The organism is Pseudomonas sp. UMAB-40 (genome assembly GCF_900095275.1).
GTDB classification, from domain to species: Bacteria; Pseudomonadota; Gammaproteobacteria; order Pseudomonadales; family Pseudomonadaceae; genus Aquipseudomonas; species Aquipseudomonas mandelii_B.
On record NZ_LT607575.1, the window covers coordinates 1 to 41,873 of the forward strand.

Genomic DNA, 41,873 nt, shown 5'->3' on the forward strand with positions numbered 1-41,873 from the left:
GCCAGCAAAGGTCAGAAAGTCGAAGTGTTCGATGGCGCCGTTTCCAAAGGACAGGCGACCGCGGATCTGGCCACGGGGATCTGGACCTTGCTGGTATCCGGGTTGAGTGTGGCGGCTCACAGTTTTACCGCCAAGGCGTTGTACGGTTCGGGTCAGAGCTCCGCGCCACGCACCTTGACCGTGACGGCGGTGATCGTACCGACCATCAGTGCGGCGAAAGGCTCCCCGAGTGGGGTCGAAATCCCCCACGGCGGCGTGACTCCTGAAACCGCCGTGACGTTCACCGGCACGGCCAGCAAAGGTCAGAAAGTCGAAGTGTTCGATGGCGCCGTTTCCAAAGGTCAAGCGACCGCGGATCTGGTCACGGGGATCTGGACGTTGCTGGTGTCCGGGTTGAGCGTGGCGGCTCACAGTTTTACCGCCAAGGCGTTGTACGGTTCGGGGCAAAGCTCCTGGGCACGCACCTTGACCGTGACGGCACTGATTGCACCGACTCTTTCCTCGGTCAAAGGCTCGACAAGCAGGGTCGAAATCCACAATGGCGGTACAACGTTCGAGACCAGTGTGACGCTGACCGGCACGGCCAGCAAAGGCCAGAAGGTCCAGGTACTCGACGGTATTACACCGAAGGGTCAATCCACCGCCGATACGACGACGGGAATCTGGACCTTGACCGACACCGGCCTGGCCTTGGGGCCGCACAGTTTTACCGCGAAGGCGTTGTACGGAAGTGAGCCAACGTCAGCTGCACGAACATTTGAAATTAAACCATTTATTGACTTTGAGGACTTTCAAAGCCTGGCCTCTGACTTCATCCCTATAAATGGAACTCCTTTAGAAACGCCTGCAATTTTTCTCAGCGTTGTGCAAGCTGACAGCTATGCATTGATTGAACGATTTCCCAACGATTCACTCCCAGGGAAGTTGGAAGGGCAATGTATACAAGGTCTAAATGCAAGAGTCAGACTGGAACTCAAAGCTCCAGTTTCTCAAGTCAGCTTTTGGCACTGGGTGGCGCAATGTACTGCCGTTATCTATGGGGTAGGAGGTGAGGTTTTGGGCGAGGAAGCTTTAGAGTCCTCTCAATCGGTTAAAAAGAGCACTTTTACGTTTTCCGGGATTAAGCGAATTGAGCTGATTTTCCGTAAAGAATATTGTTTTGTGGATACGTTTTCTTTTACGTTGTAGCGCACAAGGTTGACATATTAAACACACGGCAGCACCAGTGAATTATAGAAAGGAAAAGGGGACGTATTTATTTGTCAGTTAAACAGCGACGTTTAACAGACATCTCCAGACACTCTCTCAGGCTACACAACCTTGCGCCGTTGCCTACGGCTGCGCCAGAATCCGCCGGCTTGTGCGCCTTGGGCCTGGGTTTTATCGTTTCCCGGTCGCTGAACAACAGCGATCGGGTTTGGTAGCCCGGTTTTTCACAAGGGTGCAACGCACCATCAATTGAGGCGGCTTTTCGTCTCAGTTTTATGGTGGTCATGCACAGGGCGTTTTCGGACGCGCCGGTTTCCTTGTGCCCGGTCTACCAACCTGCGTATGGCCACCACCTTCGTTTGGTAGCGAGGGTGATGGCTCCTTTTTTGGTAGCACGAGGAGTTTCATCTATGTTCAAACCAACACCAAACCCACCAGAAACGGACGACGTTTCCCCCTATGAATCCACCGATTCAAAAAAGCTCGACGAAGCCGCCGAGCGCGCGCTCGACTTTCACTTCCCATCCAATGCCGACATCAAAGCCACCCCCCGAACGCGCAGCACTTTGTTTTCCGTAGATTCCGAGGCCACGACCGAAACCCTGGCGGTGTATCTGGTCGAGACGCTGGCCTCGGTCGATGTGATGGTTCATCAGTTGGTGGATCATCTGGAGGGGGAGTCGCGTTATGCGCTTTTGGGTATTTCGAACAGCATCATGATGGCGGAGATCACGGCGAACCGGGTGTTGGATAACGTCGTCCCGCAGGGTTAGCGCGGATTCTGAAGAGGGCACTTACCTCAGCAGGTGCACTTACTTGTGGCGATGCGGCGTTCCGACAAGCCCCCTCGCCACAAAAGCCGGACTGACCACAATAGTAGTGTGTCTGCACAGGAGACATAAGAAACGGCCCGAAAGGGCCGTTTTTTGTTGGAGAACTCGTTCGTTCGGTGATGCCTTACACCCGTAACGTCCGCGTCATGCGCAGGGCCAACATGCTCCCGCACACAATCACGCCCGCCAGCAGATACAGCGCCGCATCGGTCGAGCCGGTGCTGTCCTTGACCCAACCCACCAGGTACGGGCTCAGGAAACCCGCCATCTGTCCCATGGAGTTGATCAACGCCAAACCACCCGCCGCCGCGCCCGCGCTCAACATCGCTGTCGGCACCGGCCAGAACATCGGCAGGCCGGTCAGTGCGCCCATGGTGGCGATGGTCAGGCCGAGGATTGCAATGGCCGGGGTCGTCGCGAAGTTCACGGCAATCAGCAAGCCCACCGCGCCCATCAGCATTGGCACCACCAAGTGCCAGCGACGTTCTTTGCGCAAGTCCGCCGAGCGGCCGACCATCAGCATGAACAGCGCCGCCAGCAGGTACGGAATCGCGCTCAACCAACCAATCACCAGGTTATCGCTGAAGCCCAGGTTCTTGATGATCGACGGCAGCCAGAAGTTGATCGCGTAGACGCCGCTCTGGATGCAGAAGTAGATCAGGCCGAACGCCCAGATCGCCGGGTTCTTGAACACGGCCAGCAGCGAGTCGGTGGAGGTTCTCGGTTTGTTGGCCAAGTCCTCGGCGTGGTCGGCTTCCAGCACCGAGCGCTCGAACGGCGTGAGCCACTTGGCATTGGCGTAACTGTCACTCAGCAGGAAATAGGCGAGGGCGCCGAGGATCACGGTCGGGATGCCTTGCAGCAGGAACATCCACTGCCAGCCCGCCAAACCGCCCTGGCCCGCGGCGAAGTGGTTGAGGATCCAGCCGGAGAACGGGCTGCCGAGCAGGCCGGACACCGGGATTGCCGACATGAACAGCGCCATGATGCGGCCGCGGCGGAAGGTCGGGAACCACTGCGAGAGATACAGCACCACGCCCGGGAAGAACCCGGCTTCGGCCGCGCCGGTGAACAGGCGCAAGGTGTAGAACTCGGTCGGGGTGGTGACGAACAGCAGGCAGGTCGAGAGCGTGCCCCAGACGATCATCATCAGCGCGATCCAGCGCCGTGGGCCGAATTTGGTCAGCGCCAGGTTGCTCGGCACGCCGCACAGCACGTAGCCGATAAAGAAGATCCCGGCCCCGAGGCCGTACACGGTTTCGCTGAATTTCAGCGCGTCGAGCATCTGCAGTTTGGCGAATCCAACGTTGACCCGGTCGAGGTAGTTGAACAGGTAGCAGATGAAGATGAAGGGGATCAAACGCAGGGTAATGCGTTTGTAGACGGCGTTCTTGTCGTCAACGATGGCCTGGGTTGCGGCGGCGCTCTGTGACATGGCGGGCTCTCTCTTTATTATGATTTTTTGCGATGCGCAGGGTAACGTTGATCGCCCAGAGAGTCTCGGCCACCCTCGGGGTGGCTGTCTTTGTGCTTGAGCACAGGGTTTGCAACCCAGCCCTGTGCGGGTGAACAACCCCGTCCCATCACGCTTTCAAGGATCCCGATATGTTCGAACTCGATCACGACCTGGCCCAGGACATCGTCGACCGGGCGATGGCCATCCTGCCGTACAACGTCAACGTCATGGACAGCCAGGGATTGATTCTCGGCAGCGGCGAACCGGAGCGTATCAACACACGCCATGAAGGCGCGCAATTGGTGTTGGCCAACGGTCGGGTGGTGGAGATCGATGCGCAAACGGCGATTCATCTCAAAGGCGTGCAGCCGGGGATCAACTTGCCGTTACTGCTCGATCAGCGCTTGATCGGTGTGCTGGGGATTACCGGTGAACCCGAGCAACTGCGCACCTATGCCGAGCTGGTGCGGATGACCGCCGAGATGTTGGTGGGCCAGCGTAATCAGCAGGCTGAGCAGCAATGGCGGCGTCAGCGTTGCGATGATCTGCTGGCATTGCTGCTGAGTGAGGCGGGGGATTCGCCGCGCTTGCTGGATGAAGCGCAGCAATTGGGTCTGAAACCGCAAATGACGCGGGTGCCTTATCTGTTCGAGTTGGGCATGGAACACGGCCCCGGGCAGACAGTGGATGCGCTCAGTGCCTGGCTGACCTCGCGCTACCCGGACAGTTGGTGCGTAAGCTCGGCGAAGTCTTCGTTGCTGTGGTGCCGGCCGGCGAGTCAGGTGATCGAGAATGAACGGCTGCTGGAAAAACTCGACGGCCTGGGCTGGAACATTTTGCGCATTGCCGTGGGTGGGCAGGCGGATGGGTTGTCCGGGCTGCGACGTTGTTATCGACGGGTCGGCGACTTGCTGGCGTATGGGCGCGATGTGTTGCCGCGTTCGCGTTTGCTGACGCTCCACCGTTATCGGCTGCCGGTGATGCTGTGGCGACATCGCAACGATGACGCGCTGGATGAGCTGCTCAAGCCACTGCGCAAAGTCATCGCCAAGGACGGCAACGGCCAACTGCTGGCGACTTTACGCAGCTGGTGCGAGCACGACGGGCAGAGTCAGGCATGTGCGGATGCGCTGGGGATTCATCGCAACAGTTTGCGCTATCGAATGGAACGGATTGCCGAGTTGAGCGGGGTTGATCCGCTGAAACTGGACGGCATGCTCGCGCTGTATCTTGGCGTCCAACTCCTCCCGCAAACCGACTGAAGCCCCTATCCCGTAGCAGCTGACGTTGTGGCGAGGGGGCAAGCCCCCTCGCCACAACGTCAGCTGCTACAACAAGTGTGCAGGTCGGGAGGTTTTGTAGAAATGAACAATAAACGCCACCCCCGCTTGTGCAGCGGACCGGCGTTATTGTGCAGGGCTGCTGGCAGCATGGAACGCATTGGAACTGGAGAATTCGCATGAAAATCGTCATCGCCCCCGATTCATTCAAGGACAGCCTGAGTGCCCAAGGTGTGGCCGACGCCATCGCCCTCGGTCTGGCGCAGGTCTGGCCTGATGCGCAACTGGTCAAATGCCCGATGGCCGACGGCGGCGAAGGCACGGTCGAATCGATTCTGGCGGCGTGCGAGGGTCAATTGCGCAGGACGCCTGTTCGCGGACCGCTCGGCATCACCGTCGATGCGGCCTGGGGCTGGTTGCCGCACACCCACACCGCGATCATCGAAATGGCCGAAGCCAGTGGCCTGCAACTGGTGCCGCCGGGGCAACGCGATGCGTGCGTCAGCAGCACGTTTGGCACCGGTGAACTGATCCGTGCCGCGCTGGATGCCGGGGCGCAACGGGTGATCCTCGCCATCGGCGGCAGCGCCACCAACGATGGCGGTGCCGGGGCGATGCAGGCGCTGGGTGTGAAGTTGCTGGACGCACAAGGGCAAGCGCTGGCCCCGGGTGGTCTCGCGTTGGCGCAACTGGCTTACATCGATCTGAGTGCAATCGATCCGCGCCTGGCCGACGTGCGCTTCGACATCGCGGCCGACGTCAACAACCCCCTGTGCGGTCCGCACGGCGCTTCCGCGATTTTTGGACCGCAGAAAGGGGCATCGCCCGAGCAAGTCCGGCAATTGGACGCTGCTCTCGGGCACTTCGCCGAGCTGTGCGCCAAGGCCTTGGGCAAAGACGTCAAGGATGAACCGGGCAGCGGCGCTGCGGGCGGTTTGGGGTTCGCGGCGAAGGCTTTTCTGGAGGCGCAATTCAAGGCCGGCGTGGACGTCGTCGCCGAGTTGGTCGGGCTGGCTGAAGCCGTGAAAGGCGCCGACCTGGTCATCACTGGCGAAGGGCGTTTCGATGCACAGACCTTGCGCGGCAAGACGCCGTTCGGCGTGGCGCGCATTGCCCGGGAGCAGGGCGTTCCGGTGATTGTGATCGCGGGGACCTTGGGCGAGGGTTATCAGGATCTGTATGAACATGGCATCGATGCCGCGTTTGCCTTGGCCAGCGGACCGATGACGCTTGAGCAGGCCTGTACCGAGGCACCGCGGTTGTTGCGTGATCGGGCCAGTGATATTGCGCGGGTCTGGCGAATGGCCGCTCGCAAATACTGAAGATCAATCCATTCCTGTAGCAGCTGTCGAGCCTGCGAGGCTGCGTTCGAGTTGGGCCGCATCCGGACGCAGCCTCGCAGGCTCGACAGCTGCTACGGGGATTGGTGTTTCAATGTTGAAACACCTGCTACTTCAATAAAAATATTTTTCTCGAATCCCCGCGAAAATCCTCATCCCCAGCCGATACACCCAATAGGCGCACACAAACCTATTACAACAGTGGCGCCACGCTGACCCGTGCGCCTCACGCCCGCCACTCAGCCATCACCGCAAGGACGCTCGCCGACTCAATCACCCGAGTATCGTCCTATGTCCCTGCGTAATCTGAATATCGCACCTCGAGCCTTCCTGGGGTTTGCCTTCATTGCCTTGCTCGTCATCGTGCTGGGTGTGTTTGCGGTGAATCGCATGTCGATCATCCGCCAGTCCTCGATCGACATGGCCAGTACCCAACTGCCCAGCGTCGGCTTTTTGGGCAATGTCACTGAAAACATTCTGCGCATGCGCATCTTGTCGTTCCGCATTCTGGTCAACCGCGAGCCGGCCAGTCTGCAGGAAGCTGAAACTCGCATTGCAGTGCTCACCGACAAGGCGCGCAAAGCCCAGGCCAGCTATGCCGAGTTGCCGGCGGGCCCGGATGAAGCAGCGCTGTATAAAGTCTTCAGCGCGACGCTGGACAATTACATGCAAGCTCAGCGCGACATGATGGACCTGTCGCGCCAGAACAAGGTGGATGAGATGCGCACCTTGATCAATACGCGGATCAAGGACGGCACCGACCTGATGGGCGAGCAGCTGAATAAGCTGGTGGCGTACAACCAGGATGGCGCCAAAGCGGCCGGCGTGCTGGCTGAAGAAAACTACAACACCGCCGTGAACGGCATCATTCTGGTGTCGGTGGTGGCATCGCTCCTGACCGTGCTGCTGGCCTGGCTGCTGACCCGCAGCATCGTCACGCCGCTCAATCGCGCGGTGCAGGCGGCGGAAACCATTGCCGGTGGCAACCTGACCAAAGCCATCGAGATCGACGGCAAGGACGAACCGGCGCGCTTGCTCGGTGCCTTGTCCGTCATGCAAGACAACCTGCGCAAAACCATCGAACAGATCGCCGGTTCCGCCACGCAACTGGGCGCTGCCGCAGAAGAACTCAGCACCGTGACCCAGGAAGCGTCGCGCGGCCTGCAACAACAGAACAACGAAATCGAACAAGCCGCCACGGCGGTCAACGAAATGACCGCTGCGGTGGAAGAAGTCGCGCGCAACGCCGTGTCCACCTCCGAAGCCTCGAGTCAGTCGACCCAGGCCGCCCGCGAAGGCCGCGACCGTGTGGTGGAAACCGTTGATGCGATCCAGACCATGACCCACGACGTGCAAAACACTTCGTTGATGATCGAAGGACTGGCCGCACAGGGTCGCGACATCGGCAAAGTGCTGGACGTGATCCGCGCCATCGCCGAACAAACCAACCTGCTGGCGCTCAACGCTGCCATTGAAGCGGCCCGGGCCGGTGAAGCCGGACGCGGTTTTGCTGTGGTCGCCGACGAAGTCCGGGCCCTGGCCCATCGCACTGCGCAATCGACCCAGGAAATCGAAAAAATGGTCGCTGGCATCCAGAACGGCACGGGCGAAGCCGTCTCGTCGATGCAGCAAAGCAATCAGCGCACCCAGAGCACGCTGGAGATGGCCCGCGCCGCTGGCGTGGCGCTGGAACAAATTACCCAGTCGATCCACTTGATTAACGAACGCAACCTGGTGATTGCCAGCGCGTCGGAAGAGCAAGCCCAGGTGTCCCGTGAAGTCGACCGCAACCTGGTGAACATCCGCGACCTCGCCACCCAGTCCGCCGCGGGTGCCAATCAGACCAGCGCCGCCACCCATGAACTGTCACGCCTGGCGGTCGATTTGAATGCGATGGTGGCGCGTTTCGTGATTTGAGATAGGGTTGAGACTGGGAGTCCGCGCGCGACAGGAGAAACACATGCGCTATTCAGCCTTGACGCAACGAATCGCCGGCGATGGAGCGGCAGCCTGGCAGATTCATGACCGAGCGCTGGAACTGCGCGAACAGGGTGTCGATGTGCTGCTGCTGTCGATCGGCGATCCTGATTTCGATACGCCGCTGCCCATCGTGCAGGCGGCCATCGACAGTTTGCGGGCCGGCGACACGCATTACCCGGAGGTGCGCGGCAGTCGCGGATTGCGCAGCAGCATTGCGCGGCGCCATCGACAGCGCAGTGGTCAGGCGGTGGACGCCGATCATGTGATCGTGTTTCCGGGTGCGCAGTGTGCGGTGTATTCGGTCGCGCAATGCCTGCTCGATCCCGGCGATGAGGTGATCGTCGCCGAACCGATGTACGTGACCTATGAAGGCGTGTTCGGCGCTTGCGCGGCCAAGGTGGTGCCGGTGGCAGTGCGGCCGGAGAACGGCTTTCGCGTTGACCCGGCGGATGTCGCGGCGCTGATTACGCCGAAGACCCGCGTGCTGTTGCTCAACAGTCCAAATAATCCGTCGGGTGCAAGCCTGTCCTTGAAGACCTGGCAAGCGCTGGCGGCATTGTGCGTGCGCCATGATCTGTGGCTGATCAGTGACGAGGTCTACAGCGATCTGTTGTTCGAGGGCGAACACATCAGTCCGGCGAGCCTGCCGGGCATGGCTGAACGCACCGCGACGGTCAACAGCCTGTCCAAGTCCCACGCCATGAGCGGCTGGCGCGTGGGGTGGTCAATCGGCCCGAAAATGTTGGCCGAACACCTGGTGCATTTGTCGTTGTGCATGCTGTTCGGCATTCCGGATTTTGTGCAGAAAGCCGCGCAAGTAGCGCTGGATGAAGACCTGCCGGACGTGGCGCTGATGCGCGAGGAATATCGCCAACGTCGTGATCTGGTGTGCGCGCGGTTGAGTGGTTGCCCGGGCATTCGCCCGATCCGGCCGGACGGCGGGATGTTTGTGATGGTGGATGTACGGCCGACCGGGTTGTGCGCCCAGGGATTCGCCGAGCGTTTGCTGGAAGGGTATGGCGTCTCGGTACTGGCCGGGGAGGCGTTCGGGCCGAGTGCGGCGGGGCATATCCGCATCGGGTTGGTGGTGGATCAAGTGAAACTGGCGGATGCGTGTCGGCGGATTGCCTTGTGTGCGGCGGATCTTCTGGAAGCGCGCCGCGCCTGACAGTTTTGTGTGTGAGTGCCGGCATCTTAGCGGGCAAGCCCGCTCCCACAGGGAGCTGTGCCGTTCACAAAAGCTGTGCGAGCCTGCTCGCGAAGGCTGACTGACAGACACCCAATCCCTAAAACCAGCATCAGATCTGCGGTGTTCACAGAACCCTGTGGGAGCGGGCTTGCCCGCGAAGACTGACTAACAGACGCCGAAATCCTTACGCCCTGGACCACACCCCGACATTCACCAGATTCTTCGGCCGTTCCCCAGCCAACGCCATCAGCAGATTCTCCACCGCACATTCGGCCATCGCCTCGCGCGTCTCATGCGTCGCCGACCCTATGTGCGGCGTCGCCACCACGTTGTTTAACGTCAACAATGGCGAATCAACATTCAGCGGTTCACGCTCAAACACATCCAGCCCCGCCGCGCGAATCTGCCCGGTGCGCAACGCCTCGATCAGCGCCGCTTCATCCACCACCTTACCCCGGGAAATGTTGATGAAAATGCTCTCGGGGCGCATCAAGGCAAACTCCTCAGCGCCGATCAACCCTTCGGTTTCAGCCGTGAGCGGCAAGGTCAGGCAAATGAAATCGGCCTGTTGCAACAGTTCAGTCAGGCTGCGGTACTGAGCATCAAAGCGTTGTTCAACCGCCGGTTTCGGCGAGTGGCTGTGATAGATCACCGGCATGCCAAAGCCGAAATGGCCGCGCTGGGCCAACGCCTCGCCGATGCGCCCCATGCCGATGATGCCCAGCGTTTTGCCGTGGACGTCGGTGCCGAAATGCACCGGGCCGATATTGCGGTTCCACTGACCGGCACGGACCATGTTCGCCAGTTCCACCACCCGCCGGGCCGTCGCCAGAATCAGCGCAAACCCCGTGTCCGCCGTGGTTTCCGTCAGCACGTCCGGCGTGTTGCTGAGCAGGATGCGCCGCTCGGTCAGGTAGTCGATGTCGTAGTTGTCGACGCCCACCGAGACACTGGCGATGGCTTCAAGATCGGGCGCCAGGTCCAGTAATTGTGCATCCAGTTTCAGACTGGCGCCGAGTAGACCATGGGCACGGGGCAGGGCGGCGCGCAGTTGTTCGATGCCCTCCGGGTTGAGGTTGTCGATCAGTGTCACGTCGGTGTGCTCATGCAGGCGAGCCATCAACAGCGGCGAGAGTTTCTTGTACAGCACGACCTGCTTTTTCATCGTCATCATCTCAACTTCAAATTCAAGGGTGAGCCGTCACTGGCTGTGGTGCAGCGGCTTTGGCCACAACCCGGTCACTGGCGCCGGGCTTGAGGAAAATCGTCAGCACCACCGAGAGCATCAACGCGCCGCTCATCAGCAAGTAAGAAGCGCCGGGCGAGCCAGTGGAGCTGTTCAGGTAGCCGACCAGATAGGAACCGCCAAACGATCCCAGCGCGCCCATGCTGTTGATCAGCGCCATGGCCCCGCCGGCAACGTTGGCCGGGAGGATTTCCGGAACGATGGCGAAAAACGGTCCATACGGCGCATACATGCAGGCACCGGCGATCACCAGCAGGGTGTAGGACCACCAGAAATGCTCGGCGCCCAAGGCGTAGGAACCGTAGAACGCCATCGAGGCAATCAACAGCGGCGGCCAGACGAAACGTTTGCGCTTCTGCAATTTGTCCGAGCCCCAAGACACCAACAGCATGCCGATCACCGCCGCCAGGTACGGCAGCGCCGAGAGCCAGCCGGCTTCGATCATGTCCATCTGCGCGCCGGCCTTGAGGATCGACGGCAGCCACAACACGAAACCGTAGACACCAATGCTCCAGCAGAAAAACTGCAGCGCAAGGATGATCACTTTCGGCGAGCGGAAGGCTTCGGCGTAGTTCTTCACTGCTTTGATACCGACCTGTTCGGCGGCGAGGGCGCTTTCCAGGTCGTGCTTCTCTTGGTCGGTCAGCCACTTGGCCTGGGCCGGACGGTCATCGGCCAGACGCCACCAGATAAACGCCCAGAGCACCGCCGGCAACCCTTCGATGATGAACATCCAGCGCCAGCTGTAATGCTGCACCAGATAACCTGACACCACCGACATCCACAGCATGGTCACCGGGTTGCCAAGGATCAAAAAGGTGTTGGCCCGCGAGCGTTCGGCACGGGTGAACCAGTGGCACAGGTACACCAGCATTGCCGGCATCACCGCAGCTTCGACCACGCCGAGCATGAAGCGAATCACGATCAGCCAATACGCGTTGGACACGATGCCAGTCAGTGTGGCCAAGCCGCCCCAGAGAATCAGGCTGACGAAAATAAGCTTCTTCACGCTGTGCTTCTGCGCATAGATCGCGCCGGGTACCTGAAAGAAAAAGTAACCGAGGAAAAACAGCGCGCCGAGCATTGAAGACAGACCGGGCGTGATCATCAGGTCGGCGGCCATCCCGGAGGCGGCAGCGAAGCCGTAATTGGCGCGGTCCAGATACGCCAGGCTGTAGGTGATGAAAACGATGGGCATGATGTACCACCAGCGGCGGGTGGCGAGTGAGGCGGTTTTCATGGTGGTGCTCCTGAGCTTGTTGTTTTTGTCGCAGCAGGTAACGGGTTAGAAATCTTCAGTGACTGTGCGGGCCTGCTCGCGATTGGAGGCGTCAAACTCTGCGAACAGCTCGGATCGGGTCGGCAACCCCTCCATATCCCCCCGACTCTGCACCGCACGGCTGCCAATCCAGTTGGCCCGCTGCACGGCATCGGCGAAGCTGAGGTTTTCGAGCAAGGCGCTGATCATTCCGACGGCAAAGCCATCACCGGCGCCGACGGTATCGACCACCGTTGCCACCGGCACACCCGCGACAAACCCCTGATCCTGTTGCGTGCGGTAGTACGCGCCATGCGGCCCGAGCTTGATTGCCACCGCTTCTGCACCTTGATCGAGATAAAACGCCGCAATGTCCTCCGGGTCTTCAAATCCGGTCAGCAAACGGCCCTCACTCAACCCCGGCAACACCCAATGGGCGAGGGCGGCGAGGCGGTTGATCTCGCGGATCATCAGTTGCTCACTGGCCCACAGGCTCGGGCGCAGGTTCGGGTCGAAGGACACGCTGCGCCCGGCATTACGCATGCGGGTCATCAACTCGAAGGACATTTCCCGGGCCGACGCAGACAGCGCCGGAGGAATGCCGGTAGCGTGCAAATGTCGCGCGTTGAGCAACGACGGGGAGATCGACTGCACCGACAAATGACTGGCCGCCGAACCGCGACGGAAATACTCGACCGCCGGATCGCTGCCATCGTCGGTACGGGACTTGAGCTGAAACCCGGTCGGATGCGCCGGGTCGATGGCGACATGGCTGCAATCCAGGCCTTCTTTTTCCAATGTATCGACGACAAACCGCCCCAGCGAATCGGCACCGACCCGGCTCAGCCACGCCACGTTGAACCCCAGCCGCGACAGGCCGATCGCGACGTTGCTGTCCGCTCCGGCAATGTGCTTGTGGAATTGGCTGACGGCCGCCAGATCACCGTTCTGCTCGGCAACGAACATGGCCATGGTTTCGCCGAACGAGAGGATATCGAACTCAGACATGGGCACTCTCCAGGCGGGATTGACCGAGGCGGGCGAGGGTGGCGACGTGGTCGGTGGTCAGTTGCACCAGATCATCGCCTTGCAACGGATATTCCGCCGCGCGCATAACGCCTTGGGCCATGTGGCGCAACAGTTGTTCCCACAGGTGCACATCGCTGGCCGCTGGCGGGATGGCGACCAGTTTGCCGTCGGCCCGGCGCGCAACGGCTTTGCAATGCACGTAGCCGACATGCCGACCGAGCAACCGCGCAGCATTGATGGCGGACTGGTCCTGCCATTGCCAGTTGCCGATGTCGAAGGTCATCTTGATCGGCAGTCGGTGTTGCTCGACCTCGCCGAAGAAGCGTTGGAACGGCTCGATACGACCGCCGTGCAGGGTCTGGTCGTTTTCCACCAGCAGCTGCACCGGGCTTTGCGCGAGGATCCGGCTCAAGGTTTGTAGATCGTTGTTGTCAGTGAAGTAGCCCAAAGAAACTTTCAGCCATTTGGCGCCGAAGGTTTCAGCGCGCTGGAGGGTGGTGAGCAGTTCAGGATTGGGTTTCGACTGACCGGCCAGCCACAGTTCCATCGGCGAGGAATAGATGCTTTCCAGGCCTTGTGCCTGGGTGGCGTCGGCCAGTTGCAGCGGGTTTTCATCGGTCAGCAACTCTTCGCGCCATTCAATTCGTGTGGCGCCGGCAGCGGCCAATACCTCGATAAAACTGCCTTGGCCGCGTTGGCGGACCAGATCGGCGCCGTAGCTCGACAGGCTGATGGAAACGGGTGGTTTATTCATTGTTTTGCACCTCTGAAACCGGTTTCATTTTTGTTCAAAAAAAAGGACTGCTTGAGTGATGGGGTGTTCTTGAAGGCCCCATCGCGGGCAAGTCGAATCGCGAAGATGCCCGCAGATTCACCGCAAATCCCCCAGGGTCGACCCTCGCACAACCAACCGCGCCGAAAAATCCATCGTCCGCACCGGGCCGTCGTCCCCGCGCAACCGCTTGAGTAAACACTCAAACGCGTTTGCGCCAATCTCTGCCGTCGGCTGGGCAAGCGCCGTTATCCCGCTGCCCACCAGCGGATACCAATCCAGATCATCCAAAGCGATCAGCCCGACATCCTCGAACAGATCGCACTGCAACTCACGCAACGCATGGGTGGCGGCCAACGCCGCAATGCCGTTGGCACAGAACAACGCTTTGGGACCCGGGCCGGGGGTGTCCAGGAAGGTTTTCAACTGCGCAGTCAGCTCGCTACCGGTTTCCACCACCGTGCCGGCCAGCGTCGGACGCTGCCCGATCTGTGCCTTGAAACTACTGACCCGCTCAATCCGCGAACTGGTGCCGTCAAACGGTTCGGTCACCATCAGCACGTCGCGATAGCCGCGTTCCTGCAAGTGGGCGATGGCCATTTCCACAGCGGCCGGGTTGTCCAGCCCGACCAGATCACTTTCAAGCTGCTCGACCTTGCGATCCACCAGCACCATCGGCATCTCCCGATGCAGTTCGCGCAACTCATCGCGGTGGTGGCCAAGGGTGTTCACGATCAAGCCTTCGATGTTGTACGAGCGAAGCAACGCCAGGTGCTGGCGTTCCTGCTCGTCATCGCGATCGGTGTTGCACACCACCAGGCTGTAGCCGTGCTGACGGCAGGAGGTTTCCACCCCGTGCATCACGGCAATCGAATAAGGGTTACGGATATCGGCCACCAGCATGCCGATCAGGCGAGTGCGGCCACGTTTAAGGCCGCGGGCCATCTGGTTGGGGCGATAGCCGAGTTGGGCAATCGCCTGCTCGATGCGCAAGGCAATGGCATCGGAGAGCAGGGCGCGGTCATCGCCGATGAAGCGCGAGACGCTGGCCTTGGAGACGCCGGCGTGTTCGGCGACGTCAAGCATGGTGACGCGGCTGCGCTGGGCGGCGGAGAAGTCGTTCACGGTTTTCAACCTTGTTGTTGGAGTTTGTGCAGGCTGGTTATGAAACCGGTTTCAGAAGACACCATTCGTGAGGATGCGTCAAGCCAGTGGAGTCTCAGTGCGTGGGGAAAAAGCCGATGAACGGTAGCTTTACCTGTCAGATCTGACAGTAGCCACACCACTGAACTCGGCGCTTAATTTCTTTCATTACCAACGAACAATTATGACCCTCAAAGGACTTGCGATATGGCGCCCAACAAACCCCTGACGTTCAATGCGCCAGAAGTTAAAGGTGTAGATGATCCCGACGTCGATCCAGAGGGTTATATCCCACTTCCATTACTGCTCACAGGTATTGATGTGATCGTACCTTTATGGGACGAACCGGCGATGGAACCGGGGGAAAGGGACATTTTGACGGTTCGTTTTGAGCAACCCGGACAACTACCTGTAGCAATAGAAAATATTTATACTCCGGCGGACATGAAGCCTGAATTTGTTATTCATATTGGTCCAGAGCATCTGGTGAATAATGGCGTTGGGGAGTTGTGGTATGAAGTACTTGATACAGCTGACAATCCATCGTTTTCATTTCGCCGCAAACTGACAATAGATCACACTCCAATACCGATGGATCTTGAAGAAGCTGGTTTTTTATATAGAAATAATGACGGTTATTATAATTGCGACACCGACCCGCCGATATGGTCTGGCATACATGTCGTTATTCCGCCGCTAACGCTATTTCAAATTGGCGATAGATGCAAGGTCATATGGAGAGGGTATTCCTCACTCAATGCGAGTGGCGTTCAATTCGTTCGCGCACGCTGGATCAATGTGCGCACAGCTTTGAGCGATAAAGATATTCGAGAAGGATATCCACTCGTAGTTGAACCCTACGACATCCATATAGCGCCGATGGTAAAAAACTCTTCAGCCACCCTTGTTTATCAAATATATCGTGGGGCCAGGCTGGTCGGTGTGTCAAAAACAGCGCTGGTCAAAATCGACAGAATCCGCAGTGGCGAAGAACTGCCCTGTGGGCCTTGAGCAACGTTGAGTGACACGTGCTGTGTAAAACGTCGTAAGTCGTATTCTTTTTTCTTAATAAGTTCTACGTCAATTGTGAAGGCAGGAGAATTTCAAGATGAACAGCAGAGTTGATAAAGCCATATTGTCCCGAAGAGCTGTGCTTCAGAAACGATTCGGTGCGGGAGGCGTGTTTGCAGATCCCGTTGGTGTCACGATTACAGCGCAAACGCTCCCCGGGGGTGACTTACGCATCCCGCTGGCGGCGCTGTCCGCGCCGCTCAATTACACCATTCCGCAACCTTCGGAGCCTGAGGATCAAGATGATTTGATTGAATTTAAGATCCGTGAGAAAGGTACGACAGCCTGGACGGATATAGAGCCCATGCAAACTTTGGGGCCTATTGTTGACAGGACATGGCCATTGCTCAAGACAATCCCAATGACCCCGTGGATGGTCGAAAAAACCACACCTGAATCCCCTACTGAGTATGAAATTAAATACGTTTACTGGTATGGCGCGGTGAACGAGGGGAATTCGGTTATCGTTACATACGCCATTGACCGAACTGCACCCTATAGAGTGAAGAGTCCAGCTTCGAACCTGTCTCCAAGAGCGGCCACCTTTCCAGTCGATTTGCCGCCGACCGCTGTTATCGATGAAACCTACATAAGCAACAACCCGAGCGGAATCACGTTGACTGCCGCGGCGTATGGGAATTATCACAGCACCGACGTGTTGCTGGTCTGGGTGGGCAGAGCCCCGGATCCTGGGCGCGATGTGCCGGTGCTTGAAATTCCGTTACCTGCTTTACGTCAATTTGTCATCCCCATCAAGGTATTCGAAGATGCCGAGGAGGGTTCCAATACCGTTCTCTATAGAGTGAGGGATCTTGTAGGCCACTTGAGCAAAATATCGAATCCCGCTTCGCGTGAAGTAAGGCGAATTGCCGATCCTACTGTATTTGAACGTCCAGTGGTGCCATTGGCCGACGACGATCTGATTGATCTGGCTGACTGTAATCTTGGGGTCACACTTGAGGCGACGGTGCCCAGCCCGAATGTTCCAACGGACACTCTTATGGGTTACTGGGGCGGGGTGGAGTTGGGTGAAAAGCTTGTGAGTAGTGCCGTTGATGGAAAGCTGGTTTGGGATGTTCCATATCCCATCATCAAGACTGTATATGGCAATACAGATGGCGATGAAGAAACCGAGTTCAGTTATGCCATGTTTCGAGGTAACCGCCGTATGGGCGGGAATGATGACACGACATTCGTCAATATTTATTATATCGGCCCCCCTAACCCGGGTGAGCCGGATCCCGTGAACGCTGATCTTGAAAAACCTGTACTGACGTTCCCAGGGGGCAGTACGGATGAGGTGGAAGAAGCCGATTTCGGTAAGGATGCAACGATTTCAATTCAATTGTTTGCCACTCCGCCTACTGAAGAAGGATGGTTGGTTACGATTTTTTATGATTGAGTGCAAGTAGGTACGACCATCGCCTTAACCCCGGGGCAGGAAAATACGACACTTACGAAAACGCTTCCTTGGGATACAATCTTCAATCGAGGTGCCGGTGTCAAACCTTTACATTGGGTACTTCATACGGCATCGAATCCAAACCCGACGCAGTGTGTACCCAAAGATATTCCTGTCGCCGCTTTTCCCATCCAGACTCCCGCACCTGAGGTGCAGAATCTTGCAGGCCCGCTTCGGAGAATCGGTTGCTCAACATTGAACTTCGTACCGCCTGGTGATGGCACTACCCGGCGTAATCTTAGAGTTATCATTCCGAAAAGTAATTACACGGTCACCGGTGAGACGATCACGTTAAGTTATGCTGCATATACCGATGCCACTCCACCGGTGCTTGTTCCGGGAACGGCTACCACAGCAACTTTGCCGGTGCCTGACCCGTATCCAGATGCGGGGGCTCCCCTCGATATCGGTGTGTACAACACTCACTTCAAACCGGCGAATCGGACATATGGTGTACTTACATACACCATTACCCGATCGGGTACTACGCCTACTCCTCCTTCAGCGGAGGCTAAACATTTCATGCTGTTTACTAATAGCGAGGGGCAGTACTGCGAAGAAGTAAACCCTATTCCATGACCTTCGCCACAGACAATGCGACGGGCTGGTCTTAGTCGCATTGTCTTTCAGTTGATTCGAGACCTGTCGCCAGAATCTGGCGGTGGGTTTTTCGACGCTAAAAAACAGATAAGTCCTACATAGATGTGCCTGGTTTAACGCTAGCCTAGCGACCCTCGTTTCCATGGCCTCTATACGCAGAGGCAGTGGCCAGATTTTTTAGATGTCAGGTGTCTACCATGCAAAGAAAGTTAACCACTGTGCCTCCTTTTCCTATCGGCTGGAGCTTGATGTTCACCTCCATGCTATTGCCATTCTCATCATTAACCGTGGCAGGAAACCTTGTTGGAGGGACGACAACTATTACCGGAGGTGTTCCCGAGCAATGGTCGCTTAGCTCAAATGCCACCTTGAACGTCAATGGCGCTCAGGCATTGTTCATAAACACTGACAGTTCGATACTCAATGTCAATGCAGGTATCACTCAACAGATCACAGCCCGCAACGGCTCTCAAGTCAACCTGAGCGGAGCAACCGTCTCGGGCGTTGGCGGTCTGGCTGCCGTTGTACTAGTCAATAGTCAGGCCACCATCGACAACAGCACGATCACTGGCAATCGTGTCGGGCTCCAGATAGTACGCGACGTGAGTACCTCGACGGGGTCTACCGCCACTGTTAGCGGCAACAGCAACATAACCGGTGTGACGGGCGGGGCCCTGGTGAGTGCTTTCAGTCGTTTGGATGTCATTGATTCGACGATTCAGGGAACAGGTGCCACCAGTTACGGATTGAGGTTGGCCAGCGGTCAGGCCGCCGCAACCGACAGTACGATCAAAGGGGGGCAAAACGGTGTGACGATCGGGCTTGACGCAAACTCCATACAGCCCGCGACACTCAACCTCAACAATACAACTGTCGAAGGCGTCACTGGTTCGGCCATTCAGGTTGATTTCGCCAATGCAGGCTCTTCGACTGCGACGATCATGCTGAACAACTCCCGACTGGTGGCAGGTAACGATACCTTGTTGGATGTACGAGGAGGGGCTACTGCCTCGTTTACTGTCAATAACAGTACATTGAGCGGCAATATCGTCAATGAAGCAGGCAGCACGACCGACCTGGTCTTACAGAACAATTCGGTTCTGACAGGCAACCTGGAAAATGTCTCTCGCGCAACCATCAATGACTCTTCTCGATGGGTCCTGGTGGGCGATGGCCACATAGACAATCTGACGCTAAACGGTGGCACCGTTCGTTTCGGCGCCGTCAATGAGTTTTATCAATTGAATGTGGGGCAACTCGCGGGTAACGGTCGCTTCGAGTTGGGAACTGACTTCGCTACGGGGCAGACAGACCGGCTGAATGTGACGGGAACGGCGAGCGGTCGGCATGAACTGGTCATCAGTAGTTCTGGTGTGGACCCCGCCGCCGGTCAACCGGTTAGGGTAGTGCAAACAGGGGGCGGCGATGCGCAATTCTTTATGGCTCGGGATGTAGACCTCGGGACCTTCTCCTACCGCTTGGCGAAAATCGGCAACGACTGGATTCTCGATCCAGCGACAAGGACAGTCAGCCCAGGCGCGCGTTCGGTACTGGCTTTATTCAACACGGCATCGACCGTGTGGTCCGCAGAAGCTACGTCACTGCGTTCGCGCATGGGAGAGTTGCGATTCAATGGTGCTGAGGGCGGTGCCTGGGGCCGCACCTATGGCAACAAATACAACGTAGCCGATGGTTCAGGTGTTGGATATCAGCAAACCCAACGAGGTTTTACGTTGGGTGCCGATGCACCGCTGCCATTCGGCGACGGACAATGGTTGATAGGCGTGATGGCGGGGCATAGCACGTCCGACCTGAACCTCGATGGCGGTACTTCCGGTACCGTCACCAGCAACTATCTGGGAACCTACCTCACCTGGATTGATGCCGGTAGTGGTTACTACCTGGACGGAGTTCTTAAATTAAACCGCTTCCGCAACGAGGCCAAGGTTGGCTTGAGCGATGGACAGAGGGCCAAAGGTGATTACGATAATTCCGGGCTGGGTGGTTCCATCGAACTTGGGCGGAATATCAAAATGGCTGATGGCTATTTCATCGAGCCCTACACAAAGTGGTCCGGCATGGTCATACAGGGCAGAAGTTTCACTCTGGACAACGATATGCAAGCTGATGGAGATCGCACACGGTCATTGGTGGGTGAAGCCGGCGTGACAGTTGGGCGCACTTTTGCACTGGAAGGTGGTCTGCAAGTTCAGCCCTATGTACGGGTCGCACTGGGTCACGAGTTCGCCAAAAATAATGAGGTCAAGGTCAACGATAATGTGTTCAATAATGATCTCTCAGGGTCTCGAGGTGAGATGGCCGCAGGTTTGGCTCTCGCCATGACGGATCGCCTGCAAGTGCACATTGACGCGGATTACAGTAAAGGGAAAAACATAGAGCGGCCGATCGGTTTGAATATTGGTGTTCGTTACGGTTTTTAAGAAAATAAATGGCGGCGACTCAATAAAAAAGGAAGCTTAGGCTTCCTTTTTTATTGAGCGTTTCTTTCATGACGTTGTTAGGCAGCCTGTCTGACGCTTTTGTTTTTACGAGCGCTGGAGATATCGCTTTTTGCATCGAATTCGAGATTGAGCGTTAACGTTTTGTCTTCGTCATCATCTTGATTTTCCAAAAGGACGTCTTTGAGTTTTCCAGAGAAAACACCTGTAATGTTATCGAATTTGATGTCAATCGTACCGCTTAGCGGCAGGTAGAAGACGGGTTCTGTCGATACGGTATTGTCCACAAAGGTTACCCGCACCTCGGTGGAGTCGGGGCTGACAGTATAAGTGCCATTTGCCAAGTCTTTCCTGGCTGAAACCTTCACTTCTTTTGTGGTGAACTCCGGGCCTGGTGCACGTTGCCTGGCGAACATGACATGAGACTCGCCGTGTGGTGGTGGGAAAGTCTGTGACTTCAACTCTACCAAGTGCGCATTGAACGTGATTCCTTCGCCAATCGTTCCACTGCAGCTACCGGATCGGGTGATGTTGTTGATACTGTTCATTGAAGTTGTCTCCGCAATTATGACTCGAAATATCCTGGCAATAGAGCGTCCGGGATGACATATCAGAGCGCTTAAAAGCCAACCTGTAAACTGTCAAACATGACAGTTTACAGGTCCCTCTTAATGTGATTTTGTTCCTGCGCTTGTGGGAAAGATTTTACTGTCCGGTCCACGTTGACCCTGCCAGCAATAAACCCATGGAGCGATTGAAGTATTGCGAGACTATGGTTGAACGGAGCCTTTTATTAACACTTGTTCCCGGCAGCGCCCAGGCAGTCATGCAACGAAGAACTACCGTAAAAATACAAAACTCAAGTCTGATTCAGCGGTTCGCCCAACCCCAAGGCAACACTGGTGGCCTGAGCCCGCCGGGTGTCGCTGGCCATGGTGGTGGCGAAACTCAGCCATGCGGATCGTAAGCGTGGCCCTCGAAATGCGCGCGTAGGGCCTCGATGCCGGTGTCGGCGTGCTGGGTCAGGTCGATCCAGTTGTGAGTGGTCATGGTGCACCTGTTAAACCGATTGCCGACTTATTTAACGCGCACGCCGGGAACAATGACTAGAACGTTTGTGCAGCCATCAGTTAAACAACCCTGCCGCAATATTGATCGAGAACCCCAGAATCGCCGTGTTGAACAAAAAACCGATCAATGATTGCGCCAGCACAATCTTGCGCATGCTCCGAGTCGCCACGCCCACGTCCGAAGTCTGCACCGCCACGCCGATGGTGAAAGAGAAATACAGGAAGTCCCAGTAGTTGGGCGTTTCCAGTCCTTCAGCGAAACGCAACGCCAGGTCCTTGCCGTCCCAGGTGTAGAAAAGACGAGCGTAATGCACGCTGAAAATCACCCCGATCAGCAGCCATGAACCGATGACCGTTAGTGCGGTGAAGCCGTAATGCAGGAGCTTGCGGGTGGTTTCCATGTCCTTGCTGCCGGCCAGTTCGAAGGTGATGGTCGCGAGGCTGGCAATGGCGGCTATGCACACTACGAACAACACCAGCCCGGCGTTTTCGTCTTCGATCTCGGCAATGCGTTTCACGTCCGGCGCCTTGGCGCGGGCGGCGAGCCAAAACATCAGGATCAGGTAGGTCCAGACCCCGACATTCCAGCCAATGAGGATTTTGCTGATGATCGAATCGGCGGGAGCCAAAATGCCTGCCGCGACGCCAAGGGTGGCGGCAGCGGACAGACGAGGGTGGGTGCGGGCGAGAAAGGGCATGGGTGCTCGATGGACCAGGGTATGCAAACACCTTAGTCCAGTGTGGTCTGTTCTGACCACACTGGAGAAAACAACACGCCCCCGGTGGGTCAGATGTCTTTATGGCGCTTGCGGACCAGCTTCATCACCACCACAAAAAACACCGGCACAAACACCACCGCCAGCGTCGCGGTGATCATCCCGCCAATCACCCCGGTGCCGATGGCTTGCTGACTCGCCGAACTGGCCCCGGTCGCAATCGCCAACGGCACGACACCAAGAATGAATGCCAGCGACGTCATCACAATCGGCCGCAATCGCAGGCGCGCGGCTTGCAGCGTGGCGTCGATCAAGTCATGCCCGTCGTCGTACAGGCTCTTGGCGAACTCGATGATCAGGATCGCGTTCTTCGCCGACAGGCCGATGATGGTGATCAGCCCGACCTTGAAGAACACGTCGTTGGGCATCCCGCGAAAGGTCACGGCGAGCACGGCGCCGAGCACACCCAGCGGCACCACCAACAGCACCGACGTCGGAATCGACCAACTCTCATACAACGCCGCCAGACACAGGAACACGATCAACAACGACAGCCCGAGCAGAATCGGTGCCTGACTGCCGGACAAACGTTCCTGCAACGACAACCCTGTCCACTCCTGACCCAACCCTGCCGGGCCGAGCGCAACCAGGCGCTCGATTTCCGCCATGGCTTCGCCGGTGCTGTGGCCAGGCGACGGCTCGCCGGAAATGCTGATCGCCGGGTAACCGTTGTAACGGGTCAACTGCGCCGGGCCCTGGGTCCATTTCGCCTGGACGAAGGCCGACAGCGGCACCATTTTTCCGCCGTCGTTACGCACGTGGATCTTCAGCAGATCGTCCACCTGACTGCGTTGATCGCCTTCAGCCTGAACCACCACCCGTTGCATCCGCCCCTGATTGGGGAAGTCGTTGATGTAAGCCGAGCCGACTGCCGTGGACAGCACATTGCCAATGTCGGCAAAGGACACGCCCAGGGCGTTGGCCTGCTTGCGGTCGACTTCCAGCTGCACCTGCGGCGCTTCGGCCAGCGCGCTTTCGCGCACGTTCATCAGGATCGGGCTTTTCTCGGCGGCGGCGAGCAATTCGCTGCGGGCCTTCATCAACGTGGCATGACCGAGACCGCCACGGTCCTGCAAGCGGAACTCGAAACCGCTGGAGGTGCCGAGACCGTCAACCGGCGGCGGCAGCACCGAGAAGGCCACCGCATCCTTTATCTGGCTCAGCGCAATGTTGGCACGGTCGGCAATCGAACTCGCCGAGTCGTCGCTGCCCCGATCCGACCAATCCTTCAGCGTGGTAAACGCGAGTGCGGCGTTTTGTCCGCTGCCGGAAAAACTGAAACCGAGAATCACCGTGCTGTCGCCGACACCCGGTTCTGTGGCGTTGTGCGCTTCAATCTGCTCCACGACCTGGACCGTGCGGTTTTTGCTCGCACCTGGCGGTAGCTGAATGTCGGTGATGGTGTAGCCCTGATCCTCAACCGGAAGGAACGAGGAGGGCAGGCGACTGAAACACAGGCCCAGACCGATCAGCAGCACGCCGTAGATCAGCAGATAACGGCCTGTGCGTTTCAGTGCATAGGCCACCCAACCTTGATAACGCTCGGTCAAACGATCGAAACCACGGTTGAACCAACCAAAGAATCCGCTCTTTTCGTGGTGCTCGCCCTTGGCAATCGGCTTGAGCAGCGTCGCGCACAACGCCGGGGTCAAGGTCAGCGCAAGGAACGCCGAGAACAGGATCGAGGTGGCCATCGACAGCGAGAACTGTCGGTAAATCACCCCGACCGAACCCTGCATGAACGCCATCGGAATGAACACCGCCACCAGCACCAGGGTGATGCCGATGATCGCCCCGGTGATCTGCTTCATTGCCTTGCGCGTCGCCTCTTTGGGCGACAGGCCCTCGCTGGCCATGATCCGCTCGACGTTCTCGACCACCACGATGGCGTCGTCCACCAGAATGCCGATGGCCAGGACCATGCCGAACATGGTCAGTACGTTGATCGAGAACCCCAGCGCCAACATGGTCGCGAACGTGCCCATCAGCGCCACCGGCACCACCAGCGTCGGGATCAGCGTGTAGCGGATGTTCTGCAGGAACAGGAACATCACCGCAAACACCAGCAGCATCGCCTCGCCAAGGGTGTAAACCACTTTGGTGATCGAGACTTTAACGAACGGCGAGGTGTCGTAAGGAATCTTGTATTCCACGTTCGCCGGGAAGTAGCGCGCCAGTTCATCCATCTTCGCTCGCACCAGGGTCGCGGTGCTCAGCGCATTGGCGCCCGGCGCCAACTGCACGCTGACGGCGGTGGAAGGCTTGCCATTCAGGCGCGTGCCGAACTGATATTCCTGACTGCCGATCTCGACCCGCGCCACGTCCTTGATGCGCACGGTGGAACCGTCGGGGTTGGCCTTGAGGACGATGTCGGCGAATTCTTCCGGCGTCGACAATTGGCCTTTCACCAGAATGGTCGCGGTGATTTCCTGGGTAGAGCGCGTCGGCAAATCGCCGATGCTGCCGGCGGAGACCTGGGCATTTTGCGCGACGATGGCGGCGTTGACGTCGGCCGGGGTCAGGTTGAAACCGATCAGCTTCTGCGGATCGATCCAGATGCGCATCGCCCGTTCGGCGCCATACAACTGGGCCTTGCCGACGCCGTCCAGACGCTTGATCTCGTTCATCACGTTGCGCGCCAGGTAATCACTGAGCGCCACATCGTCGAGCTTGCCGTCACTGGAGGTCAGGGTGATCAGCAACAGGAAACCGGCGGAGACTTTCTCCACCTGCAAGCCTTGCTGATTGACCGCTTGCGGTAGCCGCGACTCCACGACTTTCAGGCGGTTCTGCACATCGACCTGGGCCATCTCCGGGTTGGTGCCCGGCTGGAAAGTGGCTTTGATGGTGGCGCTGCCGAGGCTGCTCTGGGATTCGAAATACAGCAGATGATCGGCGCCGTTGAGCTCTTCCTCGATCAGGCTGACCACGCTCTCGTCGATGGTCTGCGCCGAGGCGCCGGGGTAAACGGCGTAGATTTCGATCTGCGGCGGTGCGACGTCAGGGTATTGCGCCACCGGCAACTGAGGAATGGCCAATGCGCCGGCCAGCAAGATGAACAGGGCAACCACCCAGGCGAACACCGGGCGATCGATAAAGAACTGCGGCATAAAAAGCGTCCTGCTTACTGACCAGAAACCTGGGCAAGTGGAAGAGGGGTGTTGTCGATCTGGACTTTCTCACCGGGCTTGGCGTGTTGCAGGCCTTCGGTGACGATGCGGTCGCCGGGTTTGAGGCCGCCGGTGACGATCCAGCGATCGTTCTGTACCGCGCCCAGTTCTACCGTTTGCTGGCCGATGCGCTGTTCGGCGTCAATCACCAACACCTGGGCAATACCGGCGCTGTCACGCTGAATGGACCGCTGCGGCACGCTGATGCCTTGCTGATTGACGGCTTGTTCGAGGCGCACACGCACGAAGCTGCCCGGCAGCAGATCGAGGTCCGGGTTGGGGAATTCGCTGCGCACGATGATCTGGCCGGTGCCCGGGTCGACGGTGATGTCGGTGAACAGCAGCTTGCCGGGCAGCGGGTAGAGGCTGCCATCATCCTGGATCAGCGTGGCTTTGGCCTGGCCCTGACCCACCTCCTTTAACTGGCCGGAACGGAAGGCGCGGCGCAGGTCGTTGAGTTCGCGGGTCGATTGGGTCAGGTCGGCGTGAATCGGGTTCAGCTGCTGGATCAGTGCCAGCGGCGTGGTTTCGTTCTGCCCGACCAGTGCGCCTTCGGTCACCAGCGCGCGGCCGATGCGCCCGGAAATCGGTGCAGTGACAGTGGCGTAACCTAGGTTGAGCTTCGCCCGGTCCACAGCGGCTTTGCTGGCGGCGACATCGGCGGCGGTTTGCCGGGCACTGGCCCGGGCGTTGTCGTAATCCTGGCCGCTGATGGCATTGCCTTCGATCAACTGGGCATAACGCTGCTCCTGCAATCTGGCCTGGAACGCGTTGGCGTCAGCCTTGCGCAGCGCGGCTTCGGCACTGTCGAGGTCAGCCTTGAAGGGTGCCGGGTCAATTCGGAACAGCACATCGCCTTTTTTGACGTCGCTGCCTTCGCGAAAGGTGCGTTGCAACACGACGCCGGCGACCCGGGCGCGGACTTCGGCAATCCGTGGCGCGGCAATCCGCCCGCTCAGTTCGCTGGTGATCGACAGGGGCCGGGCTTCGACGGTTTCGACACGAACCGTGGCCAGAGGCGCCTGTTCTTCAGCGTTCGAGGACTTGTCACAAGCGCTCAGCGTCAACGCCAGCGCCATCAGGCTGAGCTTGGCAAGCAGGTTCTTTGACATGTAATTACCCCAATAATGACTGCCCGCATCCTACGGGGAGGCGAGGAGAGTAGCGGTGAAGCTTTGTTGGTGCTGTGTGAAATTGTGTAAGGGTTTTGCTCACGGGCGTGCGGGGGCGTATATCCTTGGCCGCTTGAAACTTTTTGCGCCTGACAGGCCGCCATCGCGGGCAAGCCCGCTCCCACAGAGATTTGGTGTGAGCACAGACTTTGTGAACACCACCGAACACTGTGGGAGCGGGCTTGACCGCGATGAGGCCTGACCGGGCGCCACTGCACTTTCTGGAAACACCCATGCCCAACATCCTCCTGGTCGAAGACGACACCGCGCTCTCCGAACTGATTGCCAGCTACCTGGAACGCAATGGCTATTCAGTCAGTGTCATCAGCCGTGGCGACCACGTGCGCGAGCGGGCGCGGGTCAATCCGCCGGACTTGGTGATCCTCGACCTGATGCTGCCGGGGCTTGATGGCCTGCAAGTCTGCCGCTTGCTGCGGGCGGATTCGGCCACGCTGCCGATCCTGATGCTCACCGCCCGCGACGACAGCCACGATCAGGTATTGGGCCTGGAAATGGGCGCCGACGATTACGTCACCAAACCCTGCGAGCCCCGCGTCCTGCTGGCCCGCGTGCGCACGCTGTTGCGCCGCAGCAGCCTCAGCGAACCGCAGACCGCCAACGACCGCATTCTCATGGGCAACCTGTGCATCGACCTGTCCGAGCGCACCGTGACTTGGCGCGATCAGCTGGTGGAACTGTCCAGCGGTGAATACAACCTGCTGGTGGTGCTGGCCCGACATGCCGGCGAAGTGCTGAGCCGCGACCAGATCCTGCAACGCCTGCGCGGCATCGAATTCAACGGCACCGACCGCTCGGTGGACGTGGCGATTTCCAAGCTGCGGCGCAAGTTCGACGACCACGCAGGCGAGGCGCGCAAGATCAAGACCGTGTGGGGCAAGGGCTACCTGTTCAGCCGTTCCGAGTGGGAATGCTGAGACGATGTTCAGGATCCTGTTTCGCCTGTACCTGGTGACCATCGTCTCGTTCAGCGCGGCGATTTACCTGGTGCCGGACTTGGTCATCAAGGTTTTCCATGAACGGTTCGTCACCTATAACCTCGATTATTCGCGCGGGCTGCAAACCCTCATCGTCAAACAGTTCCACGCTGTGCCCGAAGCGCAGTGGCCGGCGCTGGCGAGCGAGATGGACAAGGAATTCGCCCCGCTGCGCATCGTCCTCACCCGCCATGACGACCCCGATTTCACCCTCGACGAACGCCAGCGATTACAGCGTGGCGAGAACGTCGTGCGCATCGGCGACTGGGGCTGGCGCACACTCGCCGTGGCGCCGCTGAACCCGCAGAGCGTTGTCGAAATGGTCGTGCCGCCGGACCCGATGGACGTCAGCCTGTTGTACTGGAGCATCAACGTCCTGATCGGCGCGACGATGCTCGCCTGCCTGTTGCTGTGGCTACGCCCGCACTGGCGGGACCTGGAGCGCCTCAAAGGCACCGCCGAACGTTTCGGCAAAGGTCACCTCGGCGAGCGCACGCAGATTTCCCCACACTCCAACATCGGCAGCCTTGCCAACGTCTTCGACACCATGGCCGGCGATATAGAAAACCTGCTCAACCAACAGCGCGACTTGCTCAACGCGGTGTCCCACGAACTGCGCACTCCGCTGACGCGCCTGGACTTCGGCCTGGCCCTGGCGCTGTCCGACGACTTGCCGGCCGCCAGTCGCGAGCGGCTGCTGGGGCTGGTCGCGCACATACGGGAACTGGATGAATTGGTCCTGGAGTTGCTGTCCTACAGCCGACTGCAAAACCCGGCGCGGCTGCCGGAACAGGTCGAAGTGTCGCTGGACGAGTTTATCGACAGCATTCTGGGCAGTGTCGATGAAGAACTGGAGTCGCCGGACATCGTGATCGACGTGCTGCTGCATGGGCAACTCGAGCGCTTCGTGCTGGACCCGCGACTGACGGCTCGTGCCATTCAAAACCTGCTGCGCAACGCCATGCGCTATTGCGAAAAGCGCATTCAGATTGGCGTAAAGGTCTGTCCGAAAGGCTGCGAAATCTGGGTCGATGACGACGGCATCGGCATTCCCGACGATGAGCGCGAGCGGATCTTTGAACCGTTCTATCGGCTGGATCGTAGCCGGGATCGGGCCACGGGCGGGTTTGGTCTGGGGCTGGCGATCAGTCGTCGGGCGCTGGAAGCGCAGGGTGGGACGCTGACGGTGGAGCCTTCGCCATTGGGTGGTGCGCGTTTTCGTTTGTGGCTGCCTACCGCCGCCTGACGCACGCGATGTAGCAGCTGTCGAGCCTGCGAGGCTTCGTTCGAGCCAGGGTCGCGCTCGACACCAGTCCTCGCAAATCCTGTGTACGCGGTTTTCCTGATAGAACCGGCTGCCTGGTTTTACGACTGCTTCGCAGCCTCGCGCTGCTCGGCAGCTGTTACAAGGGGGTTAGCCTGGCACTTCGGTGGAGGGAATCAACCCGACCCCTGCCACTTGCATCCGCTCGATCGCCGCCGCCAGCGAGCCGTCCAGATCAATCGCGCGGCACGCATCCATTACCACAAACGCATTGAACCCCGCCGCCCGCGCATCCAGCGCCGAGAACATCACGCAGAAATCCAGTGCCAGTCCGACCAGGTAAACGGTGTCGATGCCACGTTCTTTCAGATAGCCGGCCAGCCCGGTGGTGGTCGTGCGATCCGCTTCCAGAAACGCCGAATAACTGTCGATGTCCGGGTTACAGCCTTTGCGGATGATCAGTTGTGCGTGGGGCAGGTCCAGATCCTTGTGCAACCCGGCCCCGTCTGTCGCTCGAACACAATGATCCGGCCACAGTATTTGCGGGCCGTAAGGCAGCTCGATGACCTCGTAAGGCTTGCGGCCGGGATGGCTTGAAGCAAACGAGGCGTGGCCGGGCGGGTGCCAGTCCTGGGCGATGATGACCTGTTTGAACTGGCCACCGAGGCGGTTGATCAAGGGCACGATCAGGTCGCCCTCAGGCACCGGCAGTTGGCCGCCGGGGATGAAGTCGTTCTGTACGTCGATGACCAGCAAGGCTGTGCGAGAAGGGTTTGGCATGGGTAGGTTCCTCCTTGGAAAAACAGACGCCAAGCATAGGACAACTTCGCTCACACGCTAAGTCGACTTCGCAACAACTTCGCCATGCCTTCCAGTTCCGCTGCCGGGTTATGCCCGATCAGCATCCACGCATGTTCCATGTCTGCCCAATACACCACATTCATCCTGTGTCGAATTTCATGGGCGAAATGCCGGCTGCCACTGTTGGAGCGCTTGGCGCACAAGGCAATCGGACCATGTGCCGGGTCCAGATAAGTAATCTGCGCGATCGGCATGCCGTCGTATTCGAGGATCTGCGCGCGCTTCAATTCGGACCGTGGCAGGGCCAGTTGCGCAGGCGTCAGGCTCAGGCCCAGGCGCGCGTCGATTGTTCGCAGTTGCGCCCGTTGTGAGGCTTCATCTTCGGGCAAATGTTCCAGGGTTTGCGGCACGTACAGCGACATATAGTCGGCGACCAGGCCCCGCCAGTTGCTCTTTTCCTGGCTCAATTGCCAGGCAAGGAACAATCGATCCGCCACCACGCCGCTCACCACCAGGCTCGCCGCAGCGGCGAGGAACCAGCGTCGATTCATGGCAGGGCGTTCGGGCGAAGGCAAGGTGTCGAGCATCGATTGCAAGCGGTCGACGGGCGCTTGTTGGGCCAGTTCGTCGTAGGCTTCCTTGAACGGCAGGCTGCTGCGGGCCAGCCATTGCAGGCGCAAGTTGAGTGTCGAGTCTTCGGCGACGGCTGCGTCGATGCGGGTGCGCTGGTCGGCGTCGAGCTGATCGTCGAGGTACGCCACCAGTTGCTCGTCCGAAGGTATCGCGCGCTCGTTCATCGACGTTCTCCCGTGAAAGGGTTCGGCACTGTGTGCAGTGGCGGATATTCGGCCAGTTTCACCCGTGCGGCGGCGAGGCGGCTCATGACGGTGCCGATGGGCACTTGCAGCACCTCGGCGACTTCGCGATACGACAGGCCTTCAACGTATGCCAGGTACACCGTTTCACGCTGGGCCTCGGGCAGTGCGTCGACGCGGCGGATGACCTGGGCGGCGAGCACATGGGTCTGCGCCACGGATTCTCCGTCAAACGACAACTGGCTATCGGCATCGACCAGGCCCTGACCCTGGCGCACCCGTCGGGAGCGCACTTCGTTGAGCCAGATCGAATGCAGAATGCTCAACAACCAGCGGTCCATGCGAGTGCCAGGGACAAACTGCCCGGCACGTTCAAGTGCCCGAACGCAGGTGGCTTGCACCAGGTCTTCGGCCACATGCCGTTGCCGGGACAGCAACAGGCCGTAACGCCATAAACGCGCCAAATGCTGGCCCAGTTCTGTTCGTATTGCCTGATCGCTGGCGATGGCGACCTCCGTCTGTCCGGTGTGTCAGGTTTTCGATGAATCGTTGATGGCTTCGGCCAGGTCCTGATATTCCTCACACGTGCTGCCACAGATCGATTTGATCTGCTGCAATTGCTCTTGCGCCAGGTCCAGCCGACCTTTGATCACGTAAGCCTCGCCGAGGTATTCACGCACTTGCGCATACTGCGGGTCGAGTTTGACCGATTGCAGGTAATAACCGATGCCTTCGTCGGTACGCCCCAGTTTACGCGTGGCATAGCCGCGGTAGTTCAGGGCCTTGGCCGTGTTCGGATTCTTGAGCGTATCGAGCAGGGCCAGGGCTTCTTCGTAGCGACCGTCCTTGGCCAGGCGGTAGGCGTAATCGGTGCGGTCGGCGTCCGGGACCAGGCTGCTGGTCTGCATGACGCACTTCTGCGACTTGGTGTCGAACACCTGGCCTTTGGGGCAGTTGGGTTTGGCCGGGGCGTCATCTTCGCCATTGGCCAGGGCCAGTGAACCGGACAACGCAACGGCGAGCAACAGCGGGGTGGTGAAAAGAGCAAAACGGATAGTCATGGAAAATGCTCGGCGAGTTGATTCGATTCAGTGTAAACCACGCCCCGGCAGCATGCGGCGGCCTCAAGGGCAATTCTCATGGGGCGTTGATTGGAGAACACCGCAGGGTGAACAATTATTCATTTCTTTGGCGGGGAAAGCGCAAATCGAGGCGCTATGCTCGACAGCATTCGTTGTCGATCGGGAGCACTGCCATGAAAGATCAGGTCCATCATTCTGCCGCAGCGGGCTACAAATCGGGGGCCGACGCCTACGTTCGCGGCCGCCCGGACTATCCGCCGCAAGTGGCCGAGTGGCTGAGCGATACCCTGGGATTGAACGCGGACAAAACCGTGATCGATCTGGGCGCGGGCACCGGTAAATTCACCGGGCGCCTGGTCGCGACCGGCGCGCAGGTGATTGCCGTGGAACCGGTGCCGCAGATGCTTGAGAGGTTGTCCGACGCGTTCCCCGATGTGTTGGCGGTGAGCGGCACCGCCACGGATTTGCCACTGCCGGATGCTTCAGTGGACGTGGTGGTCTGCGCCCAAGCCTTTCACTGGTTTGCCAGCACCGAAGCGCTGACCGAAATCGCCCGGGTCCTCAAGCCCGGCGGCAAGCTGGGCCTGGTGTGGAACCTGCGCGATACCAAAGTGAGTTGGGTGCCGAAACTGGATGCGATCGTCAACGCGCTGGAAGGCGATACGCCGCGCTACTACACGGGAGCCTGGCGTCAGGCCTTTCCTCATCCGGCGTTCAGGCCGTTGCAGGTCCGGCATTTCAGCCATGGGCACACGGGCGCGCCGGAGGATGTGATCTTCAATCGCGTGCGCTCGACCAGTTTTATTGCGGCGTTGCCCGAGGAGCAGCGGCAAAAGGTCGATGAACAGATGCGGGCGTTGATTGCCGCGGAGCCTGAGCTGCGCGGCAAGGATGTGGTGACCGTGCCTTATGAAACCGTGGCGTTTGTGGCGGTGAAGGGCAGTTAGATCGGCGGTGCGGCCCATCGCGAGTAGGCCAGCCCAGACCCACGGGATTCTGAAGCCAGTCCCGCTTTTGGCCGAACCACTGCCTTACTCCCCCACGCAATGCCTTGTTATAGTCCGGTCCTCATTTTTGCCCGGTAAAAGGATCACTGCCATGTCTCAGTACACCGCGTTCACCGTCGAACTGGCCGATAAAATCGCCCATGTGCAGATCAACCGCCCGGAAAAGATCAATTCGATGAACGCCGCGTTCTGGAGCGAGATCATCGAGATTTTCCAGTGGCTCGACGACACCGATGAAGCGCGGGTTGTTGTACTCAGTGGCGCCGGCAAGCATTTTTCCTCCGGCATCGACCTGATGATGCTGGCCGGGGTGGCCAATGAACTGGGCAAGGACGTTGGCCGCAATGCACGCCTGCTGCGCCGTAAGATCCTCGCCCTGCAAGCGTCGTTCAACGCCGTCGATAACTGCCGCAAGCCGGTGCTGGCGGCGATTCAGGGCTATTGCCTGGGCGGCGCCATCGACCTGATTGCCGCGTGTGACATGCGTTACGCCGCCGAGGACGCGCAATTCTCGATCAAGGAAATTGACATCGGCATGGCCGCCGATGTTGGCACTTTGCAACGCTTGCCGCGGATCATCGGTGACGGCATGCTGCGTGAACTGGCTTACACTGGTCGCACCTTTGGCGCCGAGGAAGCGCGCAACATCGGTCTGGTCAATCGCGTTTACAGCGACAATGCCAGCCTGTTGGACGGGGTGATGGGCATTGCCCGGGAAATCGCCAGCAAGTCGCCGATTGCGGTCACCGGCACCAAAGCGATGATCAGCTACATGCGCGATCACCGCATCGACGACGGCCTCGAATACGTCGCCACCTGGAACGCCGCCATGCTGCAATCCACCGATTTGCGCGTGGCCATGGCCGCCCACATGAGCAAACAGAAACCCGAATTTCTGGACTGATTAAAAATGACTTCACGCTGGACCACCGCTGTACTGGACACCGATCAACCCGGCGGCTGGGCCGTGGCTCGCAGCCCCGAAGGCTTTCTGTTCGACGACAATGGCGCGCTGTTCCCTCGCGAATGGCTCAAGCGCCAGGACCTGTCGATCCTGGCCGAACATGGCATCGGTCACCTGGATGGCGAACCGGTCTATCTGCTGGAACTGCGTAGCCACAGCGAAGTGCCGGGCTGCAACTGGAAAGGCCTGCGGGCGTTCATGCTCGACGGCGATCACACGGTGTACAAGGTGCTCGGTTATGCCGCACAGATCGGCACCTGGTACCGCGAGCATCGCTTTTGTGGAAATTGCGGGCAGGCGGCGAAGCAAGTTCCCCGTGAGCGAGCGATGTACTGCGAACCGTGTGATTTGCGTTATTACCCGCGCATCTCGCCGAGCATGATTGTGCTGGTGACCCGGGGCGATGAGGTGCTGTTGGCCCGTTCGCCACGCTTCGTGACCGGGGTCTACAGCACGTTGGCGGGGTTTGCCGAGCCGGGCGAGTCAGCCGAGGACTGCCTGATTCGCGAGGTGCGCGAGGAGGTGCAGATCGAGGTCAAGAACATCCAGTACCTGGGCAGCCAGTGCTGGCCGTTCCCGCATTCGATGATGCTCGGTTTTCACGCCGAGTACGCCGGTGGCGAGATTGTCTGTCAGGAAGACGAGATCGAAGACGCCCAGTGGTTCAACGTTCACGCGTTGCCGCCCTTGCCGGCGTCACGCTCGATTGCCCGTTACCTCATCGACGTCTACGTGGCGCGGCGCTTAGGCCACGCTGAACCAGTGTTGCCAGGCTAGCCGCACGGTCAAGCCCAGCACCACGGTGATGAACACCGGGCGAATGAACTTCGCGCCGCCGCTGATGGCGGTGCGAGCCCCGAAGAATGCGCCGACCATCACCGACAGCCCCATGCTCAGGCCGATGATCCAGTCCACCTGCCCGGAAAACACAAACACCGACAGCGCCGCGATGTTGCTGACGAAGTTCATGCTGCGCGCTACGCCGCTGGCCTTCACCAGGTCAATCGGATACATCAGCATACTGCTGACGGTCCAGAACGCGCCGGTGCCCGGGCCGGCCACGCCGTCGTAGAAACCGAGGCTGAAGCCTTGGGTCGATTGCCACTTCTTCTTGATCGGCGCATCGCTGTCCAGCGGCGCTTTTGGAGTGCCGCCGAACAACAGGTACAGGCCACAGGCAAACACAATCACCGGGAGCATTTTGTTCAGCCATTCGGCCGGCAGGTAATGCGCGACCACGGCACCGGTCAGCGCACCGACCAGCGTACCGACGATGGCGTGCACCCACTGCCGGGGATGGAACAGCTTGCGGCGGTAGAAGGTAAAACTGGCGGTGGCGGAGCCGAAGGTCGAACTCAGCTTGTTGGTGCCCAGCACCAGGTGCGGCGGCAGGCCGGCGGTCAACAGCGCCGGGGTGGTCAGCAGACCGCCACCGCCGGCAATGGCGTCGATGAAACCGGCAATGAAGGCGACGAAGGCCAGAATGGCCAGGGTGGTGAGGTCAACGCTGAGTTCGAAAGGCATGGAAATCGGCTTATTCGGCGGGGTGCAGCAAAGGGGCTGCGGGGAAGGGCCGATATCTTACCTAGATCCAAACATTGCGGCGAGCCGTCTGACCTCATCGCGAGCAGGCGTCATCCCTGACAACACATCACTTTGGCTGCGGTCCATTCCCGATCTGCCACACAAACGGCGGCTCCGTCCCGTTGATCGTCCAGTCCCCGACAATCCGCGCCTTGTAGATCAGCGGATTGTGCGACGACACCGTGCGTGCATTGCGCCAATGCCGATCCAGCGATTTCCCCTCGCGAACATCCGAAGCGCCCAGCGCATTGAACAACTGCGTGGTCGCTCGCAGGATCAGTTCAGACACCACGACTTGCGCCTTGGCTGATTCGATTTCCGCCGCGACATTCGCCGCCCGCTCAAGCACCTCATCCCCCGAGAACCGCGCCAGGTAAGCCTGTTGCGCCGGTTGCGCCGCCTTCAAGGCACTTGCTTCGGCGGCGTACACCCCCGCGGCGATGTCACCGACCACTTGCTGAACCTGCGCATCCTGACTGACGTGCTGAGCATTGCCGTGGCTGTAAATGCGTTTGCGCTCGCGGACCTGGTGCGCCACGTCGCGCAATGCCGCGCGACCGATCCCTGCAAGAGTTGCCAGCAACACCAGCTGATAAAACGCGGTCTGGTATTTGAAGCGGGTGGCAAAGTCGATCACGTTTTCGGCGTCCACGTCGGCGTCGATAAACCGCGAGGTGCCACTGCCGGTGGTGCGCTGGCCGAAACCGTCCCAGTCATCGCTCTGCACGATCCCCGGCTGGCGGGTGCGGACCACGGCAATCACATCGCCGCCGGTGTCGCTGCGCTGGGCGTACACGTCGATCCAGTCGGAAAACAGGCTGCCAGTGCTGTAGAACTTCTCGCCATTGAGCCGCCACTGGTCGCCGTGGAGCGAGACCTTGGTGATGACATCGCCGATGGCCACGTTGCCGATTTCGGTCCAGGCATTGCCGACGAGGTCACCGTCGACAAAACGCTTGAACCACAGATCCCGGCCCGGGCCCGGCGCTGAGTTCAAGCGGTCTTCGACAAAGGCGAAATGCCCGCGCAGGGCTTGGGGCACGTTGGAGTCGGCTTCGGCCAGCTCGATCAGCAACTCGAACAATTGAGGCAGGGACGCGCCGCCACCGCCATATTCCACCGGCACCCGCACGGCGCCGAAACCGGCGTCCTTGAGCCACTGAATCGGCTCGAAGGGCAGGCTGCGGGTTTGTTCGCGCTCGACGGCACCGGCGGCGATGCGCTGGAATATCGGGCGGAATCCAGAGGCCAGTACCTCATAGTCAGTGCCAATGGACAGAGGATTGATTACCTGGTGTTCGGTCATGGTATGGCTCCTTGGAACGGCAGTGGATGCCAAGGGGGATTGCACGGTCCATGCCGAAATTCAAAGCACTGGCATTGCTGGCTTGCCCGGTTTTTCCCCAACTGCAACTGTTGCTGCGCCAACAGTGCATCCACAAGTTGCCCCAGACATACCGAGATCCCTGTGGGAGCGGGCTTGCTCGCGAATTCGGTGTGTCATTCAACTTCTTCTTTAACTGACATACCGCATTCGCGAGCAAGCCCGCTCCCACAGTGACTTCAACTGGCTTGAGGCGGTCGTGTAGCGGGTTTCGATTCAGCACTGGCACGGTTGCTGCTCTGACCCAAGGACTTCCCAACGTCCCGAGGACATGCCAATGAGTCAGCAAGCCGTCAAATTTGCCTACTGGGTGCCGAACGTCAGCGGCGGGCTGGTGGTCAGCAAGATCGAGCAACGCACCCACTGGGGCATCGACTACAACCGCAAACTGGCGCAACTGGCTGAAGAGGCCGGGTTCGAATATGCCCTGACCCAGATTCGATTCACCGCAGGCTACGGTGCAGAGTTCCAGCACGAATCGGTCGCCTTCAGCCATGCGTTGCTGGCCGCAACCACCAAACTCAAAGTGATCGCCGCGATCCTGCCTGGCCCTTGGCAACCGGCATTAGCGGCCAAGCAACTGGCGACCATCGATCAGCTGACAAACGGCCGAGTGGCGGTGAATATTGTCAGCGGCTGGTTCAAGGGTGAGTTTCAGGCGATTGGCGAACACTGGCTGGAACACGACGAGCGCTATCGCCGCTCCGAAGAATTCATCCGCTCGCTCAAAGGCATCTGGAGCCAGGACAACTTCACCTTTCGCGGTGACTTCTACCGCTTCGACAACTACAGCCTAAAGCCCAAGCCGCTGGGCCAGCCGGAAATCTTCCAGGGCGGCAGTTCCCGCGCAGCCCGGGACATGGCGGCACGGGTGTCGGACTGGTACTTCACCAATGGCAACACGCCTGAAGGGATCAAGGCCCAGGTCGACGACATTCGCGTCAAGGCCGCGGCCAACCATCATTCGGTGAAAGTCGGGGTGAACGCGTTCGTCATCGCTCGCGACACGGAAGAAGAGGCCCGGGCGGTGCTGGCGCAAATCATCGATCAAGCCGACCCGGAAGCAGTGAATGCCTTTGGTGATGCGGCGAAACAGGCGGGCAGGGCGTCGCCAGAGGGCGAGGGCAACTGGGCGAAGTCGACGTTTGAGGATCTGGTGCAGTACAACGATGGCTTCAAGACCAACCTGATCGGCACGCCGCAACAGATTGCCGAGCGCATCGTGGCGTTGAAAGCGGTGGGCGTGGATCTGGTGCTGGCGGGGTTCCTGCACTTCCAGGAGGAAGTGGAGTATTTCGGCAAGCGGGTGTTGCCGTTGGTGCGGGAGCTTGAAGCAAAAGCGCAGGTGAAACCACATACCGCAGTCGCCTGAACACCACAAAATCCCTGTAGGAGCCGGCTTGCTGGCGAAGCGGTTTGTCAGTAAACGATGATGTCGACTGGATGACCGCTATCGCCAGCAAGCCGGCTCCTACAGTGGGATATGTGTTTACAAGCCTAGATCGGACAGGCTCGGGTGATCATCCGGGCGGCGACCCAGCGGCCAGTGGAACTTGCGGTCGCTTTCCTTGATCGGCATGTCGTTGATGCAGGCAAACCGGTTGGCCATCAAACCGTTTTCATCGAACTCCCAGTTTTCGTTGCCATAGGAACGGAACCAGTTGCCCGAGTCGTCGTGCCATTCATAGGCATAACGCACGGCGATGCGGTTGCCGGTGAAGGCCCAGAGTTCCTTGATCAGGCGGTAATCCAGTTCCTTGGCCCATTTGCGGGTCAGGAAACCTTTGGCTTCTTCGCGGTTGTAGGCGAACTCGGCGCGGTTACGCCACTGGGTGTCCAGGGTGTAGGCCAGCGATACGCGTTCCGGGTCGCGGGAGTTCCAGCCGTCTTCGGCCAGGCGAACTTTTTCAATGGCTGATTCACGGGTAAACGGCGGCAATGGCGGACGAACTTCGGCGTTAGACATTTATAGTCTCCCTTTCAAGTTAAAGTTCCAGCAAGTTGTCAGGCTTGGTTCAAGTGTTACAGGTCCAATAACTTTCGCGCCATGCATTGCGCATTATCGGCGGCACTGTGATCACCCATCACAAGCGCTACGGTAATGGCGCCGTCAATCAGGATCAGCAGCTGTTTGGCCAGCATCTCCGGGTCGGTAGCGCCATGTTCGGTGCAGAGCTCGCGCACGTAGTCGAGCAGCTTCTGTTTATGGTCTTTGGCAACCAGGCGAACCGGGTCTAGCGGGTCGCCGGTTTCACCGCTGGTATTGATGAACGCGCAGCCCCGGAAGCCTTCAGAGGCGAACCAGGCCTTGAGCACGGTAAACAGGTTGAGCAGGCGGTCGGCCGGGGTTTCAGCCTGGTCGACTTCACTTCGGTACCACTTCATCCAGCGCACGTCGCGGCGTTGCAGGGCGGCGACGGTCAGCTCCTCCTTGTTGGCGAAGTAGCGGTAGATACTTTTTCTGGAAACGCCGGCGGTTTTCACCAGAAGATCCATTCCGGTGGCGGCGATGCCACTTTTGTAGATCAACTTTTCGGTGACATCCAGAATGATGTCGCGTGTGTCGTTGCTGGTAAGTTCGTTCATGTGGCGAACAGTAGAACGATCGTTCTCCTTGGTCAACAAGTTTTTAGAAAGATCTATTGTGGCGAGGGGACTTGCCCCCGTTGGGCTGCGAAGCGGCCCCCAACGTTCCTTCAGTCACACCTTGCTGGCAGGCTTGCGACTGCTTCGCACTCGAACGGGGGCAAGCCCCCTCGCCACACATGGTGTAAGCTCTCGGGCTATTCGGAATTGACCCATTGCGAGCCCTATGCCGTCGCTTTTCAAACGCTCTCTGCTGCCTAAACTGCGCAGTTTTCCGCTGACCGCCGATGCCGTCACCATTCTTTCCGGCGCTGCCGAGTTCCGTCGTTGCCTGCTGGAAAAAATCGCCAGTGCCACCCAACGCATTTATATCGTTGCGCTGTACTTGCAACAGGACGAGGCCGGTCAGGAAATCCTTGATGCCTTGCACGCCGCCAAACTGGCGCGTCCGGAACTGGACGTGGTCGTGGTGGTGGACTGGCTGCGCGCCCAGCGCGGCTTGATCGGTGCCGGCAAACAGCCAGGCAACTCGGCCTGGTATCAGGAAACGACTCGCACCCACGAAAGTGTTGTGCCGGTGTACGGCGTGCCGGTGCAGACTCGCGAGTTGTTTGGCGTGCTGCATTTGAAAGGCTTTGTGATCGATGACTGCGTGATCTACAGCGGCGCGAGCCTGAACAACGTTTACCTGCACAAGTTCGACAAGTACCGCTACGACCGTTATCACCTGCTGCAGAACCACGCGCTGGCCGATTCCATGCAGCACCTGATTCAGCACGGTCTGATCGCTTCCAAAGCGGTCCATCGCCTCGACCTGCCGAACCTGCCGACCACCCGCAGCCTGCGCAACGATATCGGCGATTTGCGCAGCCGCCTCAAGCACGCGGCGTATGACACCACGGCCGGCAGCACGGTGAAGGGTGGCTTGTCGGTGAGTCCGTTGCTCGGTGTAGGCAAGAACAACCCATTGAGCCGAGTGATTTGCGAGTTGATCGCCAGCGCCCAGCATCAGCTGACCATCTGCACGCCGTATTTCAACCTGCCATTGGCGGTGACCCGGGAAATCAACCGGGCCCTGGGGCGCGGCGTGAAAATCGACATCGTGGTCGGCGACAAGACCGCGAACGACTTCTTCATCCCGCCGAGTGAGCCGTTCAAGGTGATCGCCGCGCTGCCGTACCTTTACGAGATCAGCCTGCGGCGCTTTGCCAAACGCCATCAACACAGCATCGACAGTGGCAAGCTGAACCTGCATTTGTGGAAGGACGGCGACAACACCTATCACCTCAAAGGCATGTGGATCGACAAGCGCTACACCTTGCTGACCGGTAATAACCTCAACCCACGGGCGTTCCGCCTCGATCTTGAGAACGCGTTGCTGATCGACGACCCGAAAGGCGAACTGCTGGAGCCGCGCAGTAAAGAACTGGGCGAGATTTTCCACAACACCACGCGCATCCAGCGATATCAGGATCTGGAAACGCTGCTGGAATACCCGGCAGCGGTGGCCAAGTTCCTCAAGCGTGTCAGTCGGGTGCGGATCGAGCGGTTGCTCTATCGTATTTTGTAAGGCTCAGTGCTGCCGAGGCTGTGGCCACAATGCCACCAGCAGCAACAGCGCAGCGGCAACCAGGTAGGGCAGGCGCGGTTCGATGTCGTAGATCAGCGTCGCCGCCAGCGGTCCGATGACCACGCCAAAGCCCTGCGCGGCACCAATCGAACCGGCGGTGGCGCCTTGTTCCGAGGCGTCGACCGCGTTGGCCGCCAATGCGGCGAACGACGGAAAGATCAGCCCCATCCCGCCCGCCGAGACGAAAAAGCACAGCCATAAACCCCACGCGGCATCCGCCAGGATGCTGCCGGCAAAGCCCACGGCCGCCACCAGTGCGCCCGCGCGAATCAGCCGTAGCGGCGGCCATTCGAGCCGCCGCACCACCAGTTGCGAACAGATCAGCGCGAAACCGACCATGGTCAGGGCGATGCCAGCGGTTTGCGCGGCATCGGCCGGGTTCATGCCGAGTCGGTCGAGGGCGAAGAAGCCGACGGTGATCTGCGCAATCGACACACAGAGCATCGCCACAAACGCGACGGCCATTGGGCGGCGCAATCGTGGATCGTTCAGATGAACCTTGCGCGGCGCTTGCCGCAGGTGCAGTTCCTGACCCTTGAGCTTGTAGTGCAGCACCACAAACGCCAGCAACGGCAGGATCGCCATGGCATAGAACGGCAAGCTCAGACTGAAGCGCGACAACAACGCCGCAATCGCCGGGCCGATCACCAGGCCGCAGGCGTTGGCCGCGCCAAGGGCCGCCATGGCTTTAGCGCGGTGTTGCGGCTCGATGTTGTCGGCGATCAGCGCGTTGCCGCCCACCGGAATCGCGGCATAGAACACGCCGATCAGGCCGCGACCGATCATCAACCCGATAAACCCCAACAGCGCCGACGGCAGAAAACGCAACGAGGCATCGATGAACAGGCACAAGGCCCAGTAGGCGAGGGTGAAGCCGGCTGTGGCGATCAACAGAATCCGTCGTCGGCCATAGCGGTCACTGGCCTGACCCCAGGGGCGGGCGAGCAACATCCAGATCACCCCGGACACCGTGACCGCCGCGCCGGCCTGCCAGGTGGCCAGGCCTAACACCCGGGCGATCGGCCCGATCAGGGAGACGAACGCCATCATCGACATGGAACAAGCCATGTTGGCGACCATGAGTGGGCGCAGGTCGAAGGCAGGGGTGGTCATGGTGAGTCTTCCGTGAGCTTTTGTTATTGGCGGGGGATGTTAGCGCGGGTTATGTGCAAGGCAGGAGGAATATCGGTGGCAGTGATAATGCCTTCGCGAGCAAGCTCGCTCCCACAGGGTTATGTGTCAAACA

34 protein-coding genes and 2 pseudogenes are annotated in these 41,873 nt (G+C 59.3%); 16 read left to right on the plus strand and 20 right to left on the minus strand.

Translation table 11 applies throughout. The features are described from left to right. Positions 1 to 1,188 (plus strand): annotated as a pseudogene (locus K0F88_RS27750) (hypothetical protein); the annotation flags it as partial. Between the two features lie 431 nt (positions 1,189 to 1,619). Continuing rightward, the gene (locus K0F88_RS27755) at positions 1,620 to 1,982 is read left to right on the plus strand and encodes a DUF6124 family protein (protein ID WP_219097351.1); all 363 of its coding nucleotides are present in this window, start codon (positions 1,620 to 1,622) and stop codon (positions 1,980 to 1,982) included. A 184-nt stretch (positions 1,983 to 2,166) separates the two neighbouring features. Here K0F88_RS27755 and K0F88_RS27760 read toward each other — a convergent pair whose 3' ends face one another. After that, the gene (locus K0F88_RS27760; protein WP_219097352.1) at positions 2,167 to 3,477 is read right to left on the minus strand and encodes an MFS transporter; all 1,311 of its coding nucleotides are present in this window, start codon (positions 3,475 to 3,477) and stop codon (positions 2,167 to 2,169) included. Between the two features lie 170 nt (positions 3,478 to 3,647). Between K0F88_RS27760 and K0F88_RS27765 the strand changes: the two genes are divergently transcribed. The 4 genes from K0F88_RS27765 to K0F88_RS27780 all read left to right on the plus strand — a co-directional run bounded on the left by K0F88_RS27765 (position 3,648) and on the right by K0F88_RS27780 (position 9,266). Further along, positions 3,648 to 4,760 carry a sugar diacid recognition domain-containing protein gene (locus K0F88_RS27765; protein WP_219097353.1) on the plus strand — a complete coding sequence of 371 codons (1,113 nt, stop codon included), beginning with the start codon at positions 3,648 to 3,650 and terminating at the stop codon, positions 4,758 to 4,760. A 197-nt stretch (positions 4,761 to 4,957) separates the two neighbouring features. Continuing rightward, a complete protein-coding gene (locus K0F88_RS27770) occupies positions 4,958 to 6,100 on the plus strand; it encodes a glycerate kinase (protein WP_094467574.1) in 1,143 nt (380 codons plus the stop codon). A gap of 309 nt (positions 6,101 to 6,409) precedes the next feature. Then, positions 6,410 to 8,035: a methyl-accepting chemotaxis protein gene (locus K0F88_RS27775; protein WP_219097354.1), complete on the plus strand. Its 1,626-nt coding sequence runs from the start codon at positions 6,410 to 6,412 to the stop codon at positions 8,033 to 8,035. Positions 8,036 to 8,078: 43 nt separating this feature from the next. Next, the gene (locus K0F88_RS27780) at positions 8,079 to 9,266 is read left to right on the plus strand and encodes a pyridoxal phosphate-dependent aminotransferase (RefSeq protein WP_094467572.1); all 1,188 of its coding nucleotides are present in this window, start codon (positions 8,079 to 8,081) and stop codon (positions 9,264 to 9,266) included. A 205-nt stretch (positions 9,267 to 9,471) separates the two neighbouring features. Here K0F88_RS27780 and K0F88_RS27785 read toward each other — a convergent pair whose 3' ends face one another. From K0F88_RS27785 to K0F88_RS27805, 5 genes are all read right to left on the minus strand, one after another. Further along, entirely contained in the window at positions 9,472 to 10,452 is a 981-nt protein-coding gene (locus tag K0F88_RS27785; RefSeq protein ID WP_219097355.1) for an NAD(P)-dependent oxidoreductase, read from the minus strand. A gap of 22 nt (positions 10,453 to 10,474) precedes the next feature. After that, positions 10,475 to 11,773, minus strand: coding sequence for an MFS transporter (locus K0F88_RS27790; protein ID WP_219097356.1), 1,299 nt, complete (start codon positions 11,771 to 11,773; stop codon positions 10,475 to 10,477). A 45-nt stretch (positions 11,774 to 11,818) separates the two neighbouring features. Then, positions 11,819 to 12,799 carry a sugar kinase gene (locus tag K0F88_RS27795; RefSeq protein ID WP_219097357.1) on the minus strand — a complete coding sequence of 327 codons (981 nt, stop codon included), beginning with the start codon at positions 12,797 to 12,799 and terminating at the stop codon, positions 11,819 to 11,821. Continuing rightward, positions 12,792 to 13,574 carry a sugar phosphate isomerase/epimerase gene (locus tag K0F88_RS27800; protein WP_094467568.1) on the minus strand — a complete coding sequence of 261 codons (783 nt, stop codon included), beginning with the start codon at positions 13,572 to 13,574 and terminating at the stop codon, positions 12,792 to 12,794. The genes K0F88_RS27795 and K0F88_RS27800 overlap by 8 nt, the downstream gene beginning before the upstream one ends. A 117-nt stretch (positions 13,575 to 13,691) precedes the next feature. Further along, the gene (locus K0F88_RS27805) at positions 13,692 to 14,717 is read right to left on the minus strand and encodes a LacI family DNA-binding transcriptional regulator (RefSeq protein WP_306823156.1); all 1,026 of its coding nucleotides are present in this window, start codon (positions 14,715 to 14,717) and stop codon (positions 13,692 to 13,694) included. A 225-nt stretch (positions 14,718 to 14,942) separates the two neighbouring features. Here K0F88_RS27805 and K0F88_RS27810 point away from each other — a divergent pair, with 225 nt between their 5' ends. The 3 genes from K0F88_RS27810 (at position 14,943) to K0F88_RS27820 (ending at position 20,309) form a co-directional block, all read left to right on the plus strand. Beyond that, positions 14,943 to 15,746 carry a hypothetical protein gene (locus K0F88_RS27810; RefSeq protein WP_219097358.1) on the plus strand — a complete coding sequence of 268 codons (804 nt, stop codon included), beginning with the start codon at positions 14,943 to 14,945 and terminating at the stop codon, positions 15,744 to 15,746. Positions 15,747 to 15,843: 97 nt separating this feature from the next. Beyond that, positions 15,844 to 17,208: a hypothetical protein gene (locus tag K0F88_RS27815; RefSeq protein ID WP_219097359.1), complete on the plus strand. Its 1,365-nt coding sequence runs from the start codon at positions 15,844 to 15,846 to the stop codon at positions 17,206 to 17,208. A gap of 857 nt (positions 17,209 to 18,065) precedes the next feature. After that, a complete protein-coding gene (locus tag K0F88_RS27820) occupies positions 18,066 to 20,309 on the plus strand; it encodes an autotransporter outer membrane beta-barrel domain-containing protein (RefSeq protein ID WP_219097360.1) in 2,244 nt (747 codons plus the stop codon). A 77-nt stretch (positions 20,310 to 20,386) separates the two neighbouring features. Here the strand turns inward: K0F88_RS27820 and K0F88_RS27825 are convergent, their stop codons facing one another. From K0F88_RS27825 to K0F88_RS27845, 5 genes and pseudogenes are all read right to left on the minus strand, one after another. Next, positions 20,387 to 20,875: a hypothetical protein gene (locus K0F88_RS27825; protein WP_219097361.1), complete on the minus strand. Its 489-nt coding sequence runs from the start codon at positions 20,873 to 20,875 to the stop codon at positions 20,387 to 20,389. A gap of 406 nt (positions 20,876 to 21,281) precedes the next feature. Continuing rightward, a pseudogene (locus K0F88_RS27830) lies at positions 21,282 to 21,377 on the minus strand (AraC family transcriptional regulator); the annotation flags it as partial. 76 nt (positions 21,378 to 21,453) lie between these two features. After that, on the minus strand, positions 21,454 to 22,095 hold the full coding sequence (locus K0F88_RS27835; RefSeq protein WP_219097362.1) for a DUF1345 domain-containing protein: 642 nt from the start codon (positions 22,093 to 22,095) through the stop codon (positions 21,454 to 21,456). 89 nt (positions 22,096 to 22,184) lie between these two features. After that, positions 22,185 to 25,283: an efflux RND transporter permease subunit gene (locus K0F88_RS27840; protein WP_219097363.1), complete on the minus strand. Its 3,099-nt coding sequence runs from the start codon at positions 25,281 to 25,283 to the stop codon at positions 22,185 to 22,187. Positions 25,284 to 25,297: 14 nt separating this feature from the next. Then, a complete protein-coding gene (locus K0F88_RS27845) occupies positions 25,298 to 26,455 on the minus strand; it encodes an efflux RND transporter periplasmic adaptor subunit (RefSeq protein ID WP_219097364.1) in 1,158 nt (385 codons plus the stop codon). Positions 26,456 to 26,748: 293 nt separating this feature from the next. On the opposite strand from K0F88_RS27845, the gene K0F88_RS27850 reads away from it, so the two are divergent. Together K0F88_RS27850 and K0F88_RS27855 are read left to right on the plus strand one after the other, a co-directional pair. Then, on the plus strand, positions 26,749 to 27,450 hold the full coding sequence (locus tag K0F88_RS27850; protein WP_010459989.1) for a response regulator transcription factor: 702 nt from the start codon (positions 26,749 to 26,751) through the stop codon (positions 27,448 to 27,450). Positions 27,451 to 27,454: 4 nt separating this feature from the next. Beyond that, positions 27,455 to 28,756 (plus strand): ATP-binding protein, encoded by a 1,302-nt coding sequence (locus tag K0F88_RS27855; protein WP_219097365.1) that lies wholly within the window; start codon positions 27,455 to 27,457, stop codon positions 28,754 to 28,756. A 168-nt stretch (positions 28,757 to 28,924) separates the two neighbouring features. On the opposite strand, the gene pncA is transcribed toward K0F88_RS27855, so the two are convergent. The 4 genes from pncA to K0F88_RS27875 all read right to left on the minus strand — a co-directional run bounded on the left by pncA (position 28,925) and on the right by K0F88_RS27875 (position 31,451). Next, complete coding sequence (gene pncA / locus K0F88_RS27860) at positions 28,925 to 29,554, minus strand: bifunctional nicotinamidase/pyrazinamidase (RefSeq protein ID WP_094467560.1); 630 nt, start codon at positions 29,552 to 29,554, stop codon at positions 28,925 to 28,927. A 50-nt stretch (positions 29,555 to 29,604) separates the two neighbouring features. Continuing rightward, positions 29,605 to 30,372 (minus strand): anti-sigma factor, encoded by a 768-nt coding sequence (locus K0F88_RS27865; protein WP_094467559.1) that lies wholly within the window; start codon positions 30,370 to 30,372, stop codon positions 29,605 to 29,607. After that, positions 30,369 to 30,854 carry an RNA polymerase sigma factor gene (locus K0F88_RS27870; protein WP_255141626.1) on the minus strand — a complete coding sequence of 162 codons (486 nt, stop codon included), beginning with the start codon at positions 30,852 to 30,854 and terminating at the stop codon, positions 30,369 to 30,371. The genes K0F88_RS27865 and K0F88_RS27870 overlap by 4 nt, the downstream gene beginning before the upstream one ends. A 66-nt stretch (positions 30,855 to 30,920) precedes the next feature. After that, on the minus strand, positions 30,921 to 31,451 hold the full coding sequence (locus K0F88_RS27875; protein WP_094467557.1) for a tetratricopeptide repeat protein: 531 nt from the start codon (positions 31,449 to 31,451) through the stop codon (positions 30,921 to 30,923). A gap of 194 nt (positions 31,452 to 31,645) precedes the next feature. Between K0F88_RS27875 and K0F88_RS27880 the strand changes: the two genes are divergently transcribed. From K0F88_RS27880 to nudC, 3 genes are all read left to right on the plus strand, one after another. After that, the gene (locus K0F88_RS27880; RefSeq protein ID WP_094467556.1) at positions 31,646 to 32,419 is read left to right on the plus strand and encodes a class I SAM-dependent methyltransferase; all 774 of its coding nucleotides are present in this window, start codon (positions 31,646 to 31,648) and stop codon (positions 32,417 to 32,419) included. A 151-nt stretch (positions 32,420 to 32,570) separates the two neighbouring features. Further along, the gene (locus K0F88_RS27885; protein WP_219097366.1) at positions 32,571 to 33,383 is read left to right on the plus strand and encodes a crotonase/enoyl-CoA hydratase family protein; all 813 of its coding nucleotides are present in this window, start codon (positions 32,571 to 32,573) and stop codon (positions 33,381 to 33,383) included. 6 nt (positions 33,384 to 33,389) lie between these two features. Beyond that, complete coding sequence (nudC, locus tag K0F88_RS27890) at positions 33,390 to 34,220, plus strand: NAD(+) diphosphatase (protein WP_219097367.1); 831 nt, start codon at positions 33,390 to 33,392, stop codon at positions 34,218 to 34,220. Here nudC and K0F88_RS27895 read toward each other — a convergent pair. Further along, positions 34,188 to 34,967 carry a TSUP family transporter gene (locus K0F88_RS27895; RefSeq protein ID WP_109631768.1) on the minus strand — a complete coding sequence of 260 codons (780 nt, stop codon included), beginning with the start codon at positions 34,965 to 34,967 and terminating at the stop codon, positions 34,188 to 34,190. The two genes, nudC and K0F88_RS27895, sit on opposite strands and share 33 nt — an antisense overlap. Before the next feature lie 127 nt (positions 34,968 to 35,094). Next, positions 35,095 to 36,333, minus strand: a complete 1,239-nt coding sequence (locus K0F88_RS27900; RefSeq protein WP_219097368.1) for an acyl-CoA dehydrogenase family protein — start codon at positions 36,331 to 36,333, stop codon at positions 35,095 to 35,097. Between the two features lie 355 nt (positions 36,334 to 36,688). On the opposite strand from K0F88_RS27900, the gene sfnG reads away from it, so the two are divergent. Continuing rightward, a complete protein-coding gene (sfnG, locus tag K0F88_RS27905) occupies positions 36,689 to 37,783 on the plus strand; it encodes a dimethylsulfone monooxygenase SfnG (RefSeq protein WP_374039755.1) in 1,095 nt (364 codons plus the stop codon). 117 nt (positions 37,784 to 37,900) lie between these two features. Here sfnG and K0F88_RS27910 read toward each other — a convergent pair whose 3' ends face one another. Both K0F88_RS27910 and K0F88_RS27915 read right to left on the minus strand, forming a co-directional pair. Further along, complete coding sequence (locus K0F88_RS27910) at positions 37,901 to 38,377, minus strand: nuclear transport factor 2 family protein (protein WP_076031053.1); 477 nt, start codon at positions 38,375 to 38,377, stop codon at positions 37,901 to 37,903. A 56-nt stretch (positions 38,378 to 38,433) separates the two neighbouring features. After that, positions 38,434 to 38,997: a TetR/AcrR family transcriptional regulator gene (locus K0F88_RS27915; RefSeq protein ID WP_094467551.1), complete on the minus strand. Its 564-nt coding sequence runs from the start codon at positions 38,995 to 38,997 to the stop codon at positions 38,434 to 38,436. A 226-nt stretch (positions 38,998 to 39,223) separates the two neighbouring features. Between K0F88_RS27915 and pssA the strand changes: the two genes are divergently transcribed. Continuing rightward, positions 39,224 to 40,567: a CDP-diacylglycerol--serine O-phosphatidyltransferase gene (gene pssA, locus K0F88_RS27920; protein ID WP_219097370.1), complete on the plus strand. Its 1,344-nt coding sequence runs from the start codon at positions 39,224 to 39,226 to the stop codon at positions 40,565 to 40,567. A gap of 3 nt (positions 40,568 to 40,570) precedes the next feature. Here the strand turns inward: pssA and K0F88_RS27925 are convergent, their stop codons facing one another. Next, a complete protein-coding gene (locus K0F88_RS27925) occupies positions 40,571 to 41,740 on the minus strand; it encodes an MFS transporter (protein ID WP_094467549.1) in 1,170 nt (389 codons plus the stop codon). Positions 41,741 to 41,873: the final 133 nt, after the last annotated feature.

Coding starts and splice junctions, on each gene's coding strand:
- K0F88_RS27810 (WP_219097358.1), top strand. CDS start 14,943: ATGGCGCCCAACAAACCCCTGACGTTCAATGCGCCAGAAGTTAAAGGT.
- K0F88_RS27850 (WP_010459989.1), top strand. CDS start 26,749: ATGCCCAACATCCTCCTGGTCGAAGACGACACCGCGCTCTCCGAACTG.
- K0F88_RS27915 (WP_094467551.1), bottom strand. CDS start 38,997: ATGAACGAACTTACCAGCAACGACACACGCGACATCATTCTGGATGTC.
- K0F88_RS27755 (WP_219097351.1), top strand. CDS start 1,620: ATGTTCAAACCAACACCAAACCCACCAGAAACGGACGACGTTTCCCCC.
- K0F88_RS27840 (WP_219097363.1), bottom strand. CDS start 25,283: ATGCCGCAGTTCTTTATCGATCGCCCGGTGTTCGCCTGGGTGGTTGCC.
- pncA (WP_094467560.1), bottom strand. CDS start 29,554: ATGCCAAACCCTTCTCGCACAGCCTTGCTGGTCATCGACGTACAGAAC.
- K0F88_RS27880 (WP_094467556.1), top strand. CDS start 31,646: ATGAAAGATCAGGTCCATCATTCTGCCGCAGCGGGCTACAAATCGGGG.
- K0F88_RS27815 (WP_219097359.1), top strand. CDS start 15,844: ATGAACAGCAGAGTTGATAAAGCCATATTGTCCCGAAGAGCTGTGCTT.
- pssA (WP_219097370.1), top strand. CDS start 39,224: ATGCCGTCGCTTTTCAAACGCTCTCTGCTGCCTAAACTGCGCAGTTTT.
- nudC (WP_219097367.1), top strand. CDS start 33,390: ATGACTTCACGCTGGACCACCGCTGTACTGGACACCGATCAACCCGGC.
- K0F88_RS27885 (WP_219097366.1), top strand. CDS start 32,571: ATGTCTCAGTACACCGCGTTCACCGTCGAACTGGCCGATAAAATCGCC.
- K0F88_RS27925 (WP_094467549.1), bottom strand. CDS start 41,740: ATGACCACCCCTGCCTTCGACCTGCGCCCACTCATGGTCGCCAACATG.
- K0F88_RS27825 (WP_219097361.1), bottom strand. CDS start 20,875: ATGAACAGTATCAACAACATCACCCGATCCGGTAGCTGCAGTGGAACG.
- K0F88_RS27765 (WP_219097353.1), top strand. CDS start 3,648: ATGTTCGAACTCGATCACGACCTGGCCCAGGACATCGTCGACCGGGCG.
- K0F88_RS27790 (WP_219097356.1), bottom strand. CDS start 11,773: ATGAAAACCGCCTCACTCGCCACCCGCCGCTGGTGGTACATCATGCCC.
- K0F88_RS27775 (WP_219097354.1), top strand. CDS start 6,410: ATGTCCCTGCGTAATCTGAATATCGCACCTCGAGCCTTCCTGGGGTTT.
- K0F88_RS27865 (WP_094467559.1), bottom strand. CDS start 30,372: ATGAACGAGCGCGCGATACCTTCGGACGAGCAACTGGTGGCGTACCTC.
- K0F88_RS27785 (WP_219097355.1), bottom strand. CDS start 10,452: ATGAAAAAGCAGGTCGTGCTGTACAAGAAACTCTCGCCGCTGTTGATG.
- K0F88_RS27835 (WP_219097362.1), bottom strand. CDS start 22,095: ATGCCCTTTCTCGCCCGCACCCACCCTCGTCTGTCCGCTGCCGCCACC.
- K0F88_RS27855 (WP_219097365.1), top strand. CDS start 27,455: ATGTTCAGGATCCTGTTTCGCCTGTACCTGGTGACCATCGTCTCGTTC.
- K0F88_RS27760 (WP_219097352.1), bottom strand. CDS start 3,477: ATGTCACAGAGCGCCGCCGCAACCCAGGCCATCGTTGACGACAAGAAC.
- sfnG (WP_374039755.1), top strand. CDS start 36,689: ATGAGTCAGCAAGCCGTCAAATTTGCCTACTGGGTGCCGAACGTCAGC.
- K0F88_RS27770 (WP_094467574.1), top strand. CDS start 4,958: ATGAAAATCGTCATCGCCCCCGATTCATTCAAGGACAGCCTGAGTGCC.
- K0F88_RS27800 (WP_094467568.1), bottom strand. CDS start 13,574: ATGAATAAACCACCCGTTTCCATCAGCCTGTCGAGCTACGGCGCCGAT.
- K0F88_RS27895 (WP_109631768.1), bottom strand. CDS start 34,967: ATGCCTTTCGAACTCAGCGTTGACCTCACCACCCTGGCCATTCTGGCC.
- K0F88_RS27845 (WP_219097364.1), bottom strand. CDS start 26,455: ATGTCAAAGAACCTGCTTGCCAAGCTCAGCCTGATGGCGCTGGCGTTG.
- K0F88_RS27795 (WP_219097357.1), bottom strand. CDS start 12,799: ATGTCTGAGTTCGATATCCTCTCGTTCGGCGAAACCATGGCCATGTTC.
- K0F88_RS27780 (WP_094467572.1), top strand. CDS start 8,079: ATGCGCTATTCAGCCTTGACGCAACGAATCGCCGGCGATGGAGCGGCA.
- K0F88_RS27820 (WP_219097360.1), top strand. CDS start 18,066: ATGCAAAGAAAGTTAACCACTGTGCCTCCTTTTCCTATCGGCTGGAGC.
- K0F88_RS27900 (WP_219097368.1), bottom strand. CDS start 36,333: ATGACCGAACACCAGGTAATCAATCCTCTGTCCATTGGCACTGACTAT.
- K0F88_RS27910 (WP_076031053.1), bottom strand. CDS start 38,377: ATGTCTAACGCCGAAGTTCGTCCGCCATTGCCGCCGTTTACCCGTGAA.
- K0F88_RS27875 (WP_094467557.1), bottom strand. CDS start 31,451: ATGACTATCCGTTTTGCTCTTTTCACCACCCCGCTGTTGCTCGCCGTT.